The sequence below is a fragment of the Stieleria sp. JC731 genome (assembly GCF_020966635.1).
In the GTDB taxonomy this organism is placed as follows: domain Bacteria; phylum Planctomycetota; class Planctomycetia; order Pirellulales; family Pirellulaceae; genus Stieleria.
This window is the reverse complement of record NZ_JAJKFQ010000001.1, coordinates 288357-346027: the sequence shown is the minus strand read 5'-3', so window position 1 is coordinate 346027 and position 57671 is coordinate 288357. Positions and strand designations below refer to the sequence as shown.

Genomic DNA, 57671 nt, shown 5'->3' with positions numbered 1-57671 from the left:
TCAATTGCCGTTCATAGTCAGCAAGCGTTTGATCCAAATCGAATGGCTCGGCATCGGTCGCGACAACCGTTGGCCGATAAGACCGAATCGCCAGCGGCAAATCTTCCACACCGATCGAAGATTGCTTGCCCGTTCGAATGGCATGGCGGATCGCCTGATCCAACTCATCAAAATTATCCGGCCAAGGATAAAGCACCAATGCATCCAACGCCGCAGCCGTAAACCGATCGGCGCTGCCCTCACCTGCCGCACGACGACGATCCAACATTGCCGTCGCGATCAATGGCAAGTCGTCTACACGGGCGGCCAACGAGACCATCCGAATCCGGATACCACAAAAGCGATCATTTAAATCCGGTGACAGCAAGTTGCTTGACGCCGTGTCATCACTGTCCGAAGACTCATCCGTCTGTGACACCAACCCGGGACAATCGACCAGACCGATCACTCGCAAACGATCACCGTGCTCCTGAACATGATCGAGCAAACGCTGCTGGGCTTCGGGAACGGTCGCATCGATCTCCTTAAGAATGACGCTAGCTGGCTTCTTGTCAGCCAGCTGATGCAAGATAGGCCACAAGCTTGCATCCAATAGCTCTGCATCCATTAACGAACCATCGACGACAACCAACGGTTCAGACGGAGCGGAACGGTTGTGGATCTCGCGTGCGATCGCTTCGGCAAAACATCCGGGCGGCGATTCGATCAAAAAATCACTTCGCGATGCCGCGGCGATTTTGATTTGACGCTGGAGCCTTTCGGCGGATCGAGACTCACCCAAGGCAGCGATGTGTGCCAAGTTGTCTTGGTGGTGCCGCCAAGTATCAAGACGTTGTCTGAGCTGCTTTGCCAATTCCAGGTCGCCATCAGGTGTGGCGTCAGCAAACCTACCGGCAAAGGCAAAGACCAAGGTTTCATCGGCACGCCCAAGCTTGACGAACCGAGTCTCCATCGGAGTGAACTGACGTGCCCGCTTGCCGGCCATCGAGGGCTGGACAAGCAGCGAAGCCGTCCCGCGGGACAGAATCCCCGGGGGCGGTGCCAGCGATGCGGCTAAATAGTCGATCGGATCATCGGTGATCGCAGCCCCTGCGACCGACAACCGACCAACCAGCAGCTCCGGTTCGATCGAAAGCCACTCACCGACGCTTGCGGATAGATAGAGCAACTTACCGTCTGGGCCAATCACCCAGAACGGATCGGTTGATTTATCGATTTGGCGGCTCAGTGGCCGAATGCTTGTGCTCGTCGCCATCGCGGCCATCTTAATCAGATCGAGCGAAGCTTTGCCTGAAAACTTGAGCCCGGTGGCGCAAGCCGCGTTCATGAATCACGCGGTCAATGATCAATCGACACCACGGCAAGCGACGATGGGCTCAGTGAACAATCGTCCGTGTGAGACCATCGCGAAGTGCTTCGACCCCGCGATCCTGCGTCGCTTCGATTCCGGTGTTTTCCCATTCGACCGTCAATCTTCGACGGTGAATCTTAGAACACGTCAAGGATGAAGTGGTGTCCGCTGTGGTAGCGGCGATTGCTGGGGTAGTAGTTGTGCCACTTCTTGTTGTAGACAGGAATACGCATTTCGGCTGGATAGCGGTGATACATGCTATCCGCACTGCGATAGTACTCTTGTCCCCAGAAGTTTTGGGGGTAGTAGACGTACGGATAATGGTAGAAGCGATTCCAATCGCGAGTGCTGGCGCTTCCGCCCCACGCTTGTCCATAAGCACGTTGGTCGGCAGATGCCTGATCAGCAAGCGTGAACGCCGATGCGACCAGAACAGCGACGATGATCAATTGACGAAGCATTTCTGCTTTCCCCCTAGGTCAGCCTCATACGGCCCTGGCGTCGTCCTGACGCAGGCCATCGGTGGGCTTGGTTGATGGTTGTTTCCAAAGTGTCCGCCGCTGTGATGCTGGTGTCCGACATACGGGCATCGTTCCACCCTGCCACAGGCCAGCGAGTCGCGAACCATCGAACGTATCGGCAGTTTTGGCTGGATGGGTTGAGCCGATCGTAGGGCGAATTCCGGGAGAATCGACTTCAGCCTTCTCAGCCGACCTGTTTTCCACCTATGATTAAAGCAATCGCTCAGCGCTGCGATCGTGACTGCGCTGTCAGCTTTAACCATTCCCGGGGAAATCCCCGCTGGTTTCCGCGCCAGACACCCGGAAAACATAATGATTAGGCAAACCTACCGAACTTTAACGGTCATCGCTTCAATGCTCGCAATCGCCATCGGACCGATGGTCGCTGCCTGCCCGTTTTGCGAGTCCGTTCAGCAAACCATTCGGCAACAATCCGAAACGATGGACGCCGTCGTGATCGCATCATGCTTGGATGGTGAGTCGACCCGAAATCTGACCACGGGGGTGGTAAAGATGAAGGTCGAGAAGGTTCTCAAAGGCGGCCAATTCGTCAAGGCAGAACAAACCGTTGACGCGATCTACTTTGGAAAGGTCGAAGTCGGACGCCGCTTTCTGCTCTCCGGCGTCGATCCCCCAAACTTACAGTGGTCGTGTTTGCCGGTTAACGAAAAGAGCGAAGACTACATCGTCAAAGCCACCGAAGTTGAAGATGACCCTGTCGCGCGGCTGCGATTCTTTCGCAAGTACCTCGAAAACGAAGATCCATTGATCTCGCGCGACGCCTACGACGAATTCGCCTCCGCACCCTACGACGTGATCAGCAAGATCGGTCCTGAAATGGATCGCAAGCAACTGATCGACTGGGTCAAACAACCTGAAATGGGTGTCGACCGTAAACGTCTGTACTTCACCATGCTGGGTGTCTGCGGTGACGACCAGGACATTCCCATGCTGGAAGAAATGCTCAAGCACCCCACTAAAAGTGGCGCTAACGGCTTGGACGCATTGATCGCTTGCTATCTAACACTCGCCGGTGAAAAAGGATTGCCACTGATCGAAGAGCTTTACATCGCCAATAAAAAGGCGGAATTCTCGCAGACTTACGCGGCGATCATGGCACTTCGATTTCATGGCACCGAAGGCAAAGTGATTCCTCGCAGTGCTCTCGCTGAATCGATGCACAAGATCCTCGAACGCGAACAGCTTGCCGACATGGTGATTCCCGATTTGGCCAAATGGCAGGATTGGAGCCAAATCGATCGGCTGAGCAAATTGTTCAAAGAAGTCGACCCGAAAGACAATTGGCTGCGAGTGCCTGTAATCAACTACATGCGTGCTTGTCCGCTTCCGGCAGCCGCCGAAGCACTCGAGGAATTCGAAAAGATCGATCCTGAAGCCGTCCGCCGTGCCAAGGCTTTTTTCCCGGCACCGATCCCGGTCCGCCCCAAAAGCAGTGAATCGTCGACCTCCCAAATCGATTCGTCGGAGCTACAGCCGCCCGTCGCCAGCACGCCATTGAAGCCACGAACCGGCGAGCGTTACGCAGCAGCCTTGAACCCATCTGCCGCTCCCGTGCCCGCTTTGGTCACCCGACAGAATGACCTGTCAGAACCATCGAACCCTTGGGAGTTCGCCTGCGTACTGATGATCTCCTTGGCAAGCTTGGTGATCACTCTGTTTTTGGTTCTTACCGGCGGTTCTATCGCCGAACCGAAACCAGAAAACTGAATCGCCCGCTGACGGTGACAAAATCACCATCAGAGGGACGTTTTCAATGACGTTCAACGGTGTCGCTGACATTTTGAATTGGATCCTCGCGCGATGAATGTCGCACAACAACGAAGTCCTGGGTGAACGACGACGTAGTTCGGCCGCTCTCCCTGGTCTGGATCGTTGCCCGTGATCAGAATGCCACTTTCGTAATAGCAATCCATTTCACGTCTTCTTTGCGACACATGCAAACGATGGCAACGACTGATTTTCAAATGACGAACTCCGCCGATGCGGCGGACTTCCCGTACCGTGCCCTCAGCCGCAGCGCTATCGCTGCACTAATGTTGCTGGCAGTTGGACTGCTCGGCTTGGTACCACCTTTCGAGTTTTTGTTGCTGATGTGTGGTGTCGGAGTCATCTTCGCCCTCGTCTCGATCCGCTCGATCAATCGCTACCCGGACGAATTCAGTGGCCTCGGCCTGGCCAAGTTCGCTTTGGTTGCAAACTTGGTTGTCTTGATAGGGGGCGTTTCGATGCACACCTACGTGTACCTGACCGAGGTTCCCCCGGGACACGTTCGCGTTCCGTTTTCTCAGCTGAAGTTCGAAGCCGACCCGGATCGACCGACCGAAACCGCGTATGAACTGGACGGCAAAGACATCTTCATCAAAGGTTACATCCACCCATCCAGTGGTGGAGGAATGCTACGCCAATTCGTCATGGTTGGTGACCTAGGGACTTGCTGCTTTGGTGGACAGCCAAAGAGCAGCGAGATGATCGAAGTCACCTTGACCGGTGGCGAAACTGTCAAAGGTGGGATGACACGGCGAAAACTCGCTGGAAAGTTCATCCTAAACAAAGTCCCCCAGAACCGAACCGATTTTGACAACTCGGTGTTCTATCGGGTAAAGGGTACGTCAGTGAAATGACGTGGCGATTGCCCTGATACCTGATCGATCCTTCCTGCGAACACCGGAAGGTTACCTGCCCGTTTGAGGGACGGCATCTGGCTGGGCTATGATGATAATACATCGCCTACCCTTTGATCCTCCCAACGAACGCGATAACGATGAAACAGCGCCCTGCCCTTTTGTGGTCCACACTTTTGGCCGCGCTATCGATGGCATCGCCATCCCTGCCATTTGCGCCAACCGCCGCGTTCGCTCAGGAAAAACAGGAAGTCCCGCTTCGCCAAAGCAGTGAAGCGCAGCTGGCCAAAGGCGAGATCAACTTCGATGATCTCAAGTTTGACATCGAAAAAGACGCCGCATTTGATTCCGAAATGTGGACCAAAAGGCTTAAACGCCTCGACAAGAAGAACGTCAAACTGCGGGGCTACATCTTGCCCCAAAGCGTCTTTCAACAAGAAGGCATCAAGCAATTCGTACTCGTCCGCGATAACCGCGAATGCTGCTTTGGTCCGGGCGCTGCTCTTTATGATTGCGTTTGGGTAAAGATGGCCGATGGCCACTCCGCTGATTTTTCGACCCGCCCGGTCACCGTCGAAGGCAAGTTTTTCCTCGACGATGAATCATTCAAGTACCCCGGCGGCAAAGGACCACCAAACGCTCCCAACGCGACTCACATGGCTGTCTTTCGTATCGAAGGCGTCAACGTTGACTGACATAGCCATTGCTGCGGCTCCGACAACCATCGGCCGTTTACCACAGCATCAACGGAGAAATCCGTTCGGCGCCTTCGGCTAGCAGCAACCAACTGCCCCGTGGCATGGAATCTTCAAAGCGGCGTCGCATTTCGTTGACCTGCCCTGGCCAACAGTAAACGTAGACCACTTCCGCAGGGACGTGCAGTTCAAGATAGCTGCCGGTGACAACCTTTGCGTCCAAACCGTGCTTGGCTAACAGCACCTCGGAACGACTGGCAAGCTCTGACTCGATTTCAATCCCGGTTGCCGCTAGGCCAAGGAGTGAAGCCATGCCGATCCCAATTCCGATACCGCTTCCCCACTCACAATAGCGGCGTCCTTTGATGGTTCGCAAATAGCTGTAAAGTACATACGGATTGCTAGGGATATAGTCAAAGCAATCGACCTTCTTTGCTTCCGCAGTCGCATCGTCAATCCACTGAACGACGGACTTGGGCACGGGCCCAAGTTCTGGATCGATCGTTATTGGCTCTAAATTCATCGAGGCGATTTGGAGTGATTCATTGAAGCGTGAAAGTTGAAAGGATGCTTATCGCGGGCAACGACAAACCTTCGTAATGAGAGAAGTCGTCATCTTTAGAAGCCCTTTATTGCGAGATTCTATTCTGTTTTGCCCGTCGAAGTGGCCTGATCACCGGTGCCCGTTAATGCTTCACTGACAAGGGCAACCAAGTACGTTGTGCTGGCACCAATCGTTGCCAAATAGGTCCAAGCAACCATGGCTTCACCGGCTGCATTTTTCAACCAGAAGCTCAGCCAAACCAAAATCGCTGTTGCCACACTAGCACCAACTAACACGCTGCGTTGACTGATCCCTGGCCGGAACACTCCCAGTCCGAAGACCCCTAGCAACAGACCTGCCGAAAACCCCGCGATCTTCAACGCACTCGTCACCACGGTCGAATCCCACTGACTCGCCCAAATCGCGATCAACATTTGAAGACATCCAAAACCAACTGTCATCAGACGCGTTGTTTTAAGAACCTGCCCAGACTTCGGAGTGGGCAAATTCCATTTGGATCGCAGCGGAAAGTAAAAGTCATTTAACAGCGCAGACGATGACGCACTAAGCGAACTCGAAAGGGTGCTCATCGCGGCTGCTAAAATTGCAGCCAACATCAACCCGATCAGTCCGACATTTTGCGGAAAGTGATTGACGATGAAATACGCAAACACCTTGTCAGCAGCCTCCGGTGCAACCGAATGGGATTGATCAAAGAACGCAGCCAAGGCGACACCAATCCACAGAAACAACGCGAATTGTGCCATCACGACAAACGCGCTAAGCACGACCGCGCGTCCGGCATCACGTTCACTGCGAGCCCCCAAATACCGCTGAACCATGATCTGGTCTGTACCATGCGTCCCGATCGTTAGAACGGCACCTCCTAAGACGCCGCCCCAAACGTTCAATGGCTCGGACAAATCAAACTGAAGATCAAAGATCACCATCCGTCCCGATTCGTTCGCAAAGTGCGTGATCGCTGCGAAGCCACCCGGAACAAGATCGACCAAGATAAAGACGGCGGCGACTCCGCCGATCATATAGATCACAAACTGCACACAGTCATTCCAAACCACCGAACGCAGCCCGCCAATCGTCGTGTACAGGATTGTGACAATTCCCATCACGAACACACTTGCGCCGAGTGACCAGCCAAGCAGTGCCTGCAGAACAACTGCGGCAAGGTACAGTCGCAGCCCGTCACCAATGTTTCGCGTCAGAAGGAACAACAGCGATGCTGCCGTTTTAATTAGCTTGCCAAGTCGCTCATCTAAAATCTGATAGGCAGTCAGCAACTGACCTTGGAAATACAGTGGCAGCAGGTACTTCACCACCACAACACGCCCAATCACCAATCCAAAGGTGAATTGCAACCAGCGAAATCCAGCCCCCGAATACGCATCACCAGGAAGGCTAAGTACCGTCGCGGTGCTCGTCTCGGTAGCAACGATCGACCCGAGAATGGCCCACCAAGGCAAACTACGACCGCCGACAAGATACGATTCTGCGTCTTTGTTTTTTCGACCCGACCAAACGCCGATCGCTAACGAAATCAGCATTACGCCGACCAAGACGATCAGGTCCAAGCTGCCAAGCTGAGTTAACATCCCAATTCCAAGAGAAACCTTGTTCGGATCAATCAAGGTATCATCGTAGCGGAACCAGCCTGAGCGGTTGTGATTGTCACGCTGCTTGCGGTGTCAAATGCAAACCGAAAATCGCGATCGACAGGAATCGAGGGCAGCTAGAACGGAAACTGCCACGGGATCATGACCATTGCGATACCGAAGACGATCAGCGATAACGGAAATCCGAAACGCAGATAGTCCGACACCCGATAGCCACCGACGGTGTAAACCATCAGATTGGTTTGGTACCCGAACGGTGTTAGGAAACTTGCCGAAGCGGCGATCATTACGGCGATAACAAATGGCATCTCATTGACCCCCAACGTGCTGGCAGCACCAAGGGCGACCGACAACATGATCAAAGCCGCCGCCGTGTTGGTGATCAACTCGGTGCACAACATCGTCATCAGGTAAACGAGCGCCAGCGTTGCATAGTCGTTCCCTTGTGCAAGACCGATCACGCCGCGTGCGATGATTTCCGCAGCCCCACTTGTCTCCAGTGATTTCCCGATCCCGATAGTGGATCCAATGACGATCAAGATCGGCCAGTCAACCGCGCGGCGAGCTTCATTCGCGGTGCAGCATCGAAAACCGATCATCGCAAGTGCGGCGACCAGCGAGGCGGTCAAAATGGACACAAACGTTGATGCCGCGGCCAGCACCATGACAACCATGACGACGATCGCAAACCAAGCACGATCGTGACGACGGACCGCTTCGTCGCCGACGGCGCTCACCAAGAAAAAGTCGCGCAGTTCTTTTGCACGGTGAATGAACGATGGCGACGCCTCCAACAACAAGACATCGCCCGTCTCCAAACGCACGTCTCCAATCTTGCCTTCTAACCGACGATCACCGCGAGCCACAGCAACCACCGCGGCGTTGTAATTACTTCGAAAACGACCTTCACGAATCGTTTTCCCCAACAAGCTACAACGCGAACTGACCACCGCTTCGACAAGCGTCCGACGCCACGCGGGAACTTCCAGCTTTCGTCCTTGGTCGTCGGGAGTCAACAATCCGCGGATCTTTCTTAGATCAACGACTGAATCCAACGCCCCAACCAAAATCAATGCGTCATCGCCACGCAAACGTTCATTCGGTTTTGCCGCGATGACGTCATCACCACGTTGAATTTCAGCGACATACAGCCCAGACAGATTTCGCAGCCCTGCCTCTTCAATCGTCTTTCCGACGAGTGGACCGGACGCATCGACCAACATTTCGACGGTGTATTTCTTGGGATCGTCACCGACACTGACAGCGGCCTTTCTGTCTGGCAAAAGTCGCTCGGCAAATAACACCATGTAAATCACTCCCGCGATCGCGGCGGGGACGCCAACGACAGCGGGCGCAAAGAATGTGATTTGGTCCCCTCCACGAACAACGAACTCGTCGCGGACAATCAAATTCGTACTTGTTCCCATCACCGTGCACATACCGCCGATGATCGCGGCGTACGAAAGCGGCAACAGCAACCGGCTTGATCCGACCCCCAACCGCTTCGATGTGTCATCCACGATCGGAATCAACGCGGCGACAACGGGCGTATTATTCAGAAACCCACTCAGTGCGGCGACCGGCGCGAGGATCCGCACTTGAGCACCGCGCAGGCTTTTCGCGCGATCTAAATACCACCCCGTCGCCAGTTTGGTCGCCCCGGTCATTTCGAGACCGGCAACAACAGCGAACAACAGCCCGATGGCGATCAAACCTTTGTTGCCAAACCCTGCCACGGCCTCAGAGGGGGTCGGCAAACCGTTCGTCCCGGTGACATCCTGCACAACAACCACAAGGCCCAAAAACGACAACGCCAAGATGTCGGTCGAAGCGATTTTCAAGGCCAAACTGCCGAGTAAACCGGCGGCGACCAAGAGCGAAAAAACGGCGGGCCATTCCATTCGTTGTTAAATGGTTCAAATTGTTGTGGAGACGCAAACAAGAGGGGACAGGTTTCTTGCAGGGCAAACGATAGTCCCTATGAGCGGTTTCGGTCAGTCAGGCTCGCGTTTTTTCGTACGAATGGCCGACAAAAGGGTGCCACGTATCTGAATTGGGCGTTCTCGCTACAATTTCACATTGACGATGCACCTAAGTTCGCCCAAACGCGACGATTGTTTCTTTGGCCATGACCAGCAACGACAAACCCTCACCGATCGACGAACTACGCGCCCAATACGAAGAGCTCGCAGAACTTTCGGGCTCACTAGCGCATGAGATCAAAAACCCGCTGTCGGTCATTCATATGAATATCGACCTGCTAAGCGAAGACTTGGCAGATTGGAACTCACCAGAAGCTCGCCGCCCACTCGAAAGGGCAAAAATCATTCGTGAGCAATGTGTCCGGATGCAGGGTTTGCTGCGTGACTTTTTGCGATACGCGCGGCTTCGCGACATCGACTTGGTTTCTGGATCGCTGAATGACCAGCTGGAAACGGTTCTGAATGCCTACAGCGCCGAAGCGTCCCAGCGAGGCGTCGAAATCGTTCGGTTCTTGGATAACGACCTTCCGTCAATCGCGTTGCACAGCGATTCGCTGCAAGCCGCGTTGATGAATCTGGTCAAAAATGCATTGGAAGCCACCGATCGGGGCGGAAAAATTTGGGTCCGAACCTACACGACCAAATCGGGCGTCGCGATGGACTTGATCGACAACGGTCGAGGCATCGACGGCAACACGATCATGCATATGTTCGAGCCGTTCTACACAACCAAAGAGGGCGGCAGCGGCCTCGGGCTACCGACGGCTCGCAAAATCATCGAAGCCCACTCCGGCCGCATGAGCTTGGAAAGTGATGTCGGCCGTGGAACCAAATTTACTCTCGAATTTCCAGCACTCCGGCGAATCATCTAGCAACACTTCAATTGCGATTCGGCGAACCACGACTGCGGATTCTTTGCCATAGCACGTCGAACGTTCGCCCGCCCCCTCTTTGATCCATCGCAGTGGGTCAAACGGCATCGTCTGTGCATCCAGCAGACATCCGCGATGCCTACGACCGGCATAACCGGAACATCACCAACGCTCGGCACGATCACACCGTCTGGACTCACTTGCCAGATTTAAAGTTGCAAATAGGCTACGAACTCCCTCGTCGCCAATTTTCGTGAGCTACAGCGTCAGCTTTACGCATCAGCCATCTTGGACATTCATCTGATGCGGCATTTTCAGCGGCGGCCGAGTAAACCAAAGTGGTGTGGAATTCAAATGAAGCCTCAACGGTCCCATCGTCGCCTTCGATCATTCGTTCGAGATCACTTGCTGGCCTTGGGCATGCTTGTGCTCGCCGCAATGCTAACCGCGTTCCTAGTTGATGCATCATCGGCCCAAGACGGCGTCGCCACGCAAGACGCACCACAGGAACAGTCGGATGCTGATCCGCTCGCACTGAAAAGTGACACCACGGATTCGGAAACACCTGAAGCGGCCACAGCCAGTGCTAACTCAGACGGTACCGATTCAGACGGTGCTAGTTCAGAAATGGCAAACGATGAGGCTCCTCCGATGCCGACCGATCTGGAGCCGACTTCGGCATCAGACAAACCATCCGAAGAATCAGAACCGTCTCCTGCTCCCCAGCAAACGCCACCGGCCGGTCCCTTTTCAGGTGCGCACACGACTTTGATCCAAGACATCAAGATCGCCTCGCCGATTTCAGGAATCGTTCAATCCGTTGAAATCAAACCAGGGCAAGCGATCACCAAAGGCACCCTGCTGGTGCGTCTTGACGATCAACTCGCAAAACAGGAAATGGCTGCATCCAAAGCTGCACTGAAGAAAACAATTTTAGCTAGTAGCAGTGAATCAACTCGGCGTGCCGCGCAGCAGGAATTGGAACTCCGAAACTTAGAACTTCATCAGGCGGAACTCGCCAACGAATCTTATGCGGGCGTCGTCAGTGATTTGGAAATCCGCAAGTTAAAGATGCAGGTTCAGAAAGCTGCGTATGCGCTCGACCAAGCCGAACAAGTTGACAAACTTGCCCATGCAACAACGCTTGAAATGGAAGCTCAGCTAAAGCTTTCCGAAAGTAAGCTACAACGGCACTTCATCAGCTCGATCGCCGACGGAACCGTGATTGACTTGAACGTGCAAGCTGGTGAATGGGTTCAGAGCGGACAACCAATCGCACGGGTCATCTCGCTTGATCCGATCCGTGTGGTTTGTGAAGTCGATGGCTCACGAAGCGCAGAAGATTGGCTCGGACGAAAGGTTGTCTTTGTTCAAGACACGAACCATGAAGCCGAGGACAAATCGCTTCCGCCCCGATCGATTTCTGGTGAGATTACGTTTGTGTCACCAGAATCCAATCCAGTTTCAGGAAAAGTTCAGGCCTGGGCCACGATGCAGAATCCCAACGGATTGATGCGATCGGGTGTCCCAGGGCGATTGCGGCTTGAATAGATTGCCGGACTTCGTCTGCATTTCGATGTGACTTAACCTGGTATCTCGGATCAATCGATGAAAAGCCAGTCACAGCGGAGCTTTTATCCGAACCGGCATCAATCCCGCCGCTCGAAGACCAATGGACAGATTGCTAAACTGAAACGAGCCCGACTTGTTTCCTCGCAAATCAATCCGATCCATTGTCAAACCGACCAATCACATCCTGGTCTGTCATCGCCGCAGGCGTTCGACAAAATTGGCGCACCACCATTTCAGTGGCATTGGGTGTTGCGATCGCCACATCGGTGATTGTCGGGGCTCTGCTTGTCGGCGATTCCATGCGAGGCAGCTTGCGTGAACTGACAGTCGAGCGGTTAGGCAAAATCGATAGCGTGATCGCACCGGGCGGATTCTTCAGCGTCGACTCGATCGCTGAACGGGTAGGACAAAGCCCGGACGCAATCGCGGCAGTTCTGATGTTTGACCAGGCCGTCATCGAAGCATCCAGCGGTGAAGACCTGCGACGCTCCGGTTCGATCCAAGTGATCGGCTGTGACGACGCGTTTTGGCACCTTGATTCCTCGGGGATCACTCCGGAAACGACGCTCGATGAGCAATCGGTCATCCTCACAGAATCACTGGCGACAGAATTGGGCGTCAAAGTTGGTGATCAGGTGACCGTTCGACTGCCCGTCGAACAAGCGGTACCGGCAGACAGCCCGCTGGGACGAAAGGACGTTCAAACGGAAGGCATTCCGCGTCTGACCGTGGCTGAGATTCTTCAGGACAAAGGACTGGCAAGGTTCTCTCTTGCGGCATCGCAAGCGGCACCCAAGAACGTTTTCCTTTCACGCAAACTTGTCGCCTCGGTACTAGATCGAGACGGGCAAGCCAACATCCTGCTAAGTTCCCAGCCGATCGACGCCGCAAAGGTCCGTCCGACGCTACAGGACCTTGGCCTAAAGCTGGAACACGTCGTCGATTCATTCGAAGACCAGACAGTATTCGAGTACTTCAGCGTGACAAGCGATCGTCTTTTGATCAGTGACGCTGCTGTCGAAGCGATCACCCAAGCCTTGCCTGCTGATCAAGTGACTCCGGTTCTGACTTACCTGGCAAACGAAATCAAAAAAACAACTGGCGAAATTGCCAACAATCCAGACGCGTCAAATGACGATGATTCGGTTCGGGTGACCTACAGCACCATCGCGGCTGTCGACCCATCGAAACAGTTGCCGCTGTCTTATGGCGATTCGAATTCGGGTGAACTCGATACCAACGACACGGTACCAATCATCGTCAATTCGTGGCTCGCCGAACGCCTGAATTTGAAAATCGGCGACACGCTGGCCATCGATTACTTTGAACCGGAAATCAAGAACGGCAAGGAAGTCGAACGAACCTTCAATGCGGCGGTCGTCAACGTTGTACCGCTTACCGAACCGGACCGGCCTTATCGCCGTCGTCGCAAAGCAGAGTATTCCCAAGAACCGACCCGCTATAACGATCCCAACCTCACACCAACGGTCCCCGGTGTAACCGATCAAGATTCGATGAGTGATTGGGATACCCCATTCGAATTAACGCGTGACGTTCCTCAAGAAGACGACCAGTATTGGAAAAACCATCGCCTGACTCCCAAGGCTTTTATTCCTCTTGCCGCTGGTCGAACGCTGTTCTCAAGTCGATTTGGCCATACAACCGGGCTAATCATCGCCGCAAACGCGGTGAGTAGCGAAGACGAACTACGATCCAAAATACTGGCCTCGACATCGGACATCCTTCCCGCACTCGGTTGGCAACCTCGCTCCATCCGTGGCGCCCAGCTTTCCGCTTCGAAAGGCACCACGCCGTTTGATGGGTTGTTCCTTTCACTTAGCATGTTTGTGATTTTTTCGGCGGTGATGCTGATCGCAATGCTATTCCGCTTGGGGCTCGTCACGCGCAGCGGCGAACTGGGAACGTTGCTTGCTGTCGGGCTTCGCAAACAGCAGGTTCGCCGGCTGTACCTTGGCGAAGGCTTGTTGATTTCGATATTGGGCGTGGTTGTCGGAATCGCCGGTGGGGTTGGCTATGCCGCTGGTGTGCTCGCCGCCCTACGCAGTTTCTGGGTTGGCGCCGTGACGGTTCCATTCCTGACATTTCATGCGTCAGCATTAAGCCTGTTCATCGGCAGTGCGGCGGGATTGTTCTGCGGCTTAGCAGCCTTGTGGTTCACAACGCGATCGATGCTTAATAATGACGCTGTCGACTTGATTCGTGGCAAAGGCGAACTGGACGAAATCGACACGACGACAATGCTGCGATGGCCTAGCTACACTGCTGCCGGACTTGCGATCGCGGCCTTGGGTGCCGGAGGATTTGGTGCTGCCAGCGGCGGGCAAACGGCAGCAGGTGGGTTCGTGGGCGGCGGCATGATGCTGCTGATCGCAATGCTCGTTTTCGTCTATGGTCAATTTCGACGCGGCGGACACCGTTCCGATTCGGGACACGGTTACAGCCTATCAATGTTGGCCCGTCGCAACTCTGTCCGGGCGCCGCTGCGAAGCACATTGACGATCGGACTGATCGCAACGGCTTCGTTTTTGATTGTCGCGATCAATGCATTTCGGCTGACCCCTAGCGATGAAGGCACCGGTGGATTTCAGTTACTCGCCGAATCCGCGCAGCCTGTTTATCAAGACCTCGCTGACCCTTCAGTTCAGTCTGGCTTAATGGGCGCCGAAGCAGACCAGCTGTCAGACGCAACGATCGTGTCGTTCCGTGTTCGACGTGGCCAAGATGCCAGCTGCAACAATCTTTACCGAGCGACCGAACCGACCGTCTATGGCGTCCCGGCGTCGGCGGCCGAACCGCTAAACCAATTTCGTTTTTTCGCGTCGGCTGCGACGGATAGCGAATCACCATGGTCGCTACTGGACACATCGGCACAGGGAACAGAAGAGGATCCCATCCCGTTGATCCTTGACCAAAACACAGCGATGTGGAGCCTGCAGATGATGGCTGGCATCGGTGAAGTTAAATCGTTCACCTATGAAAACGATACGATCTTTTTCAAAGTCGTCGGACTGTTGGAAAACTCGTTGCTGCAAGGTCGACTGATGATCGGTGAAGCAAACTTCCAGCGACAGTTTTCCGAAATCAGCGGCTACCGGTTCTTTCTGATCAACGTCGCCGACAATAAGGCAGCCGAAGACAAAGTCCGAGCAATCACAAAGACCTTTGAAACCCGCCTTGGTGATGTCGGCTTCGACGTTTCGGACACACGCGAAGTGCTGGCAGGAATGATGGCCGTCCAAAACACCTACCTTCGAACCTTTCAAAGCCTTGGCGGCCTGGGGTTACTGCTGGGAACTATCGGTCTGGCGATCGCTCAAGTACGTAACCTGCTGCAACGTCGAAGCGAATTGGCGGTGATGAGGGCGATCGGATTCACCCGAACTCGGCTCGCATCGATGGTCGTCGGCGAAACGGCAACCCTGTTAGCGATGGGCATCGGATGCGGGGTGGCTTGTGCGATCTTGGCAGTACTGCCCTATGCTTGGTCGCAAGGCACCTCACCACCGATCATTGAACCGCTCGCCCTGGTGTTGGGTATTTTTGTGTTTGGGCTATTGGCTGGCCTGATCGCCGCTGTGCAGGTTTCACGGATGCGACTGCTCGATTCCTTGAGGGGATCGTGAAACGAATCGTTATCAAACCGGCCGAGGAAGCGAAGCTTTCACTCCCGACCTATCAACTCGCAATCGACGAGGCCTCCCTGGTCGCGGCCGAAGCGGGTGAACTCGGTCCCAGCTTTCGAACTTGGGAATTGAATTCGCCGACCGTTATTTTAGGGCGGTCTTCGAAAATCAACCTAGAAACCGATCGCGAATTCTGTCGCCAAGAAGGCATCGGGATATTCCGTCGCTGCAGCGGTGGTGCATCCATCGTCGCCGGACCAGGATGCATGATGTACAGCGTCGTCCTATCACTGGACGAACATCCCCAGGCGGCGAAGATCGACCAGGCACACCAGATTGTGATGTCGCGTGTGCACGCTGCGGTCGCCCGCCAACTTGCGGACGTCTCACTTCAGGGAACATGTGATCTTACGTTCGGCGATCGAAAATTTTCCGGGAACGCTTTGCGAGTTGGCAGGCGTCACCTGTTGTATCACGGCACAATTTTATACGCCGCCGACGTCGCGTTACTTCAACGATGCTTGGAATTCGCCCCCCGCCAACCGGACTACCGAGCAGGCAGAAACCACGGTGCCTTTGTGACAAACGTTGCGATCGATCCGGCACAATTGGATGCCGACCTAGCAAAGGAGTTTGAGGTCGTGGGCGAAGTTGACGCGGACCAATTGAGCACCACCATCGATCGCCTGGTGTCCGAACGCTACGGTGAAGTCGCTTGGCACGAGCGTCATTAGGCGCAGCTACGCTTGTTATGCAAACCGCCAAAGACAGGGACTTTGCGTTTGCGTATCCTTCACCCGAAGGGATCCGCCAAAGACGTTGCGGCGGCAGATTGAATCAAATCTTGTCCACTTTGGTTGATTCGTGCCCCGCCGCCGAACATCCTGCCGCAGGTCGCTGATCAGCAATTCTGGTCGTAGGGCCGGATTGATGGAAAACTGCGATGGTGACGGCAAGTTTGTGGAATCCCACGTGATTAGCTGACTAAACTGCTGTCGAAAACTCAATGTTTCGACGAATCAGCATGAAATGGCGAAACAAAATGGGTACAGCGCTGTTTTAAACTGTTAGCGCCCCAATAGCATCACACCCCCGCAAAACGCCCTCCCCCCCTCCACATGATCGGTGGAAATTCCATGCACAGAATCTCGCGTCTGGACCGCCCCGCGAAATTACCCAAACGCCGTGGTGGTGCCGCAGGTGCCCTGATCGCGTTTCTAGTTGTCATCTGCGTTATCGGAGCGATCGGATATGCGCTTCTTTCAGACAAAAACAATGGGGTCAAGGTTGGCACCCTGATCACCCAGCCAGTCACGCGTGGTCCGTTTGACCATATCGTGCTCGAACAGGGCGAAATCGAAAGCAGCAGCAACATCGAAGTCACTTGCAAAGTCAAATCGCAAAGTGGCGGTGGTGTTTCGATTCTGTGGGTTGTTGAAGAAGGGGCCCGTGTCCAAGAAGGCGACAAATTGGTCGAGTTGGATTCGTCGGCTTTGGAACAAAAGCTGAACGAAGACAAAATCGGCGTGATCACGGCAGAAGCCAACGTCACGACGGCAAAAGCGCTTGTCGAACAATCAAAGATCGCCCGACAGGAGTACCTCGAAGGCGTCTACATGACCGAAGAAAGCGCCTTGAAAAGCGAAATCCTGATCGCCGAACAAGACCTGGTTAAAGCCCAAAAGGCACTCGAAAGCAGCCAGCGATTGGCTGCGAAAGGTTTGATCAAGTCCCTGCAGTTGGAAGCAGACCGGTTCGCGGTTGCCAATGCCAGAAACCAACTGGAATCTGCTCAAGGTCGACTGAAGGTTTTGCAAAACCTGACCAAGAAAAAAATGCTGGTTCAATTCGACAGTGACATCGAAGCGGCACAGGCACAGCTATCTGCTTACGAGAGTGAATTGCTGGAAGAGAAAACCCAGTACGAAGACACTCAAACCCAAATCAAAAACTGCCTCATCACCGCGCCCGCAGCAGGGGTCGTTGTGCACGCCAACCGCTACAGCAGCCGTGGTGGTAATGCGGAATTTGTCGTCGAAGCGGGTGCAACCGTTCGCGAACGACAAGAGCTGATCTATCTGCCCGATCCGTCGAAGATGCAGGTCAAATGCAAGATCAACGAATCGCGAATTACGCTGATCTCGGAAGGGATGGCAGCGAAGATCACTGTCGACGCGATTCCAGGACTTTCGCTCAAAGGGCGTGTTGCGAAGGTAAACCGATACGCCGAACCGAGTAGCTTCTTCAGCTCGTCGATCAAAGAATACGCAATCACGATCGACATCATTAATCCGCCCGAAACCATTCGGACCGGTATGACCGCCGGTGTGCAGATCTTTGTGGAGCAACTCGACAACGCAATCCAGATGCCTATCCAAGGCTTGTACGAACACGGCGGAAAGATGTATGCCATGGTTCAAGAAGGCCCGCAAAAGTTCCGTACACAAGTGGTCAAGATCGGCGCTACCAATGACACCATGGTGACCATCCAAGATGGCGTCGAAGAGGCCGAAACCGTTGTCCTTAACTTGCGTGAGCATCTCTCGCTTATGGACCTTCCCGAAGTTATCGCCGAAGACAATAGCGAGATGCGTGAGATCGCTGACGTCGAAGAAGCCGATAAGCGACGCGGAGGCCGTCCCGGTCCTGGCGGCGGCAACCCCGATGGCCGAGGCCCAGGTGGACCTGGCGGACAGGGTGGACCACGCGGTCCTGGTGCTGGTGGCGGAGGCGGGTTCAACGGACCTCCCGGTGGCGGTGCACCTCCTAACCCGGCCGCTATGGTTCAGCGCATGATGGAACGCAACGACACCAATGGTGACGGCAGCATCTCCGCAGACGAGATGAGCCAGATCAACGAAAACTTTCGCGCACGCATTCAATCGGCTGATACCGACGGCGATGGCTCCGTATCGCGTGCGGAGTTAACAAAGATGATGAGCCAAGGTGCAGGAGGCTGATCCCGATGTCGACTACTGATGCCTATCGATCCGCCGAATCCGATCCCGGATCGCAAACAACCGCGACCAACCCGAAACGCCTCGCGACTTCGATTCGCAAGCTGCAAAAGCACTATGTGCTCAAAAGCGAAACCGTTAAAGCGCTGCGTGGTGTTTCGTTTGATGTCCCCGAAGGTGATTACGTCGCCATCATGGGGCCTTCGGGTAGCGGCAAAAGTACTTTGCTAAACCTGCTCGGCTGCTTGGACAAACCGACCAGCGGATCGCTAATGCTCGGTGAAGACGACATCGCGACGATGACCGACGATGAACTCGCCCAAATTCGCTCCGAACGGATCGGGTTTGTCTTTCAGTCGTATAACTTGATTCAGCAATTGAGCGTTGTCGAAAACATCCAGGTGCCGCTCTATTACCAAGGCATCATCGGACCGAAAGAACGCGAACGTTCGATTCAATTGGCCAGCCAAGTCGGCTTGGCCGATCGTCTTGACCACCGCCCATCACAGCTATCCGGTGGACAGCAGCAACGTGTCGCGATCGCACGATCACTTGTCAATGATCCCTACTTTGTCCTTGCCGACGAACCGACAGGTAACCTGGATTCGGTCACGACAGACGAAATCCTAGGGCTATTCGACAAGCTGAACGATGAAGGCCGGACAATCATTCTGGTCACACACGAAGATGACGTCGCGGCTCGTGCAAAACGTGTTGTACGTTTGAAAGACGGAAAATTACACCGTGATGAGGTCAACGACCCGGCCTCACGCGTCGCCGCACGCGAAGCACAACGCAAGGTCGTCGAACAACTCCTGCGAGAGGCGGACCGGTAATGTTGTGGATTCGTACCCTTCGTCTGGGAGTCAAAAGTCTAGCGCTACACCCGTTGCGCAGTGGCTTGACCATGCTCGGTATTTTGATCGGGGTCTGGGCAGTCATCCTGCTAACCGCGATCAGCCAAGGTGCGAGTGATCAAGTTCAAAAACAAATTGAATCACTCGGTGCTAACACGATCATCGTTCGCAGCCAAAAACCGCCAGAAGAAAAACTGGCCGGGGCTCGCGCCAGCCAATACGGATTGCTCCGTAGCGATTTGGAATTGATCCTCGCCACCGTTCCTACGGTTAAGACCGCGATTCCGATTCGCGAAATCCGTCGCCAATTCACCTACCGCGACCGAGTTGTCGATGGTCGCTTGGTGGGATGCACGCCCGGATACGCCGATGTCAACGCGTTGAGCATCCGCAGTCATGGCGGCCGGTTCTTGACCGATGCCGACGGGATGCGCAGTGACACCGTTTGCGTGATTTCCGCCGGCGTTGCCGAGCGACTGTTTCCTTATGAAGAGCCCCTTGGAAAGCGGCTCTACATTCCCGAAAGCGAAGACTACTACAAAATCGTCGGCGTCCTGGAAGCCCGAAACCCTTCCGCCGCAATCGGTGGTTCTCTCGATTCACAGGACTTTTCATCGGACATCTATATCCCGATGCAAACGCTGCGTCGGCGAATTGGTGACACGATCATGACCCGCCGCAGTGGTCAGTTCCAAGTCGAAATCATGGAGCTAAATCAGATCACATTGCAAGTCGAGTCGGTTGACGAAGTTCGCTCAAGCGCCGCGATGATCGAATCGTTGCTCGAACGCAACCACAAAGACATCGGTGACACTGCGGTTGTCGTACCACTAGAGTTGCTCGAACAGGCTCGCAACCTGCGGATGATGTTCCTTGGTATCGGCGTTCTGATCGCGTGCATTTCGTTGATCGTCGGCGGCATCGGTATCATGAACATCATGCTCGCGAGTGTGACCGAACGAACACGAGAAATTGGTATCCGCCGGGCATTGGGTGCAAAACGTGCGGACATCGTGCGACAGTTCTTGGTCGAAACTCTGGTGCTAAGCGTCTGCGGTGCCGCGTGCGGTATCCTGCTCGGCTTCCTTGGCCCGGCGATGTATCAGGGCCTGATTTATATCGTCCGCGAGGGATTCCCAGATAAATTCGCTGCCCTTCCCGATGCGATCCGAGAGGCCAAACCGACGATCGTTTACGAGACGATTCCGTTGGCCGTTGTCATCGCTGTCGCGGTCGGTCTTGTTAGCGGGCTCTATCCGGCGATTCGAGCCGCTCGAATGAATCCAATCGACGCACTTCGACACGAATAGGCCAATCGGGTAAACCCATTTGTGACTTCCGCGTTGGGCGATCATAATGGTCGCCCATTCGCATTTCGGTGCGAATGCACAGCTAGTTCATAGCGACACGTCACAGTCACTTCGTCAGGGCCTACCGCACCGCTTCGGTACTCGGGTCCGGACGGAAATCTCTCCCGCCAAGCCTACTGATCGTCATGCGTTACTGCACCTTCGCCATCGTGGCAGTTCTGTCAATTGCCACGACTTGCCCCGCACAAGAATACCTCAACGGAATCACTTGGCAGCAACCGCCAATCGTCGAACCGGGTGAGACCGCCGCGTCGCCTCCATCGGATGCGGTCGTTCTGTTCGGCGGTGAAGACCTGTCTCAGTGGAACGGTGCGGACAACTGGACCGTCAAAGACGGCGCGATGGTCGCAGGAAAAGGCACCTTGGTGTCGAAGGAAAAATTCGGTGATTGCCAAGTCCACATCGAATGGACTGCTCCCAACCCACCGGTCGGCAGCGGACAGGGGCGAGGAAACAGCGGGTTGTTCTTAAACGATCGCTACGAAATCCAAATTCTTGACTCCTATCAAAACGACACCTATTTCGATGGACAAGCTGGCGCGATCTACAAGCAAACGCCACCGATGGCGAATGCGATGCGAGCGCCCGGTCAATGGAACACCTACGATGTGATTTGGACCGCACCACGATTTGAAGACGACGGCTCGCTAAAGTCACCTGCGTACATCACCGCCATCCACAACGGTGTGGTCATCCTTAACCACTTCGAACTCAAAGGCGACACCCCGTACAATCGCCCGCCGGCATACACCCAGCACGAAGTTAAAGGATCGATCCGCATCCAGGACCATAACAATCCCGTCCGCTTCCGTAACATCTGGGTGCGTGAACTGACTCCGGTAAAAGGCGAGCAAACTCGCAAACCATTCTTGCGTGACGGTAAAAAAGAAACACCGATCGAAGACTAATCTTCCAACGGCGTTTCTTATCGGACCGCGACGCGGCGATTCAAATTCGATTGGCATCGAACAGCACCGGATGGAAACCACGATGCCTCGAAATCACTTTCAACCGCTTCAATTCATGGTGTGGCGATCGTCGCTGTGATCGCTACACCGAAGCGGCCATGATTCTTTCTACAACCATCCTTTGAGCGTGCCGATTGACATCCCCGTCAACGGCCTCTGCTTGGATACAACGCTTGGCAACCTGGACGACATGCAGTCACGGAAGTTGGACCTAAACCTTCTACGCGAAGATGACTACTTCGACACCCTGGCCCGCTGGTTAAGTTTGGAGGGTGAAGCGGAAAGAGAACGCATGGCTCGGCGCAGGCAAATACAAAAAGCGCGTGATGCCGAGCGAACGGGCGAAACCCTTCTGAACTTAGAAATCCAAGATCACAAGACCGGATTGGCAGGCCGAATCCTTTTCGACTTCGTCAAATGCGACGATCGTGCGTTGCCAATGAATCGTCTAAAAGTCGGCTCACCGGTCGTCATCTCCGATTCGGATGACCTGTCCGATCACGGCATTGCTGGCGTTGTCAGCCGACGCAGTCAAAACGTGATCCAAGTGGCCACCGAACGCTGGCCCGAATCGGTACGTCTACGCATCGATCTGTCACCGGACGAAACGACACGGCGGCGACAGCTGGCCGCGATGGCATCCGCGCGTGTTGCTTCAGGACGGACGAAGCAACTTCGTGACATGATCCTGAACCAACGTGTCATCCGTGAAGGCGATCCCGACGAAGTCCAGTTCCTAACAAACTTGAACCCGCCCCAACAAGAAGCGGTCGCCTTCGCACTCGCATCGCCCGATATCGCGATCCTACACGGCCCACCGGGAACCGGAAAAACGACCACGTTGGCTGAGGTGATTTACCAAGCGGTCCAGCGTGGTGATAAAGTCCTCGCCTGCGCCCCAAGCAACACCGCCGTTGACAACTTGCTTGAACGCTTGGTCCCGATGGTTCCCGCTGTTTTACGTGTCGGCCATCCGGCTCGAGTTTTCGAATCACTGCGTGGTCACACTCTGGATGAACTGGTCGAATCCGACGCATCAGCGGCGATCATCAAAGACATGCGGCGTGAACTGGACGAACTGTTGCGCTCCGCCGCTCGCCCAGGCCGGGGTCGAGACGCCCGAAAACGACGCAACCTGCTTTACAGCACCGCGGGCGACTTGCGGGGACAAATTCGGTCGCTTGAACGGAGTGTCGTTCGCAGCATTATCGACTCGGCAGATGTGATCTGCACCACCACCACGATCGATGAGGATCTGTTGGCAGGGGCAAAATTTGAAACCGTGGTGATCGATGAAGCATGCCAATGCACCGAGTCGAGTGCATGGCAAGCCATCCTTCGCGCGGACATGCTTGTCATGGCCGGAGATCATTGCCAGCTACCGCCGACCGTGCTGTCGGACCAGGCCGCGTCCGAAGGCATGCAGGATTCGATGATGCATCGTTTGATCGAGCGCGAAGGTTCTTCGATCTTTCGACGGCTGACGGTTCAATACCGGATGCATCGCGATATCATGGACTTTTCATCCAACGAATTCTACGAAGGCACCTTGGTTGCCGATCCCAGCGTTGCCAGCCACTTGCTTTGCGATCTCCCTAGGGTGGAAACGAACGAACTGACTGATTCAGCGTTGATGTTTGTCGATACCGCAGGCGCAAACATGAACGAAGAGATCGAGCGTGATGGCGAAAGCAAGTTCAATGCTGGCGAAGGAAAACTGATCGAACGCTTCGCGACGGAGTTGGTTGAATCTGGAGTCGATCGCGATCAAATCGCCATCATCGCACCTTATGCGGCACAGGTTCGTTGGCTAAGGAACCGCCCATCGCTAAGAGATATCGAAATCGACACGGTTGACGGTTTCCAAGGGCGTGAAAAAGAAGCCGTTTTGATCACGATGACTCGCAGTAATGATCGAGGCGAGATCGGTTTCTTGAGAGACAAACGCCGGACGAATGTTGCCCTCACTCGTGCCAGAAGAAAACTGATCGTCATCGGCGACAGTGCAACGCTAGGCAGCAATGAATTTTACGGCAGGATGCTTGAATATTTCGAACAGAAACAAGCCTACCGAAGCGTGTTTGAATTCCAGATCGACTGACCCCGATTTGAACAACAGAAAGTTAGGCCCGCTGTTTCGATCAGCCGAATAGCGATAGCACGCGTTTTTTGATGCCGCGGCAGATATGCTGGTCTGTTTGAATGATCCGCAGAGCGTTGGCGCACTGGACTGATAAGTGGTCCCACACAGAACCGCACGCTGGCGCGTTGCGGCTGATGAATGTTCCACCAGACCTGCAACCATCAGCCGATGAGCGTTAGCTCACGGTTAGTGCGCAGGACTAATTAGCAATCCCACACAGAACCGAACGCTGGCGCGTTGCGGCTGATGAAGATCCCACCAGCCCAGCAACCATCAGCCGATGAGCGTTAGCTCACGGTTAGTGCGCAGGACTAATTAGTGGTCCCACACAGAACCGCACGCTGGCGCGTTGCGGCTGATGAAGATCCCACCAAGCCAGCGCCCCTCAGCCGATGAGCGTTAGCTCACGGTTCACGAAGCAGATCAACACAGCGCAGAACCGCACGCTAACGCGTTGCGGCTGATAAAATCCTCCACAGCACGTATCTGCATCAAATCGCAAACCTAATTCAAATCGGTCAGCTCAACCTGAGCCCGATAACGTTTGCCGTCGCGATAGATAATCATCGGGATGTGTGATCCGATCGGAGTCATCCCAACCTTCGCAACCAGGTGGTCGTCATTCTCAACTTGGATTCCATTGAATTCGACGATTATGTCTCCACGTTGCAAATTGGCTTTGGCCGCCGGCGAACCACGATGGACTGTCTTTACCAGTGCTCCATTACGGATACTTTCCAAACGGCCCAAGTCTTGTGGACCGAAATCTGGATCAAGAACGACGCCCAAGTACCCACGGCGGTATCGGCCGTAGCGCACTAATTCTTCAGCGACGCGCATCGCCATGTTGATCGGGATCGCGAATCCGATCCCTTCGCTGCCACCGCTGCTACTGGCGATAGCGGTGTTGAGCCCGATCACCTCGCCACGCAGGTTCAGCAACGGTCCACCACTATTGCCCGGATTGATTGCCGCGTCGGTTTGAAAGAAGTCCTGAAGATCGATCTTCTTGTCGCCAAGTGATAGATCTCGACGGCCCTTCGCACTCAGGATACCGAAGGTTACCGAATGGCTTAGGCCAAATGGGCTGCCGATCGCGATCGTAAAATCACCGATCCCGACCGTCTCACTATCGCCAACACGTGCTGCAGGTAAATCCATTTTGGAAACCTGCATCACAGCAACATCGGTCCCTTCATCGGTGTAGATGCGCGTCGGTCGGAATTGTCGACCATCAGCACTTCGCAACATGATCTCGTTCGGGCTAGCCCCCAAGATCACGTGCCGATTGGTCAAGATCCAGTGCCCACCCGAAATCGAAACCACAACGCCGCTGCCGGCTTCGTCATAGGATTCATACTTGCCGTTGTTCGTTTCGGTTTTGTGCGCTTCGATATGAATCACACTTGGTTTGACCAAATGCGACACCTTTCGAACCAATCGCCCAAGTCGATCAAATGCGTTGAACTCTTCGGCCAGCTCTTCAAACAACGCCTCCCGCTGCTGATCGAGCGAAGCCTCTGTACTCAACATCTCCGTCCCTAACATCGATGGAGACGTGATCGCCGGAGGAGACGGCAACGACGGTCGATCCAATGAGGGACGCATCAGCTGGTACGATCCGTTTGACGGCTGATTATTCGCGTCAAGAGAAACGCTCTTACCGTTGGTCCCATGGCTTCCGCCAGAAGCGTGCGCAGGAGACTGGACTGCGACCTGAGCGGCAGCGGAGTGGCTGGATGCAAACGAGACGACAGTCGCGGCAGATAAAGCGAAAGAACGAACACCGCTGTGGCGCAGCATACAGCTCAGTCGTCTGCGAGCGCGAAGCTCGCAAGATCGCAGGAGATGGACCATAGGAAGAGCCATGAATTGGATAGGGGAGGTTCCGACGGGGAGGCGTCGTACCTGTAGCAATCGTCGACATTGAGCAAACAACTTTGCATTGCTTGCATTGGCTATCCCTGGCCCAACAGAAGCGAAGAATCGTTATCGCTAGAACATTTACGAACCGCGGACTTTCTTAACGCCGGGCGGGCCTAACACCCCTACATCCGGAGCCTGCAACATCCGTTTAGTACGGTTCGGTTGTATGAAACACGTCACACCGTGGATGCGGATTTACCCGCCATCCATCCTTGGCGGACTGAAGAAAGCATTCGTGCAAAGAAATATTTCGTGAAACGGATCGACTCCACAGTTTCACGGGTGCGAACTGATTTCGATCCGGCACGTTCTCAAGGGCATCCAACACCATGCGCTGCACCGGCAGCGTCCAGTTCAGCTACGCCAACGAGACCACTACTTGGTCATGTTGTCAGCTTGGTAAGAATCGAACACACGATTCATGCTTGCCGATGGATGTGAACTTCGCTGCTCGGCCACACGATGACAGGTGATGCATTCACGCGCGTGGGGGACGGCACGCAAGCGAGTGAGCGGAATTGGCTTTCCGCAGTCTTCGCAGGTCCCGTATTCACCTCGATCCAGCCGTTCGATGGCTTCATCGATCGCGGTCAACTCACGGCTTTCGACTTCCAGAAGCTGGCTGTTCAGTTCTGATTGGACCGTGTCGGCAACGGCATCGAGCACGTCGGCCGATTTCGTAGCTCCGCCGAGCAAGTTCAGGTCACCGAGAGCCGACCGAATCAAAGCTTCACGTCGCTTTTGAAGGTTTTTACGAAGCTTTTCGAGCGCGTCTTTTCTGGCCATCGGAGCACCTAATTACTGTTCACTAGCACGAATTTGCCGGGCACGGCGACACTGTAAACCCCCAATCACACCCTAACTTACGCAGCGGATTGGTGATGGATCTATTGGATTTTTGAATTCGTGACCGGGGCGTCTGATCTTGGCATCCCGCGGCGAGTAATAGTAGGAAGAACGACGGTAAAGTCACGCCAGAAAGCCCGCGAAAAAGCCCTAACCGATGTTCTAGTGCTATTTAACGGTCATTTATCCGCTTTCTGGCCGATCAGACTTGCAATCCCGGCGATTTAGAAGCGAGACAGTTGGATAAATGTCAATCAAACCCCCTGTCGGGGCCGCCATCGTCCGTTCCCCCGCTCAATTCCGGTTTGATCCGCTTAATTTGCTTTACCCAAGCATCCTAGGCGGCCGACACTCAGAAAACGGCTGCGCCCATCACCCACCACAACGGCACTACATACGTACAGTCAACGACAGGCAAGTGTGGTGCAGGAACGTCTTGGTGACCAGCGCTTTTGACAACAATACTCGGTGACGGCCCAGCGAATTAGAGCGGAGCATCGATCATGGAAGATTTCACCCAGTCGCAGAACGATTCGTTGCAAAGCGAGCTTTTCACCAAAGGCTTCGCTGCGGCAGCCCACGAACAGACACTGGGCAACTCGGTTTCAGTCCAAGCCAACCCGGCGATCGAGTTTCGCGTTATCCGTCCGGGCTCACCTGTCCGTCGACTACGCCTCACCGGCAACCGCTACACGTTTGGAAGCGGCGAGGGCTGCTCCATCCGGCTGGAGGACGAAACCCTTCGTCCGATGCATGCGGTGCTTCTGCGAGATGCCCATCGTGTGTTGATGCGGGCTTATTCTGTTCCGCTTGAACACAACGGCGATCGCGTTACCGAAACCGATCTGCGGGTCGGCGACATCATCCGTATGGGTGACTATCGATTCGAACTTCTAGCCAAGCCCACAATAAGCGGTCCTGGCGAGCCCCTGCGCCAGCGTGCGGTCACACCACCGACCAACCGGCCTACCCCATCAAACGATTCGTTGATGCGAGACCGCTTGGCCGAACTGAGCCAACAGTGGCACGCCCGTCACGCCGAGTGTGAGATCCGAGAGACTCGATGTGACAATCGTGAATCGGCACTACACGGTCGTGAAACGGAACTTTGGCGGCGTGCGAACGACTTACAGAAACGCGAATCAAAATTGGTCGCACAAGAAGCCGCCGTCCGCGAAATCCAGCAGACTTATGCTGCGGCACAAAACGAACTGAAATCTCTTCGCGAACGCGAAAAGGCAGCCGAGCAAGAATTGGCTTACAAAGAAGCCGAACTGCAAGACCTGCAAGAAACGCTGGCCAATCGTCAGCTGGAACTTCAAGAGCGTCAAGCCGAATGGCAAAAGCGTGAAAAGGAATACGCCGCGCGGGCTGCCGAAGCCCAGCGACAACTTGAACAAACCCAATCGCAAGCACAGAACGCCAGCGAAGCAATCACGCGGATGCGTAACGAGTTCGCGGCGTTAAACGAACAACTGACGGAACTGCGTGAGCGTCACAGCGAACTGCAACAGCGCGAACAAGACGAACAGCGAACACATGACCGTCTTCGTGCCGAGTTAGAACTGGCACGCAACGAAGCAGTCATCGAGCGTGACAACGCCATCGAAGCGAGAGCGATCAGCGAAGCCGCCAAAGCTGCAAAAACGACGGAGCTCGAAAAAGCCGCTGCAGAATTGACGCGTACCCGTGCAGAAATCGAAGACATCCGCAAGGAAAGCAAAGCTCGACAACAAGAGCTTGAAGAAAAACTTCAAAACAGTGGGCAAGAGCTGGTCCAGGCTCGTGAAAACGCCAAGGCAGCAAGCCAAAAATCCGGTCAGCAGATCGCTGAATACCGCGACCAGCTAGCCGCAGCAGAAGCCAAAGAATCCGAATTGGAACAATCGGTTTCTGAGTTCGAAGCCCTCGCAAGCGAGTTCCAAGCTGAACTGGAAACCGCCCGTAGCGAAGCAGCCAAGGATCAAGAAAAGGCACGTCTGGAATGCGAAGAAACGGCAGCGAAGATTGCCGACTTGCAACAACAGCTTGCCAACTTGCGTCAATCCAGCGAAGGGCAGCAGGCCAATACCGATCAAGCGATTTCGGATCTCAAAATCGAAGTCGAAGACGCGAATCAACAACGTCTCGCTGCCGAAGAAACAGCCACGACGCTGCAAAGTGAAATTGAACAACTGCAACAGCGGCTTTCCAAATCGAGCGAAGAGGTCGCCAAATGGCAAAGCGAATACGAAGGCGCAACCGCTTCAATTCGTCAGCTTGAATTGCTTGTTGACCAGAACCAGAATTCTCAAAGTGCTCAACAGGATTCCTGGGAGATCGAATCGGATCAGCTGCAAAACACAATTAACGAACTGTCTGTCCAACTTTCTGCAGCCAACTCCGAGCTTTCGAAACTGCGTGAAGCAAACGAAGCGCTGACCCGTGAACTCACCGAGGCAAACGACCAACGCGAACAAACAGCGGCGGAATTGATCGCACCGGACCGTTTTGCTGAGCTAGAAAACGAACTGAAGATCGCTCGTGACGATATCGAGCGACTCAAAAGTGATCACGCCGAAACGATCGCGCAGCTCGAGACCGAGAGGCAAGAAAGCGAGTCTCAACTGCGTGAAGAAATTCAAAAGCTGCAGGACGAAATCACTGCCGCACAGCAGGCAGCGACTCAGGCGAGCGAGTATGCCGCTAGCGTTATGGCTGGGCCTCAGTCGCTTGAGCATCCGTTGGATTCAGAATCCAGTCAGCCCAAAACCGACGAATCGGAAACCACTGCAGCATCGCATGCAGATCCAACGGAGCGGTTAGAGGTAGACGCGGCTGAATCCGACGACGAGCCAGCGGCAAGTGATTGGTATAGCAATCAACTTGAAACCGACGGACCTGCCGCAGAAACATCTTCAGAGCACGACGAGATTGAAACTGTTGATCGTCATGACATCTCGACTGACTCTTCGGCCGATGAGGTTGTGTTACTAGAGGAAGATACCAATGCCGAAGAGGCTTGGGACGAAATGCAGCAACACGCCGATTCGATCGTCACCGCGGAAGCTTATCAAGGGGAAGACACCGATTCGGTCATCAACCTAGATGCCGTCTCGATTTCGGAAAGTCTCACACAGCCGTCGACTCCGGAGAACGTTGCAGTAGGGCATGAAGCTGACCTTCCGCAACACGAACCGGTTGCGGAAATCGAGACCGCAACCGCTACTGACACCGAAGACGAACCAGCGGCAGAATCGATCGATGAAGCCAATGCGTCGGGTGACAATCAGTGGCGTGCTGATGCGTCTGCTGCAGAAAGCCAAGCTTGGCCGAAATCGTCAGCTTGGGGACAGGTCGATCCCTTCGAATCAGCGTCCGATTCCAGCGATCCACATGCCGCCGACAACGACGCCTTCGATTCGGACACGAACAACACCGGCAGCGGTTCTTGGGCTTCGGACGAAGCGGAAAACGATGCTTCTGAAGCACCGCAAGCCGATGCCACATGGTCCGACGAATCACCCGAACATGCGATCTCAAATGCAATCGATGATCTTGAACAGCGCGTTCAGGAAGCGATCGATGATCAAGTTGATGAACCCGCTGCTGCTCCAGTAAACCACTGGCAAGAGCAGCCATCTGAAGATGCTTCGTCGGCAACAGCGGATAGCGTCGACGCTTCGGAATCTCAGCTACAACCATACGCGAATCTTCCAGAACGCGAGGAGCCGCTCAGTTGGGCGGACTTCATGCCCGGCGAAGACAGTCAGTTGACTTCGTCTTATGAGACGGAGGAATCCGAACAACTTCAAAGCGATGAAGATCAATACGGTGACGAAGCACCGTACATCGAGAATGTATCGGAATCCGCCGAGTCTCTTGAGACACAACACACCATCGGTGAAGAATACGAATCGGCAGAACATGACGCCGTAGCGTATCAAAGCGAAGAACCGCAACTCGATGATCCATATGCGGATCAACAGCCAATCGACCCATCGTCTACGGCTCACGACCAGTCTTCGGAAGACACTTGGCAAGAAGAGACATCTCCGACCGAGTTCGTTGGTGACGAATCGCCGCAAGCAGCTTACGAGGATACCGCTTACGAATCTTCAGATGACGATTCATACCAAGCAACGCAGGTCTGGCAAAGCGACTTAGAAAGCAGTGTTGAACACGAGCCGCCAGCAGAAAGCGAGCCGACACTCGGTGGCTTGGCGGAAATGTTGATCCGCGACTTGGATGCCGAACGCGACCTCGAACGAGCAAGTGTTGACCAACTGGCCGAATCGAATGATGAAGCCGAAGCGGAATACGAACAGACGTTTGTGATGGAAGAATCGGTGGACGATTCCGAGTCACAGACCCCATGGAACTTCGCTTCATCGCAGTCCGAATACGAACAGGACGAAGAAGAAAGCTACTCGGCCGAACCGGTCCAGGAACTACCGCCTGCCCCCGAGGCGACGCCAGCGATTGACGCGTCTACCGAAGACGACTCGATCGAAGCATACATGAACCGCTTGCTGCAACGGGTCCAGGGCAGCAACAGCAAAGCACCTGCCGAGCCGGCAGTGGCCACGCCAGCTGCGACCGCAGAAACGACCAAGCCTGCACCGAAGCCAGCAAAGCCCGAAACGGGTAAGTCAATCGAGCTCGCTGATGAGTCTGACGAACGATCGGCAACAGGGGCGTCGACGCTCGCGCAGGAGCCTTCCGTATCGGCACCGCTGGTCCCTCGATCGCAAGCCCCCGAGCTGAAGAAAAACCTTTCGGCGATGCGGGAACTGGCCAACCAGTCGGCACGAAATGCGGTCGCCAGAAGCATTCGCATTCAAGCACGTGACACACAGATGAATGCGTTCTGGAAAGCCGCACTTGCCGGATCCTTCATATTGATGGCAGCAGGCGTGTTCACGTTTGTTAGCTGGTCGTCAACGATCAAGCTTGTCATGGTAGGTGCTTTCGTTGTGCTCGCAGGTGTCTTTGGACAAGAAGCCTTCGTGCTTGCCCGCGACGCGCGACGCCGCTTGAAACTTGCCAATGACGGCAGCAATGGATTGAAGGACGACGAGGAGATCGCCGAAGAAATGCGACGCATCGCCGAGTCAGCAGAAACGCCAGAATGATCTCTGTCGGATAACCTGCCGGATCGTCGGATTAGCATTGATCCAAAAATGACGTCTGCTTATCGATGTTGACGACCTAAAATAAAAACGCGTCACGGGAATCAAGTCCAATGACGCGTTTTTCGTTTCTAGATGCTCAGTTGTGATCCGAAGTGTTGTCGTCCACTGCGTGAACTTCGCGTTCTTTCCCGTGGGTATTGCGATTGCGGAAGGCAACTCTGTGAAAGAACAAACCTGAAGTTCAGCGGATCACTAGGCCTCAAATTCGACATCGATATTGTTCTCGCTAGCAGCCGAACGAAGCTTCGCTAGGGCACGAGCTTCCAATTGTCGGACGCGTTCCTTGGTCACGCCCATCTCTTCACCGACCTCTTTCAATGTCAGTGGTTCGCTGCCACGATCGAGTCCGAAACGTGCAGCGATAATCTTTTGCTCACGCTCATCCAATCGGTTAAGGATCTTTGAAAGTTCCCGCTTGCGGTTCCGCTGAACGGTTTCTTCCATATACGGATCAAGCCGCTCGTCTTGCCGAGACAAGAAAAGTTCTTCAGTCGTCGTTCGGAAACGATCGCGATGCTTGAACTCATTCGGAATCGTCCGAGCAAAGTTCTTCATGATTGCCCAAGAAGCGTACGTACTGAACTTGTTGCCTCGCGAGTAGTCAAATTTCTCGACCGCACGGATCAACGACATGTTGCCGTCACTAACCAAGGCAAAAAAGTCATCGCTACTGGACAGGTGACGCTTGGCAATCGAAACGACCAAGCGCAAGTTCGCTTGAACGATTCGGTTCTTAACCTTCACGGCCTGCTCGTACAGGTCCTCGATCTCATTCATGATCGCAGACTTGCCACTGGCTTCATCACCGATCGATTCACGAAGCTTGCTAGCTTTGTGTTTCAGGTAGTTCATCTTGCGAAACAGGTGGTGCTCCTGTTCTCGCGAAAGCAACGGTACATCGTAGAGCGACGCTAGGTATCGCGGCAGGTCGCCGGGAACGCGTACTTTGCGAACTTCTGAAGCTTCGATCGGCTCACTGCCCAGGAACTCAGCTTCCCGTGCAGTCGTTTCAAAGTCTTCGTTGTAAATGTAATCCAGCGGCAATTCGAAAATACGTTGACGACGCATTTCGATCAGGATGCGTTGGATACTGGTACGAGTCCGCTTGAATCGGCGACAAAGCTGAGCCAGCGTGATCCCGCTAAGGTATTGATTGAAGATTGATCGCTTGTCGTCGTCGGTCAGAACCCCACGGTGATTGGGGAATATCGCGATCGACGTATTGTCAGCATCAAAATTCTTGAGCGTGTACCGAATGGTTTCAGCACTGCGTCCCATCTGGTGCGACAACAAACGCGTCACATCGGCAAGTGCAGCGCCGCCTTCGACGAGCTGACGAGCACGTTCGATGATTTCGCTTTTTTCGTCTTCGCTCAGTTGGCTAAATCGCTCACCACGTTGAATCTTTTCCCTGTTACGTGAAACGAATTGTTCCACGCTGCTGTTCAAGAATCCGACACGTTTGCGGCCGCCAAACAAGAGACGCCGGCTGACCAGCCCGGCTTCACGCCAACGGCTGATGGTCTTGGTCGATACGTTGAACTGACGACTCAAGTCTTGGACGGTGTGAACCTGTTCAGCAATCTCTTCGACCGCCAATTCGGCATGTTCACTCAAGTCTTCGATCAACAATCGCAGATCATGTGAAAGGTCGCCCGACGCAATATTGTGTCGGCTCGACCGTTCAGGGCGATAGTTCGTGATTCGGAAGCAAAGGTAGTCGTATGCGTACTCGCGACCGTCATCGATTTCACAGAGCAACGTTTCCGCCGCTGCCGCTTGCTCGATCAACTTCGTCTTCTGATTGAAGCGTAGTTGGTCACGGAGCTCCTTGATTTTGCTGTCGCGATAATTGTTGTGCATAACATTGGTCTCCCAGCGCTTTGGCGTCAGACTGGCCAAACATCCCTGCGATCCCGGCGGATCGCCCAGTCCAAATTGCCTCGGTTGCCCGGGTTCACCTGTCTCCTCCAGGTGATTCGGCCATTTGGTCCAGTCCTTGGTGCTAGGAATTTCGCAATCCCATCGACACCTTAGGTCATCGGCCCAAATGCCAGTTGCCGACTCCGTGTCAGCAAACTTTTCGCCCCCCAGTAGATGAAGCGCTTGCTCGCGCTTTTATCCACACTGGGATGCGTCATAAGACGAATTTATCCGCCATCCGGTTCACGTCTCCCTAACTGGGAATCGCCATTCCGACCCGTTCTTACATTAGAAAACGAAATTTCATTCCATTTTTCCAAGAAAGCAGGACCGGAATCCTTTGGCAGCGGTTGTCTTCGCCTGGGACACTCCGTAGGAAATTTGGGGCCAAATCCGTCACACATCAGGGCGAAATATAACGGAATTGGAGCTAAGTCGTTTAAGGGTTTGGGTTTGAAATTTTCCAGACTCTTTCGACGCATGGCGGATGAGCATCAAAAGTGTCCACCAGAATGTAAAAATTTCATGCGCGGTGCACAAACGGCAGTCGTCGGATCAATCAATTGCTGCCGAATTGGTCAAACTTGACTTCAAGTTCGATAATCTGGGGACTTTAACGGACACGAAATCTATGAGGCTGCCTCGGATCCGGAGCTCGGACGAATCCTCCGCTTGCGTCAATTCTGCTGAATGAGACTTCTCTAGGTGGTCGATCAGACCTACAGCGTCAGGTGCCGAAAACCACGGCAGACTAGTCACATTGAGGCTGCTGACGCCCACGACAGAGTTTTTGCCAAGCCGAAGACGAAGGAAACGGATGACTTCGATGGAACGTTCCAGCATCAAATCAAATCGACGAACCTTCCTTGCTCGCTCAGTGGTCATGGCGGCTGGGGGTGCTTCATTTCTAAGCAGTGCATTCTCTGGCAATGTCCGTGCGGCCGATGATCAACCAGTCACGATGACGATTCAGCGCCAACCGCTGATGCGTTGTCGCCTTGAACTGGAGGTCAAAGGGAATGTCAAAGTCCCTTCCGACCCGTTGCAATCTCGCGAAACCAAGCAAACGCTTCCGGTCAACTCAAACGCCTCTCTGGACTACGAAGAGCGTTTGTTGATGCCCAGCGACATTTCAACAAAGTCCGAAGTTGTTGCTGCTGAACGGTTCTATCACACCGCCACCAACGAAAGCGTTCTCAATAAAACCACTGTCCAGCAACAACTCCGCCCACAGATGCGGCACGTTGTTGTCCGACGTGAAGTGCTTCCCGAAGTCGTTTACTCCAACGAGAGCTACTTCAACCACGACGAACTGTCGCTATTAAAGCTGCCCGTTTCCAGCGTTGCTGTCGATCGGCTGCTACCAAGCGATGCGGTGATCAAGGACGATCAATACGAAATCGACCTGGAATCCCTGCGTTCGGTTTTGAATTTGACCACGCTTGAAAAAGGCAAAGTCGAAGGCGTCGTGTCGGAAATTGACGCGAAAAACGTCCGCATCCAAATCGAAGGGGACATCGAAGGTTCCGTCGATGGCGTCTCCACACGGATGCGTTTGCTAGGCAAGCTAACTTATGATCGATCTGTCAAAGCTTGTACTTGGCTCGCACTTGCGTTGCACGAAACTCGCGAGATAAGCCATTCGGAACCGGGGTTCGACATCCTGGCCAAAGTTCGTTTGCTGCGTCAGCCATTGGAAAAGCCGATTGGCTTGCCTGCGGAATCTGCCGAAATCGATTTCGACGCCGGACCACCCGAAGAACGTCTCTACGTCGAACTACAAAGCTCGCACAGCCAGTCTGCCGTGATGATGGATCGTCGTTGGCGGATGATCAGCGATGATCCGGGCCGCTGCGTCATGCGAATGATCGATCACGACAACAGCATTGCCCAGTGCGACCTGCGCAAGCTGGTGGACCTGCCTGCCGGCAAACACCTCACGCTCGAAGCGTTTGAAAGCGACATTCGGCGCAGCCTCGGAAAGCAGCTCGTCCAACTGGTCGAAGCTGACCAAGCACTGTCGTCTCAAAACCTGCGAGTCCTACGTATCGTTGCCGACGGCGAAGCCGAAGGCGTCCCGGTCCGCTGGATCATGATGCACTTTTCCGACGACACCGGCCGACGCGTCCAAGCGACCTTCACCATGTCGGGACAAAAGGTCGAAGCGTTCGCGGGATGCGATATCCAGTTTGGGGATTCATTGAGATTCCTTCAGCCAGAAACTTCCCCCGAAAAGGGCGATTCCACGGATGCGGCAATCTCGAAAGCCCCTACGGCAGAGGCTGAGACGGAAATCGCCGAAAATCCGCCGGTCAGCGCCAGCGACCTGAAAGCGGCCGAATTGAAGTAGCCCGCTATCGAGTCACACCGGAAAACTGACGGGGGATACGGCCTAGTGCTTCGTTCGATATGAAAATACGGGTTCGGGTCATCAGCCGACGGGCGTTCGCCCCGGTTGTTGCACTGAAACCGTGAATAACGCCATACGGCTAATCCTAAAAACGAGTCGGCACAAAGCACTATTGGACCTGAACGACGAGCCCAAATCAGCAGGATCCGGACAAAAGTCACCCCGTTCACTCCGATATGTGAACCCGACCACAGGAAATTGCAAAAATACTAACTAGACTTTGGCAGTGAACCGAGTGTGACACCAGACTGTTTGACACACACTGCCGCCTGACAATCGACGGGCCAGGCCCCCCTTCCTCAGAGAGGCTTTCAGCTTCACGGGAAGCCTTTTCCGTACCGACGCTTCACTCAGCCTAATTCCCGACTGCGAGAAAACGCCGTTAGAGGCCATCCGCTATGACCATTTTGATCTGCATGCGTAACGCCGCCCACCGAATCGTGCAGCAAGTCAGCCGCAAGGGACTGCCCGCGCTGATGCTTGCCGCCTCGGCATTGTCGGTTTCGGCACAGGACGCGGCCGAAGACGGAATCATCCAGCAGCAAACACAGTTCGCCCCTGGCGTCGTCACCGTCATCCCCGGCGATGCCAGCCCAAGCGAAACCTTTGACGGGCCGCTCGCCCTACAACGCTTCATTCAATCTCATCCCGAACTGGAATGGGATCCGACCAAATTCGAAAATGGTCGTCCGCATTTCGACCCGCGTTCACGGACGCTGATCGAAATGGCCAAGCAGGTTGTCTTGCGACGCGAAATCTATTGCTTGGAGTTCGCGTTCAAACCGCTTCGTCAGATCTATGTGGACGTTCCGCTCGCTGGCGGGCAGACTCAGCGCAAGCTCATCTGGTACATGGTTTACCGAGTTCGCTACACCGGAAAAGACCTTCGTCCGGCGGCCGATGAAATCGGTGGAGCGAAAATGTATAGCCGGATCGAAAACGTGTCTTATGAATCACGTCGTTTCTTCCCGCTTGCGACTCTAAAAGACCAAGTTAGCGGACGTGAATACCTGGATCGATTGATCCCGAGTGCCAAACCCGTCATCGCCGCTCGCGAACGAATCACCGCTCCGCTTTACAATAGCGTCGAAGTCTTCAACCAACGCATCCCGTTGACTCAAGATGAAGACTCCCCTGGCGTTTGGGGAGTCCTAACCTGGATGGACGTTGCGCCAGACATCGACTTCCTGTCGCTTTACGTTTCCGGCCTGACAAACGCGTTCGAGCAAGACGGCGAAGGCAAAGATGCTCCGTACCGCCGAAAGATGTTGCAACTGAACTTCTTCCGCCCCGGCGATGCTATGAATCAAACAGCCGACTCGATTCGGTTCGGTATGCCACCGTATTCCAACGAACAAGAACACGCTTACATCTTGGACAAATACAACGTCGAAGAATTGCGTAACTATCGCTGGGTCTTCCGCTCGGTCAAATAAGCCTGCGTGTCAGTACCCAGACGTGCTGAGTTACCTGCCGGTGTCATCGTCGACGTGTGTGTCTGATCGAAAAGAAAGACACACGCGATGACATTCACTGCCAAAGAAGCTTTACTTTGGCAATCGTTGCTTTAGCCGTGCAGCTAGTTCTTGCTGAACGTCGACCAGTTCGACATTGCCAGCAAGGTTGGTGATCTCGTCTGGATCGCCTTGCATGTCATAAAGCTCTTCGGAGCCGTTGGCGTAACGGATGTAGTGCCAGCGCGATGTCCGTAGCGAGCCGCCTTTGTGAATTGACAGCGCGTCATCACGAATCTGATATTCGGGATCGTTGACGATTTGCAGCAGACTACTGCCTTCGGTCGCCTCAGGAATCGGAACGCCCATCAAATCGCAAACGGTCGGATAGAGGTCCACCAGTTCGACAAACGACTGTGAATGAGCTGGACTTTGGCCGGGGACTCGCACCAAAAACGGAACGCGAATCACTTCTTCGTGAAGGTTACTTTTCTGCCAAAAACCATGCTCGCCCAAGTGATACCCGTGGTCGCTAATAAACATCACGGCGGTGTCTTTCGCATGCGGCGATGATTCCAGGGCATCTAGAATTCGCCCAACCTGCGTGTCCATGAAGCTCACGCTGGCGTAGTAAGCCGACCACATCCGTTTCTGGTTGTCCGGGTATTTTCCAATCGGATTTTGATCGTTTCGTGTGCCAGCGAGTCCCGGTTGGGGAATATCACTGGTGTCATCATGCCAGTTGCCGGGCATTTCGATTCGATCGATTCCATAGTCGGAGAAATACTCGCTTGGTGCGACCATGGGATAGTGCGGGCGAACAAGTCCAACGGCCAAAAAGAACGGTTGGTCTTTGGGTTGCCCAATGATTTCAATCGCTTTCGTCGCGGCTTTGAAATCGGCTTGCTCCGTTCCGTCGGTGGTCGATTTCACGGAGACGAACATGCGGTGCGGCATTTTTGTCGACTGACGATTGAACATGCTGTCAGTCACAACATTCAGATTCAGGCAAGCATATTCACCGGGAGTGTGAGCTTCCGGACCGGGAGCATTGAAGCGCTGCGTCCAACAATCAATGACGTCGGCACCATCGGTTCCCGCAATAATGTCGCCGGGGACTCGCATGTGAAAGATCTTGCCGACGCGGGTCGCGGTGGCGCCATGTTGCTGCAACTGTTCCCCTAAAGTCAGATTCTTGCGATCCGTATAGCGACTGTGCATAAACGAAGTTCGCGAAGGTGCACACCATGTCCCCTGGCAATACGCTCGCTCAAAAACGGTCCCCTGACTTGCCAAGCGATCCAGATGTGGTGTCTGACAAACCTGATCTCCGTAGCAACCGAGCACGCTTGCCTTCAAATCATCAGCGACGATCAGTAGCACATTTTGCGGCGTGTTTTGGGCGTAGAGAGCACGAGTGCATAGACGGCTCGATTGCAGACTGGCAATCGCAACACACCACAATAAAATTCGAAAAAACATGTCGCTCCAATCCGATCGGGATGGTTTCAACCAGGCTGTAGGTTCCTATAAAACGTTGTCATTATAGTCGCCTACGCTGCGGCCCACATTGCGGCCTTACATTGCGACCAGTTTGCTGGCAGTTTCAACTGGACCGACCAGACTAAACCTGGCAAAGCACGCTTTGCGCCAATCCATCGGTCCTATCCGGCAATCGCTCGACGCCATTTTCAATCGATAGTCAATATGTCCGACAGCAACGAAGTGACACAGTGGATCGAACAAGTCAAACAAGGCGACTCCCTGGCCGAACACCAGCTTTGGCAACACTACTTTGACCGGCTGGCCCGCAGCGTTCGGCAGAACTTACGTGGGCAGAACCGAGCGATCTCGGACGAAGAAGACATCGTCGCAAGCGTTTTCGAAAGCTTTTACCAAGCCGCCGAAGCTGGACGCTTTCCAGACCTTTCGGATCGCGACGCCCTGTGGCGACTGCTGCTGAAGATGTCGGCGCGAAAAGCCATCGACAAACGTCGCCATGAGCACCGACAACGTCGCGGTGATGGAGCCCAACCGCGTCCAATGCTCGGCCCCGATGGTGAACTGCTGATCCAAGTCGCCGGTGACCAACCGACACCCGAAATGGTGGCGATGATGGCCGAGTCGATGCAGCAACTGTTCGACCTGCTCGGCGAAGGAGAAGTGAAAAGCATCGCGATCGCAAAGCTTGAAGGACATTCCAACGCGGAGATCGCCAAAAGCCTTGGCTGTTCCGAGAGGACGATCGAACGAAGACTGCATCTGATTCGTGAAAAGCTTCAGCACGAAATTGATACCGACTAATCGCTTGATTCGTACGGAAGCATCCAACCTCGTTTCTTTGCGATCTCCCGTACCGAAGTCCAACCGATCACGACATTGCAACTGCCTATGGCAATGTCATGTGCTGGTTTTCGTTCAACGACATAAATGGGTTGTGTGCCAGCTCCCACAAGTGCCCATCGGGATCAGCGAAATACCCCGAATATCCACCCCAGAAAACTTTTTGAGGCTTCTTCATTGCTTTCGCGCCGCAATCAATCGCATGTTGAAATGCGGCGTCCACGTCTGATTCCGAATCATAGTTCTGGGCAAGCGTAACACCGGAAAAACTTTTGCCCTGTTGGGATTCACTTCCATCGCTGGCTACATCTTCCACACAGGCATCTTCAGCCAAGGCGAGACGCCCGAACAAGCCCAGTACGGTGCCATTGGAATGAAAGAAAGTCACTTGATCGTTCGACGCGGACGACTTCTTCCATCCCAATCGTTCATAAAAAGCCGTTGACGCAGCGACGTCGGCCACGCCCAACGTGACAAGATTGATCCGCGATGGAAGATTCATTTTGCATGTCCAAAAGATAAGTATTGTGATCGCACCGGCTGCAGGGACAGGATGCTCGACTATCGCAAAGCGTTGGCGGTTGAGATAAAGTTTTAGCTCCCCACCCTCCCACTTATTCGAAGCAAGGAGCCACTGATGGTTCAAGCCCCCCGCCTTCTCTGCCTACTGTTCTTTACTAGTGTCACGATTGCCTCGGTCGCGCCCGCCGCCTCGCCCGAACGAATCCCACTTTGGAAAGACGGTGCGCCCGGATCAGTCGCTCGCATGAACGAGCCTGAGAAAGTTGACGGAAGCAACGTCACCAATGTGCATCATCCATCGATCACCGCCTACCTCCCCACCGCCGAAAGCTCCACAGGAACCGCCGTTATCATCGCGCCCGGTGGCGGCCACCGCATGCTATGCCTCGGCCACGAAGGAGACGCGTTGGCAGAATGGTTTGCTGAACACGGCATCGCGGCATTCGTCCTCCGCTATCGGCTATCCCGAGAACCTGATTCGATCTATACGCTGCAAGGTCATGCGATGGATGACACTCGGCGTGCAATCCGGATGGTGCGTTTGAATGCCAGCGAGTGGAATATCAACCCTGAACGTATCGGCATCCTTGGGTTCTCTGCTGGCGGTGAACTGGCGGCCTATTCGGCGATGGAATCCGATTCGGGCGATTCGACGTCTTCAGATCCCATCGAACAACAAAGCAGTCGCCCCGATTTTCAAGGTCTAATCTATCCAGGCAAGTCCGGAACATTCACCGTCCACAAAGGCATGCCACCGGCTTTCGTCGCCTACGGATACAATGACCGACCGGACATTTCCATCGGTATGGCGGAGGTGTACCTCAAATACAAGAAGGCAGGCGTTCCTTGCGAAATGCATGTCTACGCTAATGCAGGCCATGGATTCGGCTATCATGCCGGCAGCACGTCAGCTGCTGGCGATTGGCCACAACGATTTGTTGAATGGCTCCGTGATTCGAAGCTGCTTTCGTCAAAGTAGTGACGATACCTGTCCAGAGAATTAAACCGTATGGTTTCAAGACGGCCATCACGAACAAACATGGCAGCACGAGTCTCGTAAACCATACGGCGAACGCCTGATGCACCGGTCACTTAAGCATCGGAACGCTCGCTACCGCCAGACCTTCCCAAGTGTTACCGAACACCCACCGATTTATTTTGACTCAAAAGCTTTTCCCACGACCATCGCTGAATCTCTTCTCGATGGTCATCGTTGCCTGCGTTATCGGCTCGCTATCTTGCCAGACAGCTTTCGCGAAGACCGAAGTTCGTTCACCCGATGGGACCAATACCCTAGTCCTTGAAGACCTCGGAAAAGACGGCGTCCCTCGATATTCCGTCCGGCGAAACTCACGCACCATCATCGCCTCCTCCGCGATCCGCCCGATCCTATCGGGTGACTTCGATAGCGACACCGTTGAGCGTCTCGAAGATGGCCAAGCCGATGATCACGAAAATCAATTCACGCTTCCTTGGGGTAAGACCGACAAGGTTCACGAAAAATACTCCGCCGCGACAGTGAACCTGGTCAATCGATCAGGGCTGAAATGGCAGATCGACTTGCGTGCCTATAACAGCGGCGTCGCGATGCGATATCGCTTTCCTGAGCAAGACGAACCGACTGCGCTAAAGATCGAAAACGAAACAACGGAATTTGATCTACAAGGTTCTCCGACGGTGATGTTCAACACACTTGATGGGTTCATCAACAATCACGAGTCCTTGTTCAGCAAGCAGCAGCTCAGTGAGGTCCCACAAGATCGATTGATCGAGATGCCAACGCTGTTCTTGTGGGAAAATGAAACCGCAGGGGCGATCACCGAAGCCGGCGTCCGTCACTTTGCCGGTGGATATCTGCAACGTGTTTCGTCAGACCAAACCACATTGCAATTCCGGTTATCGCCTCACTTGGACAATCCCAGCGTTAGCGTGTCGGGTGATTTGCCAATCGCCAGCCCATGGCGTGTTGTCATGCTTGCTGACAGCGCCGGTGAATTGCTCGAAAGCAACTTACTTCTCTGTCTGAACGAAGCGCCCCAAGGTGACTACGCGTGGCTCAAACCAGGAAAAAGCACCTTTCATTGGTGGAACGGCGTTTTCGAAGAGGACTTTAAGCTTCCCGCCGATTCGGACGAATCCTTCGAACGACATTGCCGTTACATCGACTTCTGCGCCAAGTATGACATTCACTATCACGGTGTTTCTGGTGATGGATACGCTTGGTACAAGCAGTCCAAAGTCGGTTATGGTCAACCGGGTTCGGAAGCCGACCTAACCATTGCCCGTGAAGCGATCCGCCTACCGGAAATCATCGCCTATGCGAAAGAACGTGGTGTGGGAATCCGCTTGTGGGTTCACTGGGAACCGCTAAGCCGACAGCTCGAAGAAGCGTTTGCGACGTACGAGTCCTGGGGAATCAAAGGCTTGATGGTCGACTTCCTCGACCGTGATGACCAGTGGATGAATGAGTTTTCTGAGCGGATGCTTGAATGTGCCGCCAAGCACAAACTTCACATCCAAATTCATGGCAGCCCCAAGTGCAGCGGCGAACAACGGACATTCCCCAACCTGTTCAATCGCGAAGGCGTCTTGAATTTGGAGTACCTGAAATGGAGTGACAAGTGCACTCCAGATCACAACGTCAACGTTGCCTTTGTCCGTGCACTTGCCGGTCCGGTCGATTATCACCAAGGTGGATTCCGATCGGTCTCACGTGATCAGTTCAAACCTCAGGACCTTCGCCCGGTTGTCATGGGCACTCGTTGTCATCACATGGCGATGTACGTGGTCTATGAAAACCCAATGCCGATGGTGGCCGACACACTGGATTCGTACGAAGGCCAACCAGGGTTTGATTTCGTTGCCGAAGTCCCTACCACGTGGGACGAAACCAAGTTCATCGATGGTGTCGCTGGCGAATACATCGTGATCGCCCGCCGTAAAGGCACCAAGTGGTATATCGGCGGCATGACCAATTGGACCAGTCGCGACTTGAATATCCCATTGGACTTTCTATCCGAAGGCTCCCACGCCGCAACGCTCTACGCGGATGGCTCGATGGACGAACAAAAGCCCAATGAAATCAAACGGACAAAACTCTCTTTGTCCGGCGGTAGAACGCTGCCGGTAAAGCTTGCTCCGGGCGGTGGGTTTACCGCTGTGATTGAATGAGCGCTCTCGATTGCTGCGATTGATCGATTGCTGTTGCTGATCAATGACGATTTGAATTGCAAACACCGGCGAAAAGTCGCCGGTGAAACGGATGGATTTGCTATAGTGGAACAACGACCACCCAGGTGATTCTTCCACTGTCAGCATTCGAGAATGTTTTCAAACTCTACCGTTCTTCGTCTTACGTTCTTCACTTGTCTAACTGCACTGCTGACGACGTTATCGTCAGCTCAGAACGCGGGTGAAAATCAAACGCCGATCGATCCTGAAATCGCACAGTTCTTTGAACGGTTTCAAGCATCGACTCATGAGGAGACTGCCGACTCCACCGTATCGATGCTGGACGTTGATGCGATTTGCAATGGCGCGTTTGAGAAATCAGGAGTTGAAATTCCGGCCTTTATCAAAGCCCAATATCCAACGCTGGTTCGACAAAAGTTTAAAGAGTGGTACGAACTGGCTGATGACCAATGGATGCGTCATCAAGTCGTCTACACAAAGATCTCTGAAGACGGTCTGCACGCGGACGCATTCGTCCGTTTCTGGGACCAAGACTACACCACATCGCGTGCACACTACGAATTAGTCAAAACTGACCAGTGGCGAATAGCCGATTCACTCGATATCAGTATCGGAATCTCCACCCAGTGGATCATGGGTACGATGCTTCGCGATGGTTTCGGTGAAGACGCATCAAGTGATTTTGAACAATCCGCGATGATCTTGGTCGAGGCCATCCGGACCGCGACAGAAAGCGAAGATTTTGAAAGTGCAGCTTACACGTTACGGCGTCTCGACGGCCGAAACGTTCCTCCGGGAATGCGTCAACTGCGTTGGTGCTTTGCCGCCGCAACAGAACTGCATGTCGATCCTGTGTATGCACTTGAATGCGCCGACAAACTCGAAGCCTATGAACCGGATGCGTTCATCCTCGAATTGATTCGCTGCAATGCTTATCAGATGCTTGGTCAGTACGAACAAACGATTGTCGAAGGCGAACGCCTCCTGCAACGCTTTGGTCCCGATCCAGATTCGTACTTGAACTTGGGATTCGCAGCCAAAGAACTCGGCCGCCTCGACGAATCGCTCGAATACTACACCACGGGACTCAAAGACACGCCGGAATCTTACGATTTGGTGGAAGCCTTTGCGGTCGCTCTTCCCGATGATCGCAAGTCGGAATTCCTTCCCTACTTCACAAAACTACCCTCCGCGACGGAATACCTGGAAACGCTCGCCGACGCGTTCGAAGCGTATGAAGATTACGCTGCGTTGGAAACCTTGATCCAATACGACGACCGGACATCGCAAAGCCTTCCGAACCGAGCCTACTACGATGGCCTCATCCTCACACATCAAGAAAAATACGACGCTGCAATCGAACGATTACTGCAAGGGCGTGGCATCCTTGATGAAGAAGACTACTACCGCGAATACTACAACGCGTTGATCACGACCGCGTTAATTCGAAAGCAAACGCCGATACAGCTTTATGAACTGCTCGAGACTCCTTCCGAGGCATTCACGCTACTGATTAATCAGCTTGATGTCGAAGCACAATTGGCGATCGACAATGAGAAAGATCCCGCTTCGACCAATGCCTTGATCGATCAACTGATCGACTTTCATACCACCGAATATCCTGATGATCCGGCCGCCTACGCCTTTGTCGGTCGGCGCCACTACCACGAGGAAGCTTACGCCGAAGCATTGCCAGAGCTGAATCGCGCACTCGAGTTAGAAAAACAGATCATCGAAAAGAGCCCGGACGACGAAGTCCTAGCGGAGTCATCACGATATCTCATCGACGAGCTACTGGAAACAATCGTTGACTGTCACATCGAACTTAAGACGCTGGATGAGTTTTACGACTCCTACCCGGACAAACCACAGTTATTCGATGTGATCACGTACAGCGGCTACATCGAAGACGAGCTACTTGAAACCATCGAAAAAAAGCATCGCCAACTTTTCCCCGATGCCTCCGATCAGATCAAGCAATATTTTGCGACCGAACAATACGACAAGGCACTTCAGTTCGCACAGCAACAGATTGACGAATCAGTCGACGAACCTTCCCTCCAATGGCAATACTTCGAAATTTGCAGCCTTGCTTATCTGAAGCGATTTGACGACGCCATCTTAAAAGCCCGTGAGCTTGAAGACGGATCTAGAGACTTCGCTCGTGCGATGGTCTACGTAATCAAAGGCGACCGAGAACGTTTCAAAGCGGCGTTCCGATATGCGGCACAGCACTACTTTGAAATCGCTCATCTTAAATATTACATCGAGCTCCCCGAAGACTGGGACTTTGTCGACTCGCTTGAATTCGACGCCGTGCGGCCGTTTGATCGCTACGGTGAACTACGCCGAGTCGTCTTGTTGTTAAAACAGCCTTACGAGATCAACTCGTTTTCCGTCCATCGCGCCGCTAGCGAGATCGGGCTGAATCCATCGGTCGTTCAAAAAGATGCACTCGCAAATCAGACTAACGATCAAACCGTCATCTGTGACTTTGGAAATGGAAAGGCCGTATTAGCCCACAACGGATCGGAATACTTTCTCACCTCCGGAAGCGGCCCCTACCGCGGTGACCCTCGCTGCATCACCTATGACGAATTCAGCGACGAACAGGCCGACTTACTCAGTAAAAGCGGTGGCTGGGTTGCCATCGATATCTACCAATGGCCCTTGTCAGACGAGATCGAAGAGATTTCGCAAATCCCAGTGGAATCCGCAAGCGTTTTGGCAAAGCTTGCTAAACAGTTCGCCAATCAGAACGTGATCGGTGCGATTCATGAAGACAGCGCAACGATCACCGCCCCGCTACCTGAGAACTTTTTCGCGAAACTGATCGACCAGCCCAATGCCGAAACGTTTGATCCCATTGCGGAGACTACAGAGTTAGACGAAAACTCAAACACCCCGGATTCAGAAGATCCAGCAACAGATTCTCCATAAATTCAGTAAATCCGTTGTGGATATCGATCGCTGATTCCGTTCAATTCGTCATCCCCATCCGACGGAACCCAATGATGGACCACCTTGAACACACGCCCACGCGGTTGCCCAATGTTGCCTTCACGCTTGGGCAGGGACTACTGCTGGGACTGCTGCTCGTCAGTGGTCCGATCGGATGCAGAAAGCACACGCCGGTCGCTGAAGTTTCGACCGCAGAAAGTGGTATCGAAATCAAAGACCTCGCGTCCGCCATTTCCGAATCGGATTGGAACCAATGGCGAGGCAGCGATGGCAGCGGCGTCGCAACCGATCAAGAACTTCCGACGCGGTGGAGCTCCAACGAAAACATCGCTTGGTCAGTAGACGTTCCAGGTCGTGGCCACAGCAGCCCCATCGTCGTTGGCGACCTTGTCGTCGTCGGAACCGCGATCGACCAAGAACAGAAACAATCGGTCCTCGCATTTGATCGAGTCACAGGCGATCAACGCTGGAACACAGTTGTCCATCAAGGCAACTTCCCCAACCAGCGAGACATTCATCAAAAAGCCACGAACGCGAACTGCACCGTCGCGTCCGACGGAAACCTATTTGTCACCGCCCACCTGAATAACGAACGCATCTTTGTCACGGCGTTAAACTCATCCGGCGATATCGTGTGGCAGAAAGAGGTCGGCGCGTTCGCATCCAAGTTTGGCTACGCGCCATCACCGGCGATCTACAAATCGCTGGTCATCATTGCGGCCGACAATCTTGGTGGCGGATACCTTGCCGCACTCGATCTGCAGACTGGTGAAATCGCATGGCGACGGTCACGCGGTAATGCGAGTTCGTACTCCAGTCCGCGAATCGTTAATGCAGGCGGGAAAGACCAACTGCTGATCAGCGGCGGCAATCGCTTGGCAAGTTATGACCCAGCGACCGGTGAACCGAACTGGGAAAAGGAAGCAATCTCCGAAGCAACCTGCGGAACGGTTGTCACGGCCGGAGACAAAATCTTTGCTTCAGGTGGCTATCCGGAAAAAGAAACCGTTTGCTTTTCGGCCGATGGACAACGTCTTTGGTCAGACAGAAACAAGCTCTATGAACCATCGCTGATCACCGATGGAACGGCACTGTACGGTGTTACCGACGACGGAATTGCGATTTGTTGGTCGCTGGCCGATGGCTCCGTCGAATGGCGAAAACGCTTGGGCGGTAACTTCAGCAGTTCGCCCGTGATTTGCAACGCGATGGTTTATTCGGCAGACCTATCCGGCAACGTCTTTGTCTTTAAAGCATCACCGGAAGGTTATCAGCAGGTTGCCAAAAACCGCTTGGGCGATGACTGCTATGCCAGTCCAGCGATCAGTCAGTCGTCACTGTTCTATCGCGTCGGGTTCGGCAGCGGTCGAGACCGACACGAAAAGCTGATTTGTATCGCAAGCTCGACGCAGCAGTAATCGAGTGAGCAGCCGAAGTCCGCACGGCACGTTTCACTAAAGTTATAATCGCCAAGTTCAACACCCTTGAAATGGCGAGACGATCAGATGAAACGACGTGAATTTCTATCCACAGCCGCAAGCGTCTCCATTGGTAGCACCTTACTAAACCAAAGCTGCGGCGCCGAAGACCAATCGCTAGCCAAACGTCGCGTCGCGATCATCGGCCACTCCGGACGAGGCAACTATGGACACGGACTGGATACCGTTTGGTTGCAGATTCCGGAGGCACAAATCGTCGGCATCGCTGACGGAAATCCAGCGGCGGTTCCGAAAGAACTGAAGAAGCTCGGTATCGACAAGCCGATCGGCTTCACCGACTATCATTCGATGCTCGAAAAGCTTCAACCCGAATTCGTTTCGATCGGGCCGCGGCATGTCGACCAACACAAAGAAATGATTCTGGCGGCAATCAATGCGGGGGCCAAAGGGATCTATATCGAAAAACCGCTCTGCCGCTCACCTGCGGAATTCGATTCGATTTCTTCAGCCGCACGATCGGCAGGAACCAAAATCGCAGTGGCTCACCGCAACCGTTACCACCCGGCGATGCCAATCATCAAAGCGATGATCGATGAGGGCAAGCTAGGACGTCTACTTGAAATTCGCGGTCGGGGCAAAGGTGATCACCGAGGCGGTGGTGAAGACTTATGGGTTCTTGGCAGTCATGAATTCAACTTGATGCACTATTTTGCTGGTAAACCAGTGCATTGCTCGGCGCTGATGATGCAAGACGGTCATCCTGTCCGCCCATCTGATGTTCAACCGGGAAACGAAGGACTGGGACCATTGGCTGGCGATCAAGTCTACGCACGTTACATGATGGCCAACGGAGTTCTGGCTCGATACGATTCGATTGCAAATGACGAAACGTCAATGAGCTACAGCATGCAATTGATCGGATCCAAAGGCATGGTCGTCATTCATATCGACCAAGATCCGGTCGCCCATTTCATTCCTGGTAATCCATACCAGGTCCCCAACGAGCCGCGGCGTTGGATTCCCATCACCAGTGCTGGCTTAGGCAAAGCGGAAACCAACCCGCAGCTGATCAAACAAGTCCATAACCATGTTGCCGGAGTACGTGACCTGATCGAGGCTGTGGATTCTGACCACCAACCTCTGTGTAGTCTTGACGATGGCGGCGTTGTGATCGAAATGATCTGTGCCGTCTTCGCATCTCATCGGGGTACCGGGAAAGCAGTCCTGTTCCCTTTGGAAGAACGAGAAAACGCTCTGGCAAAGTTTGAAAAACAATCGCTCGGACGATAGTGGGCCTTTGGAACAGGCTTTGCAATTACATGGTGCAGTGACACTGATTGAGGTGTCACAACCGCACTGGAGGGCGGTGAGCTGGTCGCTTTTCGACCGAATATTGAAGCTCACCGATGCAACCAGCCTCTTCTAAAACCGACCGAGCTATCCCTATGAAACGATACCTGAATTATTCGATCGCAGCGATTTGCACCGCGGCGTTAACCAGCAGCACCGTGCGATCGGCCGACGCGCAGTCGCCAGCCCCGCCAAATGAGCCATCGCGCCAATTCAGCAATGAGAACGGCCTGCAGTCACCAGACAACGAAGATGATCGGGTCGAATACTTAACTCGTGGCCCGCTTCACGAAGCGTTTGCCGAACCGTTCTCGAAAGATCCCAAACCAAACCCGGTCGTCGATCGAGAACCGCCAGAACCGATCAACGAAACATCACCGGAGTACAAGCCGGAAGGCAAGAACGTGCAGTGGATCTCAGGCTACTGGGCTTGGGACGAAGATCGCGACGACTTCATCTGGATCAGCGGCGTTTGGCGAGACGTTCCTCCGAACCGACAGTGGGTTCCTGGTTATTGGGAACAAGCACCGAAGGGTTTTCGATGGGTTAGCGGATTTTGGGCCAAGACCGGCGATCGCGAAATCAGCTATCTGCCAGCTCCCCCAGAATCGGTCGAACAGGGACCTTCATCACCCGCGCCGAATGACGATTACTTTTATGTCCCAGGTAATTGGGTCTACCAAAGTAACGACTACCAGTGGCAACCAGGATATTGGGCACCTACCCAGCCTGGCTGGGTTTGGGTTCCAAGCCAGTACTATTGGACACCGCGCGGATGCGTTTATCGCCATGGTTATTGGGACCGAGAACTTGCTTACCGCGGCATGATGTTTACACCGGTTTACTATCGTCAAAACGTTTATTCCCAATCCGGATATCGCTACCGCCCACGGTACGCGTTGGACACGACGGTGTCTCTACTGGCCAACCTGTTTTTGCGACCGAACTACAACCGATATTACTTCGGTGATTACTACGGCAGCCGCTATTCAAGTGCGTATTATCCGTGGGTTAGCTACGGACAACGAAGTGGATTTTACGATCCATTGTTCTCGTACTATTCCATCCGAAACCCACAGACACTGAACTTCGCCAACCGGTACCACGACCACTTCAACAACAATCGTGACCATCGTCCGCCGCATACGATTGCAGCACAGCAGGCCTTCCTGAAAACGAACGCAGGCGCCAACTTGGACTCGGGAACGCTCCGAGCAGCTTCGATCGCGGAGAATCTGACTCGACTGGTGAACGACGATCAGTCCGAAGTTAGGCTACAACGTGTCGACCCGGGGCAAGTGACTCAACTGCTCAGCAACAGCAGCCCGGACAACCCACGAGAGTTTTCGCAGCGTCGCCGACAATTCGAGTCCAAGCGAGATCGTAACCCGAACGTCTTGGACGGGAATTTGAATGGAAACAACAAGGAAAACTCCGAAGCCTCAGCTTCGGCAAAAGCGACCTTGGATTTGCCGGTAGTCAACGCGCAGGCAAATGCTAATGCATCTGCAAATGCCGGTTCAAATTCGGACCGACAGTCACGCGGCCAATCCGAACGCGATAAAGGTCGACGACCAAACCCTGGAAATCGTCCCGAAATCGGTGAGACACTACCAGGACAAGATTCTGTGCGAGGTCAACTCGACAAAGATGCGCAGTCTGCACAAGAGCAGCTCAATCGAAACCGAGAACAGCTACAACAGAACATGGAAAAGCTGCGTCGCGAAGGTCGTGCACGTCCAGAACGCCCAACCGATTGGCCCAGAGCGATCGAACGTTCACAAACCGAACAAGCACTTCCCACAACTCCACGCCGTGGCAATTCTGAAAACGGTCCTTCGAACAACCGTCCACAAGGAATTGAGCGGACGACCAATCGTGCGACCGAACTTGGGAACTCGATTCGATCAAACAGCCAATCGGCTACCGAGTCGGTTCAGTCGCGTGCGCAACGTTCGATTGAAAACCTGAATCGTGGAATGGAACGCCAACGCGGATCCTCGGCCGAAGGACGAGCACGAGGAAACATCAATGTTGGTGGCAACAGCATTGGCTCGTCTGTCCAAGGTGCCCTTGGCTCAAACGGATCGCGTGGATCCGGTAAGGCACGTGGCAATGGCAACCAAGGACGAGGAAAAGGCAAAGGGAAAAAGTAATCACCCTTTGATGAACCGCCGCGTTACCTGATAACGCATCGACTTACTTCGAAAAGCACCTAGTTCTAAAACGCTAGGTGCTTCTTTCGATATAAAAATACGGGTTCGGGTCATCAGCCGATGGGCGTCAGCCCCGGATATTGCACTGAAACCGTGGCTGGCGCCATACGGCTAATCCTAAACACGGGTTCGGGTCATCAGCCGACGGGCGTTAGCCCCGGTTATTGCACTCAAACCGTGGCTAATGCCATACGGCTAATCCTAAAATCGAGTTGGAGCGAAGCACCAGGTGCTATTTTTCATTCGTCAGTGGGAGGCCCATCAGGAATGACCGGCTCTACAAGATTCGCCAGCTGCGTCAGTGACTCCTGCCAACCCAGATAGCACATCTCGACCGGTATCACATCCGGTAAGCCAGACTGGACGATATTCAGTTCTGAACCACAGGCGACGCTCTTCATTTCCACCGTGACTTCGATCGTGCCGGGCAGATTCGGATCGTCGAATTGATCGGTATATCGAAGTCGTTCGTTGGGCACAACTTCGACAAACTTGACTGAAAAAGCGTGGGCCGCACCGGTTCCGAAGTTCACGAAAGACATCTTGTAGCCGCCACCTACCTTTACATCGAATTCGTGCATTTTCGCAACGAATCCGAACGGTGCACTCCAGTAAACCAGCGCATCGGCATCGGTAAATGCGCGATAAAGCTTTTCCACTGGCGCTTTGAAAACTCGATGTAAGCGAACGGTGTTTCCGACTGACTTACTTGGGGCCGTATCATTCATTGCAAGAAGCGTCTCAGATTGAGTTCCATTACCACGTAAGACGAGCTTGTGACCCGTCACTTCACGCTTTGTCGAAATGGCAACTCACGAATCGACATGGGAATTCACAGTCATGGAAAATTTGTGCTGAACCAAACCCAGAGTCGTCTTGCGTGGATTTCCACTAGTTCATAAATCCACCGCCCCCCAATCCTCCTCCACCTCCGAATCCGCCCATATCGCCACCCATGCCACCAAATCCGCTTGCTCGCCGTACTGGCATTGGCCTGACGATGTCTTTGGCAGACGAATTAAATGTGCTCGAACGCAAGGCGTCAATTAAATCTTCGATCTGACGATGGATGTCGTAACGCGCACTGATAATCAGCGAAGGACGTTCCCCCGGACCGGGCCCCATCGTGCAATTGCCACCAAGAGCTTCCCAAGCATCCGGTTCAATCGAGGTTTGGATCGTTTGCATGATCGAATCGTAGTTACCATCCAAAGCCAACCCTTCGAGCCAATAAATTCTTGTCAGCAAGTTATCGTCCGCCGCTATGATGGTAGTGACGGTGGGGACGTTATTGAGCACCATCAATGTCAGATCCAGGTTGCGAAGCGCTGTCTGGATAAAGTCGTATGCGACGACTTCTTTATCCAAGTCAATATTAACGGACGTTGATGAATCGAGACCGATTTCGTCGAGTGCTCTGCGATCAACGATAAAATTGATATCGAGACTCTTTGATAACTGCACAACAGCTTCCTTTAACGGAGTCTCAACGAATGTCTCGTTAAGCCCCATGGAGAGTTTGTCAGAAAGCTCTCGCATTTTCTCGTCATCGGCATTGAGCCATCGATCGGTACCAATCCCACGATAGACCAGTTGTGTGTGATCTGCCGTGACAACGATCCCTTCGTTATCGATCGTTGCTTTTAGACCAAGCGGCTCCAAAATCTTTCGAAGCGAAGACCGCAATGGCTCTTGGCTGCTGATGTATTTGACCGGCTGATCAACGGACAACTCGGCAAACTGAATGGCTCGTTGATCCAGCAAGACCGGTAACTGAAGCTGCCTCTGCAGTTCATCGGCGAGCCCTTCGAGACTGGTTTCGATCGAAAGGTCTTCAGGACGATCCATCGCCTGTAGCAATTGCTTGGCAACTTCGCTTCGTTCTTCTTGAGGTGGTTGCTCTGCCGCTTTCGACGTGTCCGCGTTGGCCGAAGCTTGAATCTTAACGGCAGGGTTCGCATTTCCCGAACCGCCTTTTTGAATGTTCGCCGGCCCCAGTTGAGCTGTGATAACGTTGGTTCCGTTGTCTCCACCTGCACCGACAACGTTCGCCGGTGGTTGGACCAATAACAAACCAAGCGTTCCGATCATCGCCGCGCCGCAGCCAAGGCCAAGGTTCATTGGTGACATAAATTTGTTCCCTGTCGAGAGAAGAGGTTTGACAAGACTTTCCGGAATCGGAGGAGAAGGAGGAACTGTGGTTGTTCCAAGTGTTTGGATCAATTGCCCAGCCATCGAGCCGGCTTCTGCGTTTGTCGCCTGTGTCGCGACCGATGCGGTAAACGCAACCAAGGGGACAACGCCACGACGACGTAATCGACTGGCAAGCAGTTTCTTTCCGCGTTGCAACCGCCCACGGATCGTCCCGACGGTTGTGTCGAACCGCTCCGCCATCTTTTCGATCGGGTGACCTTGATAGACTTGCATCAACAAGACCGCGCGATAGCGTTCCGGCATCGCGGCAAGCTCTTCATCCAAGATCATCGACTCGTGTCTCGCGGCGATTTCGTCAAGCGGATCTTCGCTCACCACCATCTCCTCGCTCGCTAGCAGGTTTTCGTTGACCTCGATACCGCGATCATTTCGCTGCAGTGTCGCGACCGATGAACGCTGTGCCACTCGGTGCAACCACCCCGCCAAACACTCCGGCTGCCGAATCTTGCTGCCATTTTTTGCAAGCAGCAGAAATGTCGTCTGATAAGCATCTTCTGCATCGGAATGGCAACGGCATTTGCGCTGACAAACGCTGAGCACCATCACGCTGTGGCGCCGAACCAACGCTGAAAAGGCATCAGCCAACCGGTCCCGGTTCCACGCATCAAGCAACTCCGCGTCACTGGCGGACGCAAATGGATCATGCTTGGACCGGTTTGTTTCACTCATTTCGCTGCACTGGTTCATGGTTCGTACCATGTTAGTGCTGCGAAACAGCCGAGCGGCGCGCAAGAAAACGCCAAAATAGAAATTTCGTCTATACAGCGTTTCCCGACTATCCGGCGAGATGCCGGTCAGGTGCTGGCGCAAAGACTCCGACGGGTAGCATTTCCCGTGACTACAGAACGATCGTCATCCCCAGAACCAAGCTGTCCTGGACAACATCGCGGTCGCTGACGGTCGTGATATTGATCAATGGCGCAAAGCCGAGGCTGCGAACGTATTCAACCGAACAGGTTGCGTGCGGTCCCATGCTCAGCCCCATGCCAACCGCGAACTGTTGATTGAATTCAAATTCGCTTCCCGATTCGGCCTGATGACCGTCGCTCCAGCTGATCGCATATCGAGCCGGTCGACCATAGCAGAGCGAATCGTACGCCGCTTCGGCACGATAGGCACTGACAGGATAGCTTGTGACTGGCCAATCGCCGGTCGTTGAAACGAACTCACCTTGAAAAGTGAAATCCCGCACCTTGAGTTCGGCGTTTACATCCCAAGCATGATTGGCTTCACCAAACAAACCGGTATCCAAATGCTCCGCGACAAGTCCGTCGTAGATTGTGCCATACAAAAACCCCGCCCCCAAACGCCAACTGAGCTGCCGCTGTCCGCCACTGATGATCATGTTCGCGGCAAAGTTGTTGATCTTTCCCTTTGCTTCTGAATCAGCCAAACGAATGCCTCGGCCGCCGTTGATTCCCGTTAGCGTTGCGCTCAAGTTTTCGTCTTGATACCCGACTCCGACACCTTCGTGCAGTGCCGCGAAGTAGTGCCAAACGACCGATTGGCTAAACGGCAATAGCGTTCCCATGTCGCCAAAGGAAACGTTCTTCTTTCCGATAAACGCATACCAGGGACTTTGCGCCGGATCGCCAAACACCGCGTACGCTTGTCGAACCTGCAGGCTTCCTTGTTTGAAATCAGGAAAGGTAAAGACATCCGAGAACAGCAGTTCGCCGTATCCACTGATCCACGGATTGACATAAGTCGCCATGCCCAAGTTCGCTTGCAACAACCTCGCGTCGGTCGCGGAACTTCCTGTGAAGTCAGCGGGAAAACGTCCCAGGTAGCTGAACTTGTCGTCTCGATTGGTCGTCGCCGCCAAGATCGATAGCCTGGCTTGGGAGCCGACCAGAACCACTGGCTTACCGGACCAACTGGCATTCTCGTCGCGTAGCAGTAACTGCTTTTCAGTCTGGTGATTTTGAAAGTCCAACAGGTCACCGAACAGCTCTGTGTCCAGCTGAATGAACGATGGCTGAAATCGCGAGCCAGCGCGATGGTTGTACGGCAGGCTGTATCCAGGATGACCGACTGTATGCGCGTCGTAGGCGATTTCCTGTTGAACCACCGACCAAGGTTCCGCGGCAGGTTCAAACGGAACGACAGGCCCACCTTGCGGATCACCATCTAAAGCGCTGTCAATGTCGCCATCCGGATCGCTCGTCGGCCCCAGCGGTACCTCTTCGAACGATTCGTAGCCAGGCAGCGAATCGAACGCGCTGACATCCAATGCCGTGCTCACCTCGATCAACAAGGCAACGCATAACGCGAGTAAGGTCCATCCTGTTCTTTGCCGCATCGCAATCCATCGCCGCATTTAGCCATCCTGATCCAGACCCCACAAAGGTGGCCCCGGTAGAGTGTGGTGATTCCGCCATACGGTGAACGAAGCCAAACGCGAAGTCACGACCTGCACAGAAAAATCACCACGAATCACCTTATCGACAAACTTTACCGCGTCGGCACAGTTTATCTTTCGTGAAACATTCGGATATGAAACACAGCTAAGGGGAGCCTCCCGATCATTGCGTTGAACGTCTTTCTCGTTTCGAGCGCGGTACGTTTTCTGGCTTGTTTCAGCGAATTAACATAGCGATTCCACTCTCGCTTGCCCCCGACTTCAAAGGGAAAGATTTACATGTCGATCCGTTGCCTGAGGACTGTCGCTCGTTCGGCGATCACCACATGGCTGCTTTCAGTCAGCCTGTTTGCCGCCGATGCCACGCCGTCCAAAGAACAAGAGGACACCCCCTCCAAGGAGACGTCCTCGAAAACTTGGGACATCGAATCACCTCCAGGGAAAGCATCCAGTCAGCCCATCGACGTTACCGAAGGCACATGGATGAACCTGGACGTCAGTCCGGATGGCAAAACGATCGTCTTTGATTTGCTAGGCGATATCTACAGCATGCCAGTCGAAGGCGAAGAACCTCGAGAGCCTAAAAAGCTGACCTCGGGAATCTGCTGGGATATGCAACCTCGATTCAGTCCCGATGGCCAATGGATCGCTTTTACCAGCGACCGAACGGGAAAGAATGAACGGGCAGGTGACAACATCTGGATCATGCGTGCCGACGGAAGCGATGCACGACAAGTGACCAACGAGACATTTCGTCTGCTTAACGGCCCTGCTTGGTCACCCGATGGAGATTACATCATCGCGCGAAAGCACTTCACCAGTCGCCGGTCACTCGGTTCAGGTGAAATCTGGATGTACCATCGCGCTGCCAAAAGCGCATCGGCAATGAGCGGGGTGCAACTGACAACAAAACCGAACGAACAGAAGGACGTCAACGAACCGATTTACTCGCCCGACGGCAAGTACGTTTACTACTCGCAAGACACCACGCCCGGAAGCAACTTCGAATACGACAAAGATTCGCACGGACAGATCTACACGATCAAGCGTCTGAACCTTGAAGACGGTGACACCGAAGCGTTCGTCACCGGTCCTGGTGGAGCCTGCCGACCAACGCCATCGCACGATGGCAAGTCACTCGCATTTGTTCGCCGCGTCGGTGCCAAGACAGCACTACACGTTTTGGACCTTCAGTCCGGAGCGGTACGGATGGTCTATGACGAACTCGAACGTGACATGCAAGAAGCATGGGCGATCCATGGCGTCTACCCCTGCTTCGCTTGGATGCCCGACGATCAATCCATCATCGCTTGGGCCAAAGGACAGATTCGCCGAATTGATATTCAAAGCGGTGAAGCCACAGTCATCCCATTTCACATCGTTGATGAACGTGAAATTCGCGATGCCGTTCGATTTGCAGTCGATGTCGCGCCGGACACATTTCCCGTCAAGATGCTGCGCTGGGTCAACCAGTCCCCCGATGGCAAGCATGTCGCGTATCAAGCGTTAGGCAAAATCTGGTTGAAAGAATTGCCGGACGGCGAACCACGACGCCTAACCGAACAAGAAGATCATCTGGAGTTCTACCCC

36 protein-coding genes (2 of these 36 cut by a window edge) are annotated in these 57671 nt (G+C 53.9%); 23 read left to right on the top strand and 13 right to left on the bottom strand.

Annotation, left to right across the window (positions count from 1 at the left end; all coding sequences use genetic code 11):
* A protein-coding gene (locus LOC67_RS01145) for a helix-turn-helix domain-containing protein (protein ID WP_230260575.1) crosses the window boundary here: on the bottom strand, positions 1 to 1327 show its 5' portion. It extends 104 nt beyond the left edge of the window; 1327 of the gene's 1431 nt are visible here — the first part of the coding sequence; it begins with the start codon at positions 1325 to 1327; its stop codon lies beyond the left edge, outside the window.
* A 161-nt stretch (positions 1328 to 1488) separates the two neighbouring features.
* Entirely contained in the window at positions 1489 to 1812 is a 324-nt protein-coding gene (locus LOC67_RS01140) for a calmodulin-binding protein (RefSeq protein WP_230260573.1), read from the bottom strand.
* 372 nt (positions 1813 to 2184) lie between these two features.
* On the opposite strand from LOC67_RS01140, the gene LOC67_RS01135 reads away from it, so the two are divergent.
* From LOC67_RS01135 to LOC67_RS01125, 3 genes are all read left to right on the top strand, one after another.
* Positions 2185 to 3600, top strand: a complete 1416-nt coding sequence (locus LOC67_RS01135; protein ID WP_230260571.1) for a hypothetical protein — start codon at positions 2185 to 2187, stop codon at positions 3598 to 3600.
* Positions 3601 to 3857: 257 nt separating this feature from the next.
* Positions 3858 to 4514: a hypothetical protein gene (locus tag LOC67_RS01130; protein ID WP_230260570.1), complete on the top strand. Its 657-nt coding sequence runs from the start codon at positions 3858 to 3860 to the stop codon at positions 4512 to 4514.
* Between the two features lie 140 nt (positions 4515 to 4654).
* Entirely contained in the window at positions 4655 to 5209 is a 555-nt protein-coding gene (locus LOC67_RS01125; protein ID WP_230260568.1) for a DUF3299 domain-containing protein, read from the top strand.
* A gap of 37 nt (positions 5210 to 5246) precedes the next feature.
* Here the strand turns inward: LOC67_RS01125 and LOC67_RS01120 are convergent, their stop codons facing one another.
* The 3 genes from LOC67_RS01120 to LOC67_RS01110 all read right to left on the bottom strand — a co-directional run bounded on the left by LOC67_RS01120 (position 5247) and on the right by LOC67_RS01110 (position 9285).
* Entirely contained in the window at positions 5247 to 5732 is a 486-nt protein-coding gene (locus tag LOC67_RS01120) for a hypothetical protein (RefSeq protein ID WP_230260566.1), read from the bottom strand.
* 119 nt (positions 5733 to 5851) lie between these two features.
* Positions 5852 to 7363: a sodium:solute symporter family transporter gene (locus LOC67_RS01115; RefSeq protein ID WP_230260564.1), complete on the bottom strand. Its 1512-nt coding sequence runs from the start codon at positions 7361 to 7363 to the stop codon at positions 5852 to 5854.
* A gap of 137 nt (positions 7364 to 7500) precedes the next feature.
* Positions 7501 to 9285 carry an SLC13 family permease gene (locus LOC67_RS01110; protein ID WP_230260562.1) on the bottom strand — a complete coding sequence of 595 codons (1785 nt, stop codon included), beginning with the start codon at positions 9283 to 9285 and terminating at the stop codon, positions 7501 to 7503.
* 227 nt (positions 9286 to 9512) lie between these two features.
* Here LOC67_RS01110 and LOC67_RS01105 point away from each other — a divergent pair, with 227 nt between their 5' ends.
* The 9 genes from LOC67_RS01105 (at position 9513) to LOC67_RS01065 (ending at position 23707) form a co-directional block, all read left to right on the top strand.
* Positions 9513 to 10238 carry a sensor histidine kinase gene (locus LOC67_RS01105; RefSeq protein ID WP_230260560.1) on the top strand — a complete coding sequence of 242 codons (726 nt, stop codon included), beginning with the start codon at positions 9513 to 9515 and terminating at the stop codon, positions 10236 to 10238.
* Positions 10239 to 10592: 354 nt separating this feature from the next.
* Positions 10593 to 11789, top strand: coding sequence for an efflux RND transporter periplasmic adaptor subunit (locus LOC67_RS01100; protein WP_230260558.1), 1197 nt, complete (start codon positions 10593 to 10595; stop codon positions 11787 to 11789).
* Between the two features lie 182 nt (positions 11790 to 11971).
* On the top strand, positions 11972 to 15454 hold the full coding sequence (locus LOC67_RS01095; RefSeq protein WP_230260557.1) for an FtsX-like permease family protein: 3483 nt from the start codon (positions 11972 to 11974) through the stop codon (positions 15452 to 15454).
* The gene (locus LOC67_RS01090) at positions 15451 to 16188 is read left to right on the top strand and encodes a biotin/lipoate A/B protein ligase family protein (protein WP_230260556.1); all 738 of its coding nucleotides are present in this window, start codon (positions 15451 to 15453) and stop codon (positions 16186 to 16188) included. The genes LOC67_RS01095 and LOC67_RS01090 overlap by 4 nt, the downstream gene beginning before the upstream one ends.
* A gap of 402 nt (positions 16189 to 16590) precedes the next feature.
* The gene (locus LOC67_RS01085) at positions 16591 to 18414 is read left to right on the top strand and encodes an efflux RND transporter periplasmic adaptor subunit (RefSeq protein ID WP_230260555.1); all 1824 of its coding nucleotides are present in this window, start codon (positions 16591 to 16593) and stop codon (positions 18412 to 18414) included.
* A 5-nt stretch (positions 18415 to 18419) separates the two neighbouring features.
* Positions 18420 to 19247 carry an ABC transporter ATP-binding protein gene (locus LOC67_RS01080; protein ID WP_230260554.1) on the top strand — a complete coding sequence of 276 codons (828 nt, stop codon included), beginning with the start codon at positions 18420 to 18422 and terminating at the stop codon, positions 19245 to 19247.
* Positions 19247 to 20578: an ABC transporter permease gene (locus LOC67_RS01075; protein ID WP_230260553.1), complete on the top strand. Its 1332-nt coding sequence runs from the start codon at positions 19247 to 19249 to the stop codon at positions 20576 to 20578. The genes LOC67_RS01080 and LOC67_RS01075 overlap by 1 nt, the downstream gene beginning before the upstream one ends.
* A gap of 185 nt (positions 20579 to 20763) precedes the next feature.
* Entirely contained in the window at positions 20764 to 21546 is a 783-nt protein-coding gene (locus LOC67_RS01070; protein ID WP_230260552.1) for a DUF1080 domain-containing protein, read from the top strand.
* Positions 21547 to 21733: 187 nt separating this feature from the next.
* On the top strand, positions 21734 to 23707 hold the full coding sequence (locus LOC67_RS01065) for an AAA domain-containing protein (RefSeq protein WP_410001105.1): 1974 nt from the start codon (positions 21734 to 21736) through the stop codon (positions 23705 to 23707).
* Positions 23708 to 24253: 546 nt separating this feature from the next.
* On the opposite strand, the gene LOC67_RS01060 is transcribed toward LOC67_RS01065, so the two are convergent.
* Together LOC67_RS01060 and LOC67_RS01055 are read right to left on the bottom strand one after the other, a co-directional pair.
* Positions 24254 to 25552: a S1C family serine protease gene (locus LOC67_RS01060; protein ID WP_315861018.1), complete on the bottom strand. Its 1299-nt coding sequence runs from the start codon at positions 25550 to 25552 to the stop codon at positions 24254 to 24256.
* A gap of 498 nt (positions 25553 to 26050) precedes the next feature.
* Positions 26051 to 26461: a TraR/DksA family transcriptional regulator gene (locus LOC67_RS01055; protein ID WP_230260550.1), complete on the bottom strand. Its 411-nt coding sequence runs from the start codon at positions 26459 to 26461 to the stop codon at positions 26051 to 26053.
* Between the two features lie 563 nt (positions 26462 to 27024).
* Here LOC67_RS01055 and LOC67_RS01050 point away from each other — a divergent pair.
* Complete coding sequence (locus tag LOC67_RS01050; protein ID WP_230260548.1) at positions 27025 to 31635, top strand: hypothetical protein; 4611 nt, start codon at positions 27025 to 27027, stop codon at positions 31633 to 31635.
* Between the two features lie 252 nt (positions 31636 to 31887).
* Here LOC67_RS01050 and LOC67_RS01045 read toward each other — a convergent pair whose 3' ends face one another.
* Positions 31888 to 33558, bottom strand: a complete 1671-nt coding sequence (locus tag LOC67_RS01045; RefSeq protein WP_230260546.1) for a sigma-70 family RNA polymerase sigma factor — start codon at positions 33556 to 33558, stop codon at positions 31888 to 31890.
* Between the two features lie 886 nt (positions 33559 to 34444).
* Between LOC67_RS01045 and LOC67_RS01040 the strand changes: the two genes are divergently transcribed.
* On the top strand, positions 34445 to 35968 hold the full coding sequence (locus tag LOC67_RS01040) for a hypothetical protein (protein WP_230260544.1): 1524 nt from the start codon (positions 34445 to 34447) through the stop codon (positions 35966 to 35968).
* 476 nt (positions 35969 to 36444) lie between these two features.
* Complete coding sequence (locus tag LOC67_RS01035; protein ID WP_230260542.1) at positions 36445 to 37464, top strand: hypothetical protein; 1020 nt, start codon at positions 36445 to 36447, stop codon at positions 37462 to 37464.
* A gap of 111 nt (positions 37465 to 37575) precedes the next feature.
* Here LOC67_RS01035 and LOC67_RS01030 read toward each other — a convergent pair whose 3' ends face one another.
* Positions 37576 to 38964, bottom strand: a complete 1389-nt coding sequence (locus tag LOC67_RS01030; RefSeq protein ID WP_230260540.1) for a sulfatase — start codon at positions 38962 to 38964, stop codon at positions 37576 to 37578.
* Between the two features lie 225 nt (positions 38965 to 39189).
* On the opposite strand from LOC67_RS01030, the gene LOC67_RS01025 reads away from it, so the two are divergent.
* Entirely contained in the window at positions 39190 to 39786 is a 597-nt protein-coding gene (locus LOC67_RS01025; protein ID WP_230260538.1) for an ECF-type sigma factor, read from the top strand.
* 85 nt (positions 39787 to 39871) lie between these two features.
* Here the strand turns inward: LOC67_RS01025 and LOC67_RS01020 are convergent, their stop codons facing one another.
* Positions 39872 to 40327, bottom strand: coding sequence for a VOC family protein (locus LOC67_RS01020; RefSeq protein ID WP_230260536.1), 456 nt, complete (start codon positions 40325 to 40327; stop codon positions 39872 to 39874).
* 135 nt (positions 40328 to 40462) lie between these two features.
* Here LOC67_RS01020 and LOC67_RS01015 point away from each other — a divergent pair, with 135 nt between their 5' ends.
* From LOC67_RS01015 to LOC67_RS00990, 6 genes are all read left to right on the top strand, one after another.
* A complete protein-coding gene (locus LOC67_RS01015; protein ID WP_230260534.1) occupies positions 40463 to 41326 on the top strand; it encodes an alpha/beta hydrolase in 864 nt (287 codons plus the stop codon).
* A 179-nt stretch (positions 41327 to 41505) separates the two neighbouring features.
* On the top strand, positions 41506 to 43518 hold the full coding sequence (locus tag LOC67_RS01010) for a glycoside hydrolase family 97 protein (RefSeq protein ID WP_230260532.1): 2013 nt from the start codon (positions 41506 to 41508) through the stop codon (positions 43516 to 43518).
* A gap of 153 nt (positions 43519 to 43671) precedes the next feature.
* On the top strand, positions 43672 to 46479 hold the full coding sequence (locus tag LOC67_RS01005; RefSeq protein WP_230260530.1) for a hypothetical protein: 2808 nt from the start codon (positions 43672 to 43674) through the stop codon (positions 46477 to 46479).
* A gap of 71 nt (positions 46480 to 46550) precedes the next feature.
* Positions 46551 to 47918 carry a PQQ-binding-like beta-propeller repeat protein gene (locus tag LOC67_RS01000; protein ID WP_230260528.1) on the top strand — a complete coding sequence of 456 codons (1368 nt, stop codon included), beginning with the start codon at positions 46551 to 46553 and terminating at the stop codon, positions 47916 to 47918.
* Between the two features lie 87 nt (positions 47919 to 48005).
* Positions 48006 to 49229, top strand: coding sequence for a Gfo/Idh/MocA family protein (locus tag LOC67_RS00995; protein ID WP_230260526.1), 1224 nt, complete (start codon positions 48006 to 48008; stop codon positions 49227 to 49229).
* A gap of 155 nt (positions 49230 to 49384) precedes the next feature.
* Positions 49385 to 51445 carry a hypothetical protein gene (locus LOC67_RS00990; RefSeq protein WP_230260524.1) on the top strand — a complete coding sequence of 687 codons (2061 nt, stop codon included), beginning with the start codon at positions 49385 to 49387 and terminating at the stop codon, positions 51443 to 51445.
* A 299-nt stretch (positions 51446 to 51744) separates the two neighbouring features.
* On the opposite strand, the gene LOC67_RS00985 is transcribed toward LOC67_RS00990, so the two are convergent.
* The 3 genes from LOC67_RS00985 to LOC67_RS00975 all read right to left on the bottom strand — a co-directional run bounded on the left by LOC67_RS00985 (position 51745) and on the right by LOC67_RS00975 (position 56021).
* A complete protein-coding gene (locus LOC67_RS00985) occupies positions 51745 to 52233 on the bottom strand; it encodes an SRPBCC family protein (RefSeq protein ID WP_230260522.1) in 489 nt (162 codons plus the stop codon).
* A gap of 163 nt (positions 52234 to 52396) precedes the next feature.
* The gene (locus LOC67_RS00980) at positions 52397 to 54388 is read right to left on the bottom strand and encodes an RNA polymerase sigma factor (RefSeq protein WP_230260520.1); all 1992 of its coding nucleotides are present in this window, start codon (positions 54386 to 54388) and stop codon (positions 52397 to 52399) included.
* A gap of 169 nt (positions 54389 to 54557) precedes the next feature.
* Positions 54558 to 56021, bottom strand: coding sequence for an LbtU family siderophore porin (locus tag LOC67_RS00975; RefSeq protein ID WP_230260518.1), 1464 nt, complete (start codon positions 56019 to 56021; stop codon positions 54558 to 54560).
* A 339-nt stretch (positions 56022 to 56360) separates the two neighbouring features.
* Here LOC67_RS00975 and LOC67_RS00970 point away from each other — a divergent pair, with 339 nt between their 5' ends.
* Positions 56361 to 57671 carry the start of an amidohydrolase family protein gene (locus LOC67_RS00970; protein ID WP_230260517.1) on the top strand. Its footprint extends 2163 nt past the window's final position, so 1311 of the gene's 3474 nt are visible here — the first part of the coding sequence; it begins with the start codon at positions 56361 to 56363; the stop codon falls past the right edge of the window.

Coding starts and splice junctions, on each gene's coding strand:
- LOC67_RS01025 (WP_230260538.1), top strand. CDS start 39,190: ATGTCCGACAGCAACGAAGTGACACAGTGGATCGAACAAGTCAAACAA.
- LOC67_RS01000 (WP_230260528.1), top strand. CDS start 46,551: ATGATGGACCACCTTGAACACACGCCCACGCGGTTGCCCAATGTTGCC.
- LOC67_RS01085 (WP_230260555.1), top strand. CDS start 16,591: ATGCACAGAATCTCGCGTCTGGACCGCCCCGCGAAATTACCCAAACGC.
- LOC67_RS01045 (WP_230260546.1), bottom strand. CDS start 33,558: ATGCACAACAATTATCGCGACAGCAAAATCAAGGAGCTCCGTGACCAA.
- LOC67_RS01110 (WP_230260562.1), bottom strand. CDS start 9,285: ATGGAATGGCCCGCCGTTTTTTCGCTCTTGGTCGCCGCCGGTTTACTC.
- LOC67_RS01125 (WP_230260568.1), top strand. CDS start 4,655: ATGAAACAGCGCCCTGCCCTTTTGTGGTCCACACTTTTGGCCGCGCTA.
- LOC67_RS00995 (WP_230260526.1), top strand. CDS start 48,006: ATGAAACGACGTGAATTTCTATCCACAGCCGCAAGCGTCTCCATTGGT.
- LOC67_RS01040 (WP_230260544.1), top strand. CDS start 34,445: ATGGAACGTTCCAGCATCAAATCAAATCGACGAACCTTCCTTGCTCGC.
- LOC67_RS00975 (WP_230260518.1), bottom strand. CDS start 56,021: ATGCGGCAAAGAACAGGATGGACCTTACTCGCGTTATGCGTTGCCTTG.
- LOC67_RS01130 (WP_230260570.1), top strand. CDS start 3,858: ATGACGAACTCCGCCGATGCGGCGGACTTCCCGTACCGTGCCCTCAGC.
- LOC67_RS00985 (WP_230260522.1), bottom strand. CDS start 52,233: ATGAATGATACGGCCCCAAGTAAGTCAGTCGGAAACACCGTTCGCTTA.
- LOC67_RS00980 (WP_230260520.1), bottom strand. CDS start 54,388: ATGAGTGAAACAAACCGGTCCAAGCATGATCCATTTGCGTCCGCCAGT.
- LOC67_RS01120 (WP_230260566.1), bottom strand. CDS start 5,732: ATGAATTTAGAGCCAATAACGATCGATCCAGAACTTGGGCCCGTGCCC.
- LOC67_RS01075 (WP_230260553.1), top strand. CDS start 19,247: ATGTTGTGGATTCGTACCCTTCGTCTGGGAGTCAAAAGTCTAGCGCTA.
- LOC67_RS01140 (WP_230260573.1), bottom strand. CDS start 1,812: ATGCTTCGTCAATTGATCATCGTCGCTGTTCTGGTCGCATCGGCGTTC.
- LOC67_RS01105 (WP_230260560.1), top strand. CDS start 9,513: ATGACCAGCAACGACAAACCCTCACCGATCGACGAACTACGCGCCCAA.
- LOC67_RS01060 (WP_315861018.1), bottom strand. CDS start 25,552: ATGCTGCGCCACAGCGGTGTTCGTTCTTTCGCTTTATCTGCCGCGACT.
- LOC67_RS01015 (WP_230260534.1), top strand. CDS start 40,463: ATGGTTCAAGCCCCCCGCCTTCTCTGCCTACTGTTCTTTACTAGTGTC.
- LOC67_RS01055 (WP_230260550.1), bottom strand. CDS start 26,461: ATGGCCAGAAAAGACGCGCTCGAAAAGCTTCGTAAAAACCTTCAAAAG.
- LOC67_RS01115 (WP_230260564.1), bottom strand. CDS start 7,363: ATGTTAACTCAGCTTGGCAGCTTGGACCTGATCGTCTTGGTCGGCGTA.
- LOC67_RS01080 (WP_230260554.1), top strand. CDS start 18,420: ATGTCGACTACTGATGCCTATCGATCCGCCGAATCCGATCCCGGATCG.
- LOC67_RS01020 (WP_230260536.1), bottom strand. CDS start 40,327: ATGAATCTTCCATCGCGGATCAATCTTGTCACGTTGGGCGTGGCCGAC.
- LOC67_RS00990 (WP_230260524.1), top strand. CDS start 49,385: ATGAAACGATACCTGAATTATTCGATCGCAGCGATTTGCACCGCGGCG.
- LOC67_RS01035 (WP_230260542.1), top strand. CDS start 36,445: ATGCGTAACGCCGCCCACCGAATCGTGCAGCAAGTCAGCCGCAAGGGA.
- LOC67_RS01070 (WP_230260552.1), top strand. CDS start 20,764: ATGCGTTACTGCACCTTCGCCATCGTGGCAGTTCTGTCAATTGCCACG.
- LOC67_RS01100 (WP_230260558.1), top strand. CDS start 10,593: ATGAAGCCTCAACGGTCCCATCGTCGCCTTCGATCATTCGTTCGAGAT.
- LOC67_RS01050 (WP_230260548.1), top strand. CDS start 27,025: ATGGAAGATTTCACCCAGTCGCAGAACGATTCGTTGCAAAGCGAGCTT.
- LOC67_RS01030 (WP_230260540.1), bottom strand. CDS start 38,964: ATGTTTTTTCGAATTTTATTGTGGTGTGTTGCGATTGCCAGTCTGCAA.
- LOC67_RS01135 (WP_230260571.1), top strand. CDS start 2,185: ATGATTAGGCAAACCTACCGAACTTTAACGGTCATCGCTTCAATGCTC.
- LOC67_RS01005 (WP_230260530.1), top strand. CDS start 43,672: ATGTTTTCAAACTCTACCGTTCTTCGTCTTACGTTCTTCACTTGTCTA.